The 56,439-nt window shown below is 73.8% G+C and carries 48 protein-coding genes (2 of these 48 only partly in view); 24 read left to right on the top strand and 24 right to left on the bottom strand.

What is annotated here, in order from left to right; all coding sequences use genetic code 11:
* The 5 genes from ACIPK4_RS28040 to ACIPK4_RS28020 all read right to left on the bottom strand — a co-directional run.
* Positions 1-401 carry the 5' end (the start) of a nitric oxide synthase oxygenase gene (locus ACIPK4_RS28040; protein ID WP_402317329.1) on the bottom strand. Its footprint begins 736 nt before the window's first position, so the window shows 401 of its 1,137 coding nt (coding positions 1-401); it begins with the start codon at positions 399-401; its stop codon lies off the left edge, out of view.
* A 250-nt stretch (positions 402-651) separates the two neighbouring features.
* Positions 652-2,145: an FUSC family protein gene (locus ACIPK4_RS28035; protein ID WP_402317465.1), complete on the bottom strand. Its 1,494-nt coding sequence runs from the start codon at positions 2,143-2,145 to the stop codon at positions 652-654.
* Positions 2,146-2,419: 274 nt separating this feature from the next.
* Positions 2,420-3,124, bottom strand: a complete 705-nt coding sequence (locus ACIPK4_RS28030; RefSeq protein WP_402317327.1) for a class I SAM-dependent methyltransferase — start codon at positions 3,122-3,124, stop codon at positions 2,420-2,422.
* 115 nt (positions 3,125-3,239) lie between these two features.
* Positions 3,240-5,477 carry an FUSC family protein gene (locus ACIPK4_RS28025; protein ID WP_402317325.1) on the bottom strand — a complete coding sequence of 746 codons (2,238 nt, stop codon included), beginning with the start codon at positions 5,475-5,477 and terminating at the stop codon, positions 3,240-3,242.
* 86 nt (positions 5,478-5,563) lie between these two features.
* Positions 5,564-6,157 carry a histidine phosphatase family protein gene (locus ACIPK4_RS28020; protein WP_402317322.1) on the bottom strand — a complete coding sequence of 198 codons (594 nt, stop codon included), beginning with the start codon at positions 6,155-6,157 and terminating at the stop codon, positions 5,564-5,566.
* Positions 6,158-6,503: 346 nt separating this feature from the next.
* Here ACIPK4_RS28020 and ACIPK4_RS28015 point away from each other — a divergent pair, with 346 nt between their 5' ends.
* The gene (locus tag ACIPK4_RS28015; RefSeq protein WP_402317319.1) at positions 6,504-7,124 is read left to right on the top strand and encodes an RNA polymerase sigma factor; all 621 of its coding nucleotides are present in this window, start codon (positions 6,504-6,506) and stop codon (positions 7,122-7,124) included.
* Here the strand turns inward: ACIPK4_RS28015 and ACIPK4_RS28010 are convergent.
* Genes ACIPK4_RS28010 through ACIPK4_RS28000 form a run of 3 tightly spaced genes read right to left on the bottom strand, consistent with a single transcriptional unit; the run spans position 7,051 to position 11,153 of the window.
* Positions 7,051-8,079 (bottom strand): MerR family transcriptional regulator, encoded by a 1,029-nt coding sequence (locus tag ACIPK4_RS28010; protein WP_402317316.1) that lies wholly within the window; start codon positions 8,077-8,079, stop codon positions 7,051-7,053. The two genes, ACIPK4_RS28015 and ACIPK4_RS28010, sit on opposite strands and share 74 nt — an antisense overlap.
* A gap of 45 nt (positions 8,080-8,124) precedes the next feature.
* Positions 8,125-9,501 carry a cryptochrome/photolyase family protein gene (locus tag ACIPK4_RS28005; protein WP_402317314.1) on the bottom strand — a complete coding sequence of 459 codons (1,377 nt, stop codon included), beginning with the start codon at positions 9,499-9,501 and terminating at the stop codon, positions 8,125-8,127.
* Entirely contained in the window at positions 9,498-11,153 is a 1,656-nt protein-coding gene (locus ACIPK4_RS28000) for an SDR family oxidoreductase (protein WP_402317311.1), read from the bottom strand. Before ACIPK4_RS28000 ends, ACIPK4_RS28005 begins: the two co-directional genes overlap by 4 nt.
* 129 nt (positions 11,154-11,282) lie before the next feature.
* On the opposite strand from ACIPK4_RS28000, the gene ACIPK4_RS27995 reads away from it, so the two are divergent.
* The 3 genes from ACIPK4_RS27995 (at position 11,283) to ACIPK4_RS27985 (ending at position 13,749) form a co-directional block, all read left to right on the top strand.
* Positions 11,283-11,762 carry an Lrp/AsnC family transcriptional regulator gene (locus tag ACIPK4_RS27995; protein ID WP_402317308.1) on the top strand — a complete coding sequence of 160 codons (480 nt, stop codon included), beginning with the start codon at positions 11,283-11,285 and terminating at the stop codon, positions 11,760-11,762.
* A gap of 46 nt (positions 11,763-11,808) precedes the next feature.
* Positions 11,809-12,492 carry an HAD family hydrolase gene (locus ACIPK4_RS27990; RefSeq protein WP_402317306.1) on the top strand — a complete coding sequence of 228 codons (684 nt, stop codon included), beginning with the start codon at positions 11,809-11,811 and terminating at the stop codon, positions 12,490-12,492.
* Between the two features lie 99 nt (positions 12,493-12,591).
* Complete coding sequence (locus tag ACIPK4_RS27985) at positions 12,592-13,749, top strand: FAD-dependent oxidoreductase (protein ID WP_402317463.1); 1,158 nt, start codon at positions 12,592-12,594, stop codon at positions 13,747-13,749.
* Positions 13,750-13,763: 14 nt separating this feature from the next.
* Here the strand turns inward: ACIPK4_RS27985 and mltG are convergent, their stop codons facing one another.
* Both mltG and ACIPK4_RS27975 read right to left on the bottom strand, forming a co-directional pair.
* Positions 13,764-14,669: an endolytic transglycosylase MltG gene (gene mltG, locus ACIPK4_RS27980; protein ID WP_402317303.1), complete on the bottom strand. Its 906-nt coding sequence runs from the start codon at positions 14,667-14,669 to the stop codon at positions 13,764-13,766.
* Between the two features lie 63 nt (positions 14,670-14,732).
* Complete coding sequence (locus tag ACIPK4_RS27975; protein WP_402317300.1) at positions 14,733-16,649, bottom strand: ABC transporter ATP-binding protein; 1,917 nt, start codon at positions 16,647-16,649, stop codon at positions 14,733-14,735.
* Positions 16,650-16,741: 92 nt separating this feature from the next.
* Here ACIPK4_RS27975 and ACIPK4_RS27970 point away from each other — a divergent pair, with 92 nt between their 5' ends.
* From ACIPK4_RS27970 to ACIPK4_RS27955, 4 genes are all read left to right on the top strand, one after another.
* Positions 16,742-17,215, top strand: a complete 474-nt coding sequence (locus ACIPK4_RS27970) for a MarR family winged helix-turn-helix transcriptional regulator (protein WP_402317297.1) — start codon at positions 16,742-16,744, stop codon at positions 17,213-17,215.
* Positions 17,216-17,294: 79 nt separating this feature from the next.
* Positions 17,295-20,231, top strand: coding sequence for an FAD-binding and (Fe-S)-binding domain-containing protein (locus ACIPK4_RS27965; protein ID WP_402317294.1), 2,937 nt, complete (start codon positions 17,295-17,297; stop codon positions 20,229-20,231).
* Between the two features lie 135 nt (positions 20,232-20,366).
* Positions 20,367-22,214 carry an ABC transporter ATP-binding protein gene (locus ACIPK4_RS27960; protein ID WP_402317291.1) on the top strand — a complete coding sequence of 616 codons (1,848 nt, stop codon included), beginning with the start codon at positions 20,367-20,369 and terminating at the stop codon, positions 22,212-22,214.
* Positions 22,211-23,992, top strand: a complete 1,782-nt coding sequence (locus ACIPK4_RS27955) for an ABC transporter ATP-binding protein (RefSeq protein WP_402317289.1) — start codon at positions 22,211-22,213, stop codon at positions 23,990-23,992. Before ACIPK4_RS27960 ends, ACIPK4_RS27955 begins: the two co-directional genes overlap by 4 nt.
* A gap of 84 nt (positions 23,993-24,076) precedes the next feature.
* Here ACIPK4_RS27955 and ACIPK4_RS27950 read toward each other — a convergent pair whose 3' ends face one another.
* Positions 24,077-24,868: a metal-dependent hydrolase gene (locus tag ACIPK4_RS27950; protein WP_054222199.1), complete on the bottom strand. Its 792-nt coding sequence runs from the start codon at positions 24,866-24,868 to the stop codon at positions 24,077-24,079.
* 145 nt (positions 24,869-25,013) lie between these two features.
* Here ACIPK4_RS27950 and ACIPK4_RS27945 point away from each other — a divergent pair, with 145 nt between their 5' ends.
* From ACIPK4_RS27945 to ACIPK4_RS27935, 3 genes are all read left to right on the top strand, one after another.
* Positions 25,014-27,536: a DEAD/DEAH box helicase gene (locus ACIPK4_RS27945; RefSeq protein WP_402317285.1), complete on the top strand. Its 2,523-nt coding sequence runs from the start codon at positions 25,014-25,016 to the stop codon at positions 27,534-27,536.
* Positions 27,537-27,606: 70 nt separating this feature from the next.
* Entirely contained in the window at positions 27,607-28,509 is a 903-nt protein-coding gene (locus ACIPK4_RS27940; protein ID WP_054222198.1) for an acyl-CoA thioesterase II, read from the top strand.
* Between the two features lie 32 nt (positions 28,510-28,541).
* Positions 28,542-28,943 (top strand): YchJ family protein, encoded by a 402-nt coding sequence (locus ACIPK4_RS27935; protein ID WP_376194889.1) that lies wholly within the window; start codon positions 28,542-28,544, stop codon positions 28,941-28,943.
* Here the strand turns inward: ACIPK4_RS27935 and ACIPK4_RS27930 are convergent.
* Complete coding sequence (locus ACIPK4_RS27930) at positions 28,907-29,839, bottom strand: DUF6397 family protein (RefSeq protein ID WP_402317281.1); 933 nt, start codon at positions 29,837-29,839, stop codon at positions 28,907-28,909. The genes ACIPK4_RS27935 and ACIPK4_RS27930 overlap by 37 nt on opposite strands.
* Before the next feature lie 90 nt (positions 29,840-29,929).
* Positions 29,930-30,325, bottom strand: coding sequence for a roadblock/LC7 domain-containing protein (locus ACIPK4_RS27925; RefSeq protein WP_402317279.1), 396 nt, complete (start codon positions 30,323-30,325; stop codon positions 29,930-29,932).
* 108 nt (positions 30,326-30,433) lie between these two features.
* Here ACIPK4_RS27925 and ACIPK4_RS27920 point away from each other — a divergent pair, with 108 nt between their 5' ends.
* A complete protein-coding gene (locus ACIPK4_RS27920; protein WP_402317276.1) occupies positions 30,434-30,862 on the top strand; it encodes a PPOX class F420-dependent oxidoreductase in 429 nt (142 codons plus the stop codon).
* 35 nt (positions 30,863-30,897) lie between these two features.
* Here the strand turns inward: ACIPK4_RS27920 and ACIPK4_RS27915 are convergent, their stop codons facing one another.
* From ACIPK4_RS27915 to ACIPK4_RS27895, 5 genes are all read right to left on the bottom strand, one after another.
* Complete coding sequence (locus ACIPK4_RS27915; protein ID WP_376194895.1) at positions 30,898-31,545, bottom strand: ATP/GTP-binding protein; 648 nt, start codon at positions 31,543-31,545, stop codon at positions 30,898-30,900.
* Complete coding sequence (locus ACIPK4_RS27910) at positions 31,545-31,946, bottom strand: DUF742 domain-containing protein (RefSeq protein WP_054222193.1); 402 nt, start codon at positions 31,944-31,946, stop codon at positions 31,545-31,547. The genes ACIPK4_RS27915 and ACIPK4_RS27910 overlap by 1 nt, the downstream gene beginning before the upstream one ends.
* Positions 31,943-32,386 carry a roadblock/LC7 domain-containing protein gene (locus ACIPK4_RS27905; protein WP_402317273.1) on the bottom strand — a complete coding sequence of 148 codons (444 nt, stop codon included), beginning with the start codon at positions 32,384-32,386 and terminating at the stop codon, positions 31,943-31,945. Before ACIPK4_RS27905 ends, ACIPK4_RS27910 begins: the two co-directional genes overlap by 4 nt.
* On the bottom strand, positions 32,386-35,271 hold the full coding sequence (locus ACIPK4_RS27900) for a nitrate- and nitrite sensing domain-containing protein (RefSeq protein ID WP_402317270.1): 2,886 nt from the start codon (positions 35,269-35,271) through the stop codon (positions 32,386-32,388). Before ACIPK4_RS27900 ends, ACIPK4_RS27905 begins: the two co-directional genes overlap by 1 nt.
* Before the next feature lie 100 nt (positions 35,272-35,371).
* Positions 35,372-36,298 (bottom strand): MHYT domain-containing protein, encoded by a 927-nt coding sequence (locus ACIPK4_RS27895; RefSeq protein ID WP_402317267.1) that lies wholly within the window; start codon positions 36,296-36,298, stop codon positions 35,372-35,374.
* Positions 36,299-36,507: 209 nt separating this feature from the next.
* Between ACIPK4_RS27895 and ACIPK4_RS27890 the strand changes: the two genes are divergently transcribed.
* The gene (locus tag ACIPK4_RS27890) at positions 36,508-37,107 is read left to right on the top strand and encodes a class I SAM-dependent methyltransferase (protein WP_402317265.1); all 600 of its coding nucleotides are present in this window, start codon (positions 36,508-36,510) and stop codon (positions 37,105-37,107) included.
* 66 nt (positions 37,108-37,173) lie between these two features.
* Here ACIPK4_RS27890 and ACIPK4_RS27885 read toward each other — a convergent pair whose 3' ends face one another.
* Positions 37,174-38,088, bottom strand: a complete 915-nt coding sequence (locus ACIPK4_RS27885) for an oxygenase MpaB family protein (protein WP_054223209.1) — start codon at positions 38,086-38,088, stop codon at positions 37,174-37,176.
* A 135-nt stretch (positions 38,089-38,223) separates the two neighbouring features.
* On the opposite strand from ACIPK4_RS27885, the gene ACIPK4_RS27880 reads away from it, so the two are divergent.
* Together ACIPK4_RS27880 and ACIPK4_RS27875 are read left to right on the top strand one after the other, a co-directional pair.
* Positions 38,224-39,018 carry a hypothetical protein gene (locus ACIPK4_RS27880; RefSeq protein ID WP_402317262.1) on the top strand — a complete coding sequence of 265 codons (795 nt, stop codon included), beginning with the start codon at positions 38,224-38,226 and terminating at the stop codon, positions 39,016-39,018.
* Between the two features lie 21 nt (positions 39,019-39,039).
* Positions 39,040-39,495 carry an SAM-dependent methyltransferase gene (locus tag ACIPK4_RS27875; protein WP_376194929.1) on the top strand — a complete coding sequence of 152 codons (456 nt, stop codon included), beginning with the start codon at positions 39,040-39,042 and terminating at the stop codon, positions 39,493-39,495.
* Between the two features lie 120 nt (positions 39,496-39,615).
* On the opposite strand, the gene ACIPK4_RS27870 is transcribed toward ACIPK4_RS27875, so the two are convergent.
* A complete protein-coding gene (locus tag ACIPK4_RS27870; protein WP_054223207.1) occupies positions 39,616-39,798 on the bottom strand; it encodes a hypothetical protein in 183 nt (60 codons plus the stop codon).
* A 169-nt stretch (positions 39,799-39,967) separates the two neighbouring features.
* On the opposite strand from ACIPK4_RS27870, the gene ACIPK4_RS27865 reads away from it, so the two are divergent.
* Together ACIPK4_RS27865 and ACIPK4_RS27860 are read left to right on the top strand one after the other, a co-directional pair.
* On the top strand, positions 39,968-41,314 hold the full coding sequence (locus tag ACIPK4_RS27865; RefSeq protein WP_402317257.1) for a GAF domain-containing protein: 1,347 nt from the start codon (positions 39,968-39,970) through the stop codon (positions 41,312-41,314).
* 55 nt (positions 41,315-41,369) lie between these two features.
* The gene (locus ACIPK4_RS27860; protein ID WP_402317255.1) at positions 41,370-42,893 is read left to right on the top strand and encodes an aldehyde dehydrogenase family protein; all 1,524 of its coding nucleotides are present in this window, start codon (positions 41,370-41,372) and stop codon (positions 42,891-42,893) included.
* 43 nt (positions 42,894-42,936) lie between these two features.
* Here the strand turns inward: ACIPK4_RS27860 and ACIPK4_RS27855 are convergent, their stop codons facing one another.
* Positions 42,937-43,584, bottom strand: coding sequence for a TetR/AcrR family transcriptional regulator (locus ACIPK4_RS27855; protein ID WP_402317252.1), 648 nt, complete (start codon positions 43,582-43,584; stop codon positions 42,937-42,939).
* A 142-nt stretch (positions 43,585-43,726) separates the two neighbouring features.
* Here ACIPK4_RS27855 and ACIPK4_RS27850 point away from each other — a divergent pair, with 142 nt between their 5' ends.
* From ACIPK4_RS27850 to ACIPK4_RS27835, 4 genes are read left to right on the top strand one after another with little or no spacing between them, the layout of a single operon-like run.
* On the top strand, positions 43,727-44,872 hold the full coding sequence (locus ACIPK4_RS27850; RefSeq protein ID WP_402317249.1) for a VOC family protein: 1,146 nt from the start codon (positions 43,727-43,729) through the stop codon (positions 44,870-44,872).
* Positions 44,869-45,810 carry a fumarylacetoacetate hydrolase family protein gene (locus tag ACIPK4_RS27845; RefSeq protein ID WP_402317246.1) on the top strand — a complete coding sequence of 314 codons (942 nt, stop codon included), beginning with the start codon at positions 44,869-44,871 and terminating at the stop codon, positions 45,808-45,810. The genes ACIPK4_RS27850 and ACIPK4_RS27845 overlap by 4 nt, the downstream gene beginning before the upstream one ends.
* On the top strand, positions 45,807-47,702 hold the full coding sequence (locus tag ACIPK4_RS27840; protein WP_402317243.1) for an acyl-CoA synthetase: 1,896 nt from the start codon (positions 45,807-45,809) through the stop codon (positions 47,700-47,702). The genes ACIPK4_RS27845 and ACIPK4_RS27840 overlap by 4 nt, the downstream gene beginning before the upstream one ends.
* Entirely contained in the window at positions 47,699-49,231 is a 1,533-nt protein-coding gene (locus ACIPK4_RS27835) for a bifunctional 3-(3-hydroxy-phenyl)propionate/3-hydroxycinnamic acid hydroxylase (RefSeq protein ID WP_402317241.1), read from the top strand. The genes ACIPK4_RS27840 and ACIPK4_RS27835 overlap by 4 nt, the downstream gene beginning before the upstream one ends.
* A gap of 105 nt (positions 49,232-49,336) precedes the next feature.
* Here the strand turns inward: ACIPK4_RS27835 and ACIPK4_RS27830 are convergent, their stop codons facing one another.
* From ACIPK4_RS27830 to ACIPK4_RS27820, 3 genes are all read right to left on the bottom strand, one after another.
* Positions 49,337-51,514, bottom strand: coding sequence for an FUSC family protein (locus ACIPK4_RS27830; RefSeq protein WP_402317238.1), 2,178 nt, complete (start codon positions 51,512-51,514; stop codon positions 49,337-49,339).
* 539 nt (positions 51,515-52,053) lie between these two features.
* Positions 52,054-53,715, bottom strand: coding sequence for a phosphoenolpyruvate--protein phosphotransferase (gene ptsP / locus ACIPK4_RS27825; protein WP_402317236.1), 1,662 nt, complete (start codon positions 53,713-53,715; stop codon positions 52,054-52,056).
* Positions 53,712-53,984 carry an HPr family phosphocarrier protein gene (locus tag ACIPK4_RS27820; RefSeq protein ID WP_344150344.1) on the bottom strand — a complete coding sequence of 91 codons (273 nt, stop codon included), beginning with the start codon at positions 53,982-53,984 and terminating at the stop codon, positions 53,712-53,714. The genes ptsP and ACIPK4_RS27820 overlap by 4 nt, the downstream gene beginning before the upstream one ends.
* A 320-nt stretch (positions 53,985-54,304) precedes the next feature.
* Between ACIPK4_RS27820 and ACIPK4_RS27815 the strand changes: the two genes are divergently transcribed.
* The 3 genes from ACIPK4_RS27815 to ACIPK4_RS27805 all read left to right on the top strand — a co-directional run.
* A complete protein-coding gene (locus ACIPK4_RS27815) occupies positions 54,305-55,066 on the top strand; it encodes a DeoR/GlpR family DNA-binding transcription regulator (protein ID WP_402317233.1) in 762 nt (253 codons plus the stop codon).
* Complete coding sequence (gene pfkB / locus ACIPK4_RS27810) at positions 55,063-56,019, top strand: 1-phosphofructokinase (RefSeq protein ID WP_402317231.1); 957 nt, start codon at positions 55,063-55,065, stop codon at positions 56,017-56,019. Before ACIPK4_RS27815 ends, pfkB begins: the two co-directional genes overlap by 4 nt.
* 124 nt (positions 56,020-56,143) lie before the next feature.
* Positions 56,144-56,439, top strand: partial view of a fructose-specific PTS transporter subunit EIIC gene (locus ACIPK4_RS27805; protein WP_402317229.1) — the beginning only. 1,747 nt of this gene lie beyond the right edge of the window; the window shows 296 of its 2,043 coding nt (coding positions 1-296); its start codon is at positions 56,144-56,146; its stop codon lies off the right edge, out of view.

Here is a 56,439-nt window from a genome sequence, read left to right as displayed (position 1 = left end):
TCGCTCCAGATCAGCGGGCCGGGACGGCCGGGGGCGTCCGGGGCGAAGACGGTGATCGTGGGTCTGACCCGGCCGCCGTTGGTCGCGTCGCGCAGGTGCGCGAAGCACTCGGCGGCGATGTCTTCGGCGTCGGTGAGATCGCGCCGGTCGCGCACGCGCAGCGAGTTCCAGTACAGCCGGCCTATGCAGCGGTTGCTGTTGCGCCAGGCGACACGGGCCCCGTGGACGAGCTCCTGCGAGGTGTGCCGGTAGCTTCCGGTGTCCGCGAGCTCGGCCCGCACGGCGGCGAGCCGGGCCCGCGGATCACCCGCCTGCGGATTCTCCCGGTGGAAGAGTCGGACGAACTCCTCGGCTGCTTCCCACACTTCGGCTGTGGTCGAGCGCTGTCGAAGTATTTCCATCCCGGGCGGTTACCCCCTGTCCGACCAGATCCACCCTGTAGGTGCCGGATGAATGTGCCATCACCGGTCACCCGTTGTACATGCCGCAGATGAGCGCCGCGGGGAACGCGCATCCGGGACACTCCACCGAGTGATCTTCGGGCCATTGCCCTGCGGAGGGGGCCCGGCAGGGCGTACGATCCGCCGTCAGCGGGGCTCTGACCTCGGGACATCGGGCCCGCCGGAGCAGCCGGGCGGCTGCCCGCGACGGTCAGGCGCTGATGACGAGGGGCGAGCGCGGGTCGGTGCGCAGCGGGGCGTGCAGGGCCACGAGGGCGTGTTCCAGTCCGTGCAGGTGCGCGAGGGCCGGTTCCGCGGCGGCGGGCCGGGGGTGCGCCGCACCGGCGGGTCCCGCCGTGTCCTTCGGGGCGGTCAGCGCCTCCACGGCGGCCTCCACCCGCCAGCAGGCGGCGGCCAGCCGGGCGTCGTGCGACGCCTGCGGGTCGGCCGCGACGGCCACGAGCCCGCGCACCTCCCGCGCACAGTCGTCGAGCAGCCCGAGGACCTGACGGGCCCGGGCCTTGCGGGCGCGCAGCGGGCTCAGCGGGTGGACGAGGGGCGCGAGGGCCATCCGTACGCGGCCCAGCAGCAGCTCCAGTTCGGCCGCGTGCGGGGCGGGATCGGCGTCCGGGTCCCCGGCGAGGCGGGCGAGGGAGGCCGCGGTGGACGCGCGTACGCAGTGCAGGGCGCGCTGGATCCAGGCGTCGTTGGCGGCATGCGTGGTGACCGGCAGGACGAGCACCACGGCGAGTGCGGCGCCCAGCGCGCCGATGGCGGTCTCCTGGAAGCGCAGGAGCAGCAGGCCCGGGTGCAGGACGCCGAGGAGCCCGTAGAGCAGTCCGGCCATGACGGTGACGAAGAACATCATCCAGGAGTACGAGGGCGCCGCGGTGTAGAAGATCCCGAAGACGCATACGGCGACCAGGGCGGCGGTGGGCGCGGGCGCGCCGTGCAGCGGTACGGCGATCAGCAGCCCGGCGGCGATGCCGACGACCGTGCCGAGGACCCGGCGGAACCCGCGGACGAGGGTCTCGCCCCGGGATGCGGTGTTGACGAAGATCCACCAGGCGGTGCCGACGGCCCAGTACCAGCGGGTGTCGGAGAGCGCCTGGCCGACGCCGAGCGCGAAGGCGCAGGCGGCGGTGGCCTGGAAGGCCTGCCGGGTGGTGGGCCGGGCCAGGCCGGTGCCGGGCAGGCCCGGCGGCGCGGCGGGCGGCGGTGTGCGCCGCTCGATCGGCCAGAGGACGAACCGCACGGCTCCGGCGGCGAGCAGCGCCAGCCCGACGGCGGCGTACAGCTCGGGCAGCTGGGCGGGCACGGCGTGCAGGAACTGCGTGACGAAGAACATCATGAAGGCGAAGATCCCGAGGGCGTGCCCGCGCGGCCCCCAGCGGCGGGCGTAGACCCCGGCGAACACGACGGCCAGGAAGGCGGCGTCCCTGGCCGGCGGCACCGCGTGCAGGCCCGTGGCGAGCGCGAGGACGGGGAAGCCGGCGACGGGCAGCAGGGCGCTGGTCACGCGCTGGGCCCGTACGGTCGGGTCGAGCACGGTGAACAGGGTGAGCAGGGCCGCCAGTCCCCCGGTGATCGAGGCGGTGAGGGAGAGACCGCAGAGCTCGGCCACGGCGACGGCGGAGGCGACGCCGAGCGTGGCCCGCAGCGAGTTCTTCAGTCTCAGGCGCCCCGGATCCGGAGCCACGAACATCCTCTTCACGGCGGTGTGCCGCCCCCCTTGCAGTGGTGCGCGCCGGCCCGGCGGCCGCCCGGGGGTGGTGGGCGGCAGGCGGGCACGGCGAAGGCGCCGCGCTCCGGACCGGCCTCGTTGCCGCCCGGCGCCGCGCGGCGCCGAAAGTACATGGATACGACACAGATAAGCATCCGAAGGCCCACTGGCTCAACCCGGCTCCTTCTCACTGGTCCATTGGCCCAGTGAGAGAGTGCTCGTGTCGGCCATGTGCGGCCAACGGACCAGCCGTCGCTCAGGCGGGGCGGCGGGCGTAACAGAAGAAGTGCTCCTCGGGTGCGACGGGCGGCGTCACCGGACCTCCCGGAGCCGCCGGCCCTCCCGGGCCTCGCGGAGCCGCCGGGCCTCGCGGAGCCGCCGGAGCCGTCTCCGGCCGGAACAGCGCGGTGTGGTGCTCCAGCACCTCCAGCCCCGCCGCTCCCAGCAGCCGCAGGTGCTCGGCCGGGGACAGGCTGCTGACGGTGACCTCGTGCCCCATCCACACGATGTCGAGGTCGCTGATGTCCCCGGGCACCGTGGCCATCACGAAGTACCCGCCGGGCGCCACCCACGACGCCATCCGCTGCAGCGACGCCGCCACCTCCCGCTGGGACATCACCAGCAGCGGGAAGAAGGAGCACACCGCGTCGAAGCCGCCCTCCGCGGCCGTGTACGTCCGGACGTCGGCCTGCTCGAACCGGGCCTGCGGCACCCGGGACCGCGCGAGGTCGACCATGTGCGCCGACACGTCGATCCCCGTCACCGCACACCCCGCCCGGGCGAGTGCCTCGGCGGCCGGGCGGCCCGTACCGCTCCCCACGTCCAGCACGCGGGCACCCGGGGCGAGGCGGGCGGTGAGCCAGTCCAGTGCGGCGAGCTGTCCGGGAACGCGCCCGAACACCTCCTCGTACCGGGCTCCGACCTCGTCGAACACGTCCGCTGCGGACTTGCCGTCACTCATCGGCGCCCCTCACCCTCGTCCCGGTTCGCGTCCGTTCCACGCCCCCCGGTCGGGTCCCGGACGGCGCCGTGGGGTTCCTGCCCGGGCGCGCGGGCGGGAAACGGCGGGCGCGGGATCACGCCCGGCCGTGGGAGGCCGCCGCGACACGGCCCGACTCGATGACCCCGAGGTCCGCCGTCAGCGAGTCGAACCAGGCCGTCGCGGCGAAGTACAGGGGTCCCGCGTCGGGGGGCGCCGCGTCCGCGGGTCCCGGCAGGTCCGGTACCCCGGGGCGGGCGACGGCCTCGGGACCACCCGGCGCGCCCGGTCGGACCGGCCCGACCGGCCCGCTGTGTCCGCCTGCCCCGCCCGGCCGGATCGGCTCCGGGTCAGTGACCGGAGCCGGGGCCGGCTGCCCGTGCTTGTGCGGGACGTCGGCCACGGCCGCCGCCCGGCGCAGTCCGGCCGCCACGCGGGCCGCGTAGTCCCCGAGCTGCGCCGCCTCGCCGCGCGCGAGCGGCGTTCCGTCCGCGCTGCCCAGGACGCGCCCGGCGCCCCAGAGCACGTGGTGTCCGGTCATGACCGTGGCCTGCCAGTCCGGGCCCGGCCCGGCCGGGCGCTGCGTCTCGGTCTGGTACTGGGCGTACGCCGACTCGGCCATGACCAGCGTGAACCGGACCCGGTGCTCCTCGTCGCCCGCGGACGGCGCGGGCCCCCGCGGCGCCGTGACGACGGCGGTGGTCGACTCGACGTCGTCGGCGCAGGCGCGCAGCAGCGCGGCCACCGCCCGGCCCAGTTCGTCCTGGGCGCCGCGCGGCCAGGCCAGGAGCCCGCACACGATCCCGATCGCGCTGCCGATGGTCACGTCGAGGAAGCGGACTTCGGCGAGCTGCCAGGTGACCACGGACAGCTGGGCGAAGACGACGGAGACGACGAGGGTGAACAGCGCCTGCGCCCAGCCCACGCCCCGTACGGGGCCGACGGTGAAGGTGAACAGCATCAGCGGCGGGAGCACGATCGCGTAGACGGTGGTGTCCCCGCCGGTCAGGGCGAGCACCGTGCCGGCGGCGACCGCGCCCAGCGAGGTGCCGATCAGTGCGGTGCGCACGGTTCCGCGCGTCTGCACCGCCGTGGTCCGGGTGAGGCTGAGGACCGCGAGCATCGCCCAGAAGCCGTGCGGGAGCGAGTCGAGCCCGGCCACGGTGCGGGCCACGGCGAGCGCCAGCGCGATCCGTACCGCGTTCTGGAAGTACACGGACCGCGGTCCGGTGTGGGCGGCGATCCGGTGCCACCACAGCCGCGCGGTGCTCTGCCGCAGGTACCAGAAGCGGTCGGCGGTGTCCCCGGTCGGGTGCGCGTTGCGTCCCTCCACGGCGATCTCCGCCGCCGCGCGCAGCGCCACCGCGGCGTCGGCGACCTCCAGCAGGGCGGCCTGCCGGCGGCGGGACTCGGGCAGCTCGGCCGGGGTGCGGGAGTTGCGGGCCCGCAGGCGCAGCAGTTCCGCCGAGTCCGCGACGGGCGGGCGTCCGTCGCGCAGCAGGGTGGAGCTGCCGCACGCCGATGCGCGGACCGCGCCCAGGAGTTCGAGTCCGGCCGGCCTCGGCTCCCGCCCGGGCGCGGGCGGGGGCAGGTTCCGGAGCCGGGAGAGCAGGGTGCGGGCGGCCAGCCCGGTGTGGGCCAGTGCCCGCTCGCGCAGGCCCGGCCCGGCGGGGCGTTCCGCCTCCGGCACCCGGGAGGACCGCAGTGCCTCGGCGGCCGCGCGGGCCCGGTCGGAGGCGGCGGCGTCCAGGACGTAGGGCGGCTCCGCCAGGGCGGCCGCGCAGCGGGCGGACTCGGCCACGGAGGCCGCGGCCCGTTCCGCGTACGTCGCCACCCGCGGGTCGGGCAGCACCCACGCCTCGGCCATGATCAGCAGCAGGAGGCCGGTGAGGGTGCCGGCGAGCCGTTCGTCCAGGGTGTGGGGGGCGTACGGCGGGAAGCTCGGCAGGATGTACAGCAGTTGCAGCCCGGACGCGGAGCCCGCCGGCCGTGGTCCGGCCGCCGCCGAGAAGGCCACGCAGAAGCCGACCACGGCCATGCCGAGGACGGCGCTCCAGGTCCGGACGGCGAGGAGGGTGCCCACGGTCACCAGGACGCAGGCCACCGGCAGCAGCTTGACCATCACCGCGGCCCGCTGCCGTCCGGTTCCCGGGATGCGGGAGAGGCCGGCCAGGGAGACCGCGGCGAAGAGTGCGTAGGTGGCGCCGACGGGCCGGTCGAGTCCGTACAGGAACAGGTAGAAGCCCGTGCAGGCGGCCAGTGTGGTGCGGACCGCCCGGCGTGCGGCCGCCGGCAGTGGGCCGGTGCCCGTACGGAGTTCCCCAAGGGCTCGCACGGTTTCAGAATCCCACGGGAGGCGGCGCGTCTCTCGGCGGAACGCCCGCACGGTCCGGGGCCCGTCTTCCGGACGACGCGACCTAGCTAGGGGTGGGTGTTCCAGCCTGCGATCACCGGGAGGCCGTGCTCGGTGGACAGGATGCTGACCGTGCCGGTGCGCAGCAGGAAGAGCCGGCCGTCCTGCGGGGGCAGGCCCAGGTAGCGGGCGGTCAGGACGCGCAGGAAGTGGCCGTGGGCGACGATGACGACGTCTCCGCGGTCCTCGGCGAGGACCGCGGCGGCCCGGGCCAGGGCGCGGTCCGCGCGGGCACCGACCTGGTCGGCGTCTTCGCCGGGGTGTTCGGCGTCCCCGGGCGGGACCCCGTCGGTCCACAGGGACCAGTGCGGGCGGGTCCGCTGGATCTCGGCCGTGGTGACGCCCTCGTAGCCGCCGTAGTCCCATTCGTACAGGTCGGGGTCGGTCACGCCGTCGCTCAGTCCGGCGAGTTCGGCCGTGGCGACGGCCCGGCGCAGCGGGCTGGTCAGCACCAGTGCGAAGTGCCGGTCGCGGAAGTGGGGTGACAGCGAGATCGCCTCCTCGACGCCGGCGGCGCTCAGCGGCACGTCGGTCCGTCCGGTGTGGCGCCCGGTGGCGCTCCATGCCGTCTCACCGTGTCTCACCAGCAGCAGGTCGCTCATGCTCCGGACCCTAAGCCCTGCGGCATGTCGGCGGCGAAGGATCCGGGACGCATGTCACCGTCGGGCGTCATGGACGTGCGACCGCACCCCGCGCCGCCGCCTCGGTCGACGGTGCTGGTGGGCGCGCTGGACCGCCGTGACCGTGATGACGGAGGCGGTCAGCCTGCTCGCGCGCGGGGTCCCAGCGGGCGCGGTGGTGCCGGCGGCGGCCCCTCCTATCCGCCCCAGTCGCAGCTGCACGCGCTCTGAGGGGCGGCGTGGCGCACCTCCCGACCCTCCGCGCCGGCAAAGCGATGCGAAAACGCTGCGACTGGCCGCCGGGCCGCGTCATGGCGAGGCTCGGGGCATGGACGAGAAGCAGCGTGAGCAGTGCGTCATGCGGGGGTCCGCGCCGGATGCGGAGGCGACGGCGGGTCTCGCCGCGGGCTTCGCGGCGGGCGACGAACGCTGCATGGAGGCGGTCTACCGGCGCTGGCGGCCGCTGGTCCACACGCTGGCCCGCCGGGCCCTGGGCGATGAACGGGAGGCCGAGGACGTCACCCAGCAGGTCTTCCTCGCCGCCTGGCACGGGCGGCGCCGCTACCGGCCCGGCCCGGGCGGCCTCGGCGCCTGGATCACCGGCATCACCCGTCACAAGGTGGCCGACGCCCTGGAGGCACGGACCAGGCGGGCACGGGCGGCGGCCGCGGCCGCCGCAGGTGCCGCCCCAGGCTGGCCCGACCGTCCCGGGAGCCTCCCGCGGCAGGAATCGGAGCAGGTCCTGGACCGGCTCATGGTCCTCGGGGAACTGGCCAGACTGCCGTCCGACCAGCAGCGGGTGCTGCGCCTCGCCTTCTACGCGGACCTGACGCAGACGCAGATCGCGGACCGCACCGGGCTTCCGCTGGGCACCGTCAAGAGCCATATGCGAAGGGCCCTGCACCAGCTGCGCCGGTCGCTGCCCGCGGCGGTGCCAGCGACTCGATGACGGCGAGGCCCGAACGCAGCCCGTACAGCCGCTCGGTACGCGGGGCCGGCGGGCCGGGGCTCCAGCCGGGCCCGGCGAGCAGCAGGGCCGAGTGGGAGCGGGCGCCGCGCAGGCCCCACTCGATGGCGGCCACCGACCGCGCGAGGGCCGGGTCCGCGGTCGCACGGGACTGCGCCCACAGGACGACGGCCCGCGGGCCGGTACGCCGCACGGCGTCGTGCAGGGCTTCGGCGGGCAGGGCCGCGCCGAACATCCGGGCGGGCACGCCCCGTTGGCCCAGGGCCGCGGCCAGGGCCTCGATGGGCAGGCTGTGCTGCTCGCCGGGAACGCAGGCCAGCAGTACGGGCGGGGTCCGGGGCGGCTCGGGCACGGGCCGGATCCGGTGGAACGCGGCGGAGACCTGCCAGGACAGCAGGTGCTCGACCTCCACGTAACGCTCCCCGGCGGAAGCCCATTTGCGGCCCACCGCGTGCAGGGTCGGTGCGATGACCTGCTCCCAGGCGGTGACCAGGCCGTGCTCGGCCAGGGCCTCCTCCAGCAGGTCCGCCACGGTCGGCGCGTCCAGGCGTACGGCGGCCCGCGAGAGCCCCCGGCATTCCGGGCGGACCGCGCCCAGCGGCAGCGCGCTCGGCCCGCCGGGGGTCTGCGGCGCCTCGGCGCGGCGGGTCGGGGAGGTGCCGCCGAGGGCCGCCCGGGCCGCCTCGGCCGGGGGTACCCCGTCGGCGGTGAGCCGGCACATCAGCTCCAGCCGGGCGATGTCCGGTGCGGTCCACCGGCGGTGCCGGCCGGCCTCGCGGTGGGCGGGACCGATCGCGTACCGCCGCTCCCAGGAGCGCAGCGTGGTCGGCGAGACCCCGAGGTGGCGGGCGACCGCGCCGGTGCTCAGTGCGGCGGCGGGCGGCTGGTGCTGCTGCGGGGTCTGCCGGGGTGGTGTCTGCCGGGGTCTCTGGGGCATGCGGTCCACCCGCTCACGATACGGTTCCGCGGCCCGGCCGCAGGCTCACTCGCCGCCCCGTCCCCGCCGGAACCTGTCGAGCCCGTCGGCGAGTTCGACGATCCGCGGCGGGTAGGCGTAGCGGGCCCGTTCCGGCTCGGGAAGACGCCAGGGCTCGTGCACCTGCGGGGCGTCGAGCCCGGCCAGTTCCGGCACCCAGCGGTGCACGTAGCGGCCCGTGGGGTCGTAGCGCAGGCCCTGGCGCACCGGGTTGAGGACGCGGTTGGGCCGGGTGTCGGTGCCCGTACCGGCCACCCACTGCCAGTTGAGCTGGTTGTTCGCGAGGTCGCCGTCCACGAGGAGGTCAAGAAAGTGCCGGGCACCGGTCCGCCAGTCCACGTACAGGGTCTTGGCGAGGAAGCTGGCCGTGAGCAGCCGGCCCCGGTTGTGCATCCAGCCCTCGTGGAGCAGCTGGCGCATGGCCGCGTCGACCACCGGGTAGCCGGTCCGGCCCTCCTTCCAGGCCTCGGTCTCCTCGTCGGCGGCCGCTCCGGTGCGCCAGTGGTCGCGGCGGTCGCGGTAGTCGCGCACCGCGGTTTCGGGGCGGGCGGCGAGCACCTGGTGGTGGAAGTCGCGCCAGCAGATCTGCCGGACGAAGGCCTCGGCACCGGGTCCGTCGGCGGCGGAGCGGGCCCGGTGGACGGCCTCGGCGGGCGAGAGGGTCCCGAAGTGCAGGTGCGGGGAGATCCGGGAGGTGGCGTCGCCGGCCAGGTCGTCATGGGCGTCCTCGTAGCGGGAGAGGCCCGCGCGCAGCCAGCGCTGGAGGAGTTCACGGGCTTCGCGCTCTCCGCCGCGCGCGAGGCCCGGGGAGACCCCGGTCACGGACGTACGCCGGGGCAGCGGTTCGGAGCCGATGCCCTCCGGCACGCGCACGGAGCGGGGGGCGGCGACGGGGGCGCGGGGCGGCAGTTCGCTCCAGCGGCGGAAGTACGGGGTGAACACGGCGAAGTGGTCCGAGCCCGCGGGGAGCACGGCCCCCGGGGCGACGACCGTGATCACGGCCTCGTGCACGTAGAGCCGCCGGCCCTCGGCTTCGAGGGCGGCGCGGAGCCGCTCCTCGCGGGCCCGGGCGTAGCCGCTGACTCCGGCCGCCATGTGGACCTCGTCGGCGTCGCACTCCTGGACGAGGGCGCAGACCTCGTCGACGGCGTCGCCGGAGCGCAGCACGAGGTGCCCGCCGCGTTCGCGCAGCCCGGCGTCGAGGTCGGCGAGGCAGTCGGCGAGGAAGGCGAGCCGGTTGGGCGCGGCGAAGCCGGCCGCGTCGACGGCGCGGTCGCGGACGAAGAGCGGCACCACCCGGTCACAGGAGGACAGTGCCGCCCGCAGCGGCGGGTGGTCGTGCAGGCGCAGGTCTGAGGTGTACAGGACCACCGCGACGTTCATGGTGTGTCTCGCTCCGCTTCAGCTCCGGGGGGACGGTCGTCAGCCACTACTTCGCCCGGTGCGGCGGGTTCGGATGCGGCCGCCTCGGGTACGGCGGCCTGTGCTGCCGCGGTCTGCGTCGCGGTGGTCCGCGCTGCCGTGGCCTCCTCGTCCAGGCGGCTCGCGGCGCGGGCGATGTTGCGGGCCATGCCGCCGAAGACGACGGCGTGGAACGGCGACACGCTCCACCAGTAGAGGTGGCCGAGCAACCCGTGCGGATGGAACAGCGCGCGCTGCCGGTACCGGGCCCCCCGGGCCCCGGCCGGGGCGCTCCCCGCGGGCCGGTCGGCGCACATCTCCAGCCAGGCCAGGCCCGGCAGACGCATCTCGGCGCGCAGCCGCAGCAGGCGGCCAGGGACGATGTCCTCCACCCGCCAGAAGTCGAGGGAGTCGCCCACCCGCAGCCGGGCCGCGTCGCGCCGGCCCCGCCGGATGCCGACGCCTCCGACGAGCCGGTCCAGCCAGCCCCGTACGGCCCAGGCCAGCGGGAACGAGTACCAGCCGTTCTCCCCGCCGATGCCCTCGACCACCCGCCACAGCGCGGCGGGCGAAGCGTCGACGGCGAGTTCCCGCTCGTCGGTGTAGAGGCTGCCGCCGGCCCAGTCGGGATCGGTGGGCAGCGGGTCGCTGGGGGCGCCGGGGTAGCCGGCGGAGGACCAGCGGGTGGTCACGTTGGCCTCGCGCACCCGCTGGAGGGCCAGCGACAGGGCCTGGTCGAAGCCGATCGGGGCGCCGGGCGGCTCGGGGACGTACCGCGCGATGTCGTGCTCGGCGCACACCACCTCGTGGCGCAGGGACTCGGCGAGCGGCCGGGCCAGCGCGCGCGGTACGGGGGTGACCAGGCCGATCCAGTGGCTGGAAAGCCGTGGCGTGAGCATCGGGACGCGGAGGATGAAGCGCGGCGGCAGCTGCGCCACGGTGGCGTAGCGGCGCATCATCTCCTCGTACGTGACCACGTCGGGACCGCCGATGTCGAAGGTGCGGCTCACTTCGGGCGGCATCCCGGCGCTGCCGACGAGGTAGCGCAGGACGTCGCGTACGGCGACGGGCTGGACCCGGGTGCCGACCCAGCTGGGCGTGACCATGACCGGCAGCCGTTCGGTCAGGTAGCGCAGCATTTCGAAGGAGGCCGAGCCGGAGCCGATGATGACGGCGGCGCGCAGGACGGTGGCCGGCACCCCGGAGTCGAGGAGGATCTGGCCGACCTCGGCGCGGGAGCGCAGGTGCGGGGACAGCTCGCGGACCGGGATGCCCGCCGGGGTGAGCCCGCCGAGGTAGACGATGCGCCGGACCCCGGCCGCACGGGCCTGTTCGGCGAAGATCCGGGCGGCTGCGCGGTCGCGGTCCTCGAATCCCGATCCGGCGCCGAGCGCGTGGACGAGGTAGTAGGCGACGTCGATCCCCTGCATGGCCGCCCCGACGGACTCCGCGTCGGTGGCGTCGCCGCGGACGACCTCCGCGCGCCCGGCCCAGGGGTGGTCGCGCAGCTTCTCCGGGGACCGGGCCAGACACCGGACGCGGTGTCCGGCATCGAGCAGCTCAGGCACCAGTCGGCCGCCGATGTAGCCGGTGGCCCCGGTGACCAGGCAGTGCAGACCGGTGGTGGCCGTCATCGCTGTCTCCGCTCCTCGTTACGTACAGGTCTGCGGGCGGCGCCCCCCGTAAGGGATTCCCGCAGACGGGCGTCGGCGGATGCACCGGGACGAAAAGGCGCTCCACTGGGCCATTGGTACAGTCGCGACATGGCGGTGGACGAACTCGACACCCGGATCCTGCGTCTGCTGATCGAGCAGCCGCGCACCAGCGTCCGCGAATGCGCACGGATCCTCGGGGTCGCGCGGGGCACGCTCCAGGCCCGCCTGGACCGGCTGGAGCGCACCGGGGTGATCACCGGAACCGGTCCCGTGCTCTCCCCCGCCGCGCTCGGGCATCCGGTGCTGGCCTTCGTGCACATCGAGGTCACCCAGGGACACCTGGACGAGGTCGGCGAGGCGCTCGCCGCCGTACCCGAGATCATCGAGGCCTTTTCGATCACCGGTGGCGGGGACCTGCTGACCCGGGTGGCGGCCCGCGACAACGCCCACCTGGAGGACGTGATCCAGCGGCTGATCCGGCTGCCCGGGGTAGTCCGCACCCGTACGGAGGTGGCGCTGCGCGAGCGCGTCGCGCACCGGCTGCTGCCGCTGGTCGAGTCCGTCGGACGGGCCGCGCGCACATCCTGACAGGATGGTCGGGACACGTACACGACCGGCAGAACGGGCACAGCGGATGATTTCCGTCATATTCGATCTCGACGGCACCCTCGTGGACAGCGAGCCGAACTACTACGAGTCCGGGCGGCGCACCCTGGCGCGGTACGGCGTCCCCGATTTCACCTGGGAGCAGCACGCCCGCTTCATCGGCATCGGCACGCTGGAGACGCTGGAGATCCTGCGGGACCGGTATGGGATCGAGGCCCCGGTGGAACAGCTCCTGGCCGAGCAGAACGCCGCCTATCTGGAGCTGGCCCGGACCGGGACCGAGGCCTTCCCCGAGATGCGCCGGTTCGTGGAACGGCTGCACGCGGAGGGTGTCCCGATGGCGGTGGCGTCGGGGTCCTCGCGGGAGGCGATCGACGCGGTGCTGGCCGGGACGGCCCTGGACACGCTGCTGACCACGGTGGTCTCGGCCGAGGAGGTGGCGCACGGCAAGCCCGCCCCCGACATCTTCCTCGAAGCGGCCCGGCGGCTCGGAGCGGACCCCGCCGACTGCGTGGTCGTCGAGGACGCGGCCCCGGGCGCGCAGGCCGCCCATGCGGCCGGCATGGCCTGCGTGGCGATCCCGTACGTGGCCGCCACCGCAGACGACCCGGCGTTCGCCACGGCCGCCCTCGTCTTCCGCGCCGGGCACCCGGAGTTCACGGCGGCCACGGCCCACGACTGGCTCTCCTCCCTCCGGCCCGCCCGGACGTAGAGGCCGGGGGGCGGGGGTCGGGGCCGGGGCCGGGGCCGGGCCGGGGCCGGGGCCGGGAAGATCCCGCGGCTCCACCGAGTTGGTAGAACCGTGAACGAAATGGTGCGGGGTGCGGAGACCGTCGACGTGGTGGTCGTCGGTGCCGGTCAGGCGGGCTTGTCCAGTGCGTATCACCTGGCGCGGGCGGGGATCGGGCACGTGGTGCTCGACCATGCGCCGCGTCCCGGCGGCGCATGGCAGTTCCGCTGGCCCTCGCTGACGTACGGCAAGGTGCACGGGATGCACGCGCTGCCCGGCATGGAGCTCACGGACGCCGACCCGCTGCGGCCGTCGTCCGCGGTGATCGGGGAGTACTTCGGGGCGTACGAGGACCGGTTCGGGCTGCGCGTGCGGCGCCCCGTGGACGTGACGGCCGTACGGGACGGGGGTGACGGGCGGTTGCGGGTGGAGTCCTCGGCCGGGACCTGGTCCGCGCGGGCCCTGATCAACGCGACCGGGACCTGGGACCGGCCGTTCTGGCCGCGCTACCCCGGCCAGGAGACGTTCCGGGGACGCCAGCTGCACACCGCGCAGTACCCGGGGCCGCAGGAGTTCGCCGGGGCGAGGGTGATCGTGGTGGGCGGCGGCACCTCGGCGGTGCAGCACCTGCTGGAGATCGCCGAGGTCGCGGCGGAGACCACCTGGGTGACCCGCCGGCCCCCGGTGTTCCGCGACGGGAGCTTCGGCGAGGCCGAGGGCCGGGCGGCGGTGGCGCTGGTGGACGAGCGGGTGCGCCGGGGACTGCCCCCGCAGAGCGTGGTCAGCGTGACCGGACTCCCGCTGAACGAGGCCGTCCGGGCCGGGCTGGCCTCGGGGGTGCTGGACCGGCGGCCCGTCTTCGACCGGATCACGGCCACGGGTGCCGCCTGGGCGGACGGGCGGCAGGTGGAGGCCGATGTGATCCTGTGGGCCACCGGGTTCCGGGCCGCCATCGACCACTTGGCGCCGCTGCGCCTGCGCGAGCCCGGCGGTGGCATCCGGGTCGAGGGCACCCGTGCGGTCCGTGACGAGCGGGTCCACCTGGTCGGCTACGGCCCGTCGGCCTCGACGATAGGCGCCAACCGCGCCGGCGGCGCCGCGGTCCGCGAGATCCGCCGCCTGCTGGCCCGCGGCACCGAGGCCCCCGACGGCACCGGCCGCTTCGACGGCACCAGCGGCACCGACGGCTTCGACGGCTTCGACGGCGTGCACGAACCGGCCGTCGCGCCCTCCGTCTAGCCGTCTAGAGCCGTCTAGCCGGCGCGGGAGCCCGCCTGGGCGCGCGCGGCGCGCTCCCCGTCGTGCCCACCGGCCCCCGATCCGGGACCGACCCCGGCAGCGGCCCGGATGCGGTTGAACTCCGCGACGTGCTTCCCGTGCTCCTCGTACGTGGCCGAGAAACGGGTGTCCCCCGGCCTCACCGTGACGAAGAACAGCCAGTCGCCGGGCGTCGGCGCGACGGCCGCGGCCATGGCCTCCAGGCCCGGGCTGTCGATCGGCGTCGGCGGGAGTCCCTGACGCTCGTACGTGTTGAAGGGGCTGTCGATCCGGGTCTCACTGAGCGTGGTGTCCACCGTGTTGCGGTTCAGCGCGTAGTTGATGGTGGAGTCCATCTGGAGGGGCATGGACAGCGCCAGCCGGTTGTGCACCACCCGGGCCACCTTGCCCCGGTCGGCACGGGATTCGGCTTCCGCCTCGATGATGCTGGCCAGCGTGGCCGTCTGGTACGGGGTCATCCCGTGCGCCTTGGCGCCGTCGGCAACGGCCTTGGTCGCGAGCTTCCGGTTGGCCGTCTGCACCATGTACGCGAGCAGCGTGGCCGGCGTGGACTTCGACGTCACCGGGTACGTCGCCGGGAACAGGAACCCCTCCGGATTGCCCTTCGCCTCCGCGGGGAGGGCCAGTCCGGCCGTGGGGACCGCAGCCTTGGTGGAACCCGCCGGGAGTTTCAGCACACGGTCGATCGCCGCGTACACCTGCGGCGCCCGCCAGCCTTCGGGAATGGTCAGCCGGCGCGGCTTCTCGGGGGCCTCCGCGCTCCGCAGCAGCGGAACGAGAGCGGCCGCACCGGTGGCGAGCAGCATGCCGAGGAAGAGCGCCAGACGGCCCCGGCGAGTGAGCCGGGAACGACGCCGTGGCGGCCGGTACTCATGATGCATGCGCGCACGCTAACCCGCGAAACGGCACATTCTGGGCATCACTTCCGTGCGCCTGTCATACGATCACACGTTTACCGGTGTCGGCTGGGCGTTGCCCTCGGCCGGTCCGTCGGCCTTGACCGCCGACGCCTTGCGGACGACCCGCGCCGCGGCCGACTCCGGTGTGAGTGCGGCTTCCCGGTCCCGGCGGACCAGGGCCGCGTACCGGCCGTCCGCCTCCAGCAGCTCCTCGTGCGTACCGCGCTCGGCGATCCGGCCCTTGTCCAGGACGACGATCTGGTCGGCGTCGCGGACGGTGGAGAGCCGGTGCGCGATGGTGATCGTGGTGCGGCCCTGGGAGAGATTGTCGATGGCCCGCTGCACGGCATGCTCGGTGCGGGTGTCGAGGGCACTGGTGGCCTCGTCGAGGATCAGCACCGGGGGGTCACGCAGGATGGTGCGGGCGATGGCCAGCCGCTGCTTCTCCCCTCCGGAGAAGCGGTAGCCGCGCTCGCCGACCAGGGTGTCGTACCCGTCGGGCAGGGACTCGATGTGTTCGTGGATCTGGGCCGCACGGGCCGCCTCGACGATCTCCTCGTCGGTGGCGTCCGGCTTGGCGAAGCGCAGGTTGTCCGCGACCGAGGCGTGGAAGAGGTAGGTCTCCTGGGAGACCACGCCTATGGAGCGGGCCAGCGAGTCGAAGTCGAGGTCGCGTACGTCGACCCCGTCGAGGGCGACCCGGCCGCCGGTGACGTCGTACAGGCGGGGCACGAGATAGCTCAGGGTGCTCTTGCCCGAGCCGGTCGGGCCGACCACGGCGAGCGAACCGCCGGCGGGCACGGTGATGTCGATCCCGCTCAGCGTCGGCCCGTGCTTGGCGTCGTACGCGAAGTGCACGTCCTCCAGGCGGACCTCGCCCCTGGCCCGGTCCAGCCGCACCGCGTCCTCGCGTTCGGTGATGTCCACCGGCAGATCGAGGTACTCGAAGATCCGGCCGAACAGCGCGAGCGAGGTCTGGATCTGCACTCCGGTCGACAGGAGGCTCACCGCGGGCCGGAACAGGCCCTGCTGGAGGGTGACGAAGGCGACGAGGGTGCCGACCGAGAGCGAGGGGGCGCCCGACTGGAGGGCTATGCCGGCGGCCCAGTAGATGAGCGCGGGCATGGCGGCCATGACGATGCCGATGGTGGACATGCGCCAGCGCCCGGCCATGCTGGAGCGCACCTCGAGGCCGACGAGCTTCTCGGACTCGTCGGAGAAGGACCGGGTCAGCGAGTCGGCGCGGCCCATGGTGCGGCCGAGCAGGATGCCGCTCACCGACAGCGACTCGGTGACCGTCGCGGCCATGGCGGCCATCTGCTTCTGCCGTTGCAGCGTGATCTTCTTGCGCTCGCGGCCGACCCGCCGGCTGATCCACACGAAAAGCGGCAGCAGGAGCAGCGAGACGAGGGTGAGCCGCCAGTCGAGCGCGAGCATCGCGACGATGGAGGCGATCACGGCCGTCAGATTGGAGACGAGCGAGGTCGCGGTGGAGGTGACGGTTGCCTGCATGCCGCCGATGTCGTTGGCTATGCGGGACTGCACCTCGCCGGTCCGGGTGCGGGTGAAGAAGGCCAGCGGCATCCGCTGGAGCTGGGCGTACACGGCGGTGCGCAGGTCGTGCATGACGCGCTGGCCCACGGTGGTGGAGATCAGGGTCTGGAGCACGCCGAAGACGCTGGTGACGACGGCGGTCAGGATCATGCCGAGCGCCAGCAGGCTGAGCAGCCCGGTCCGCCCCTGCGGGATGGCGACGTCCAGAATCTCCTTCAGCAGGAACGGCGAGGCCACCGCCACCAGCGAGGAGGCGCAGACGAGGAGCCCCACGACGGCCAGGCGGCCGCGGTAGGGGCGGAAGAGGCCCATGATCCGACGCAGCTCACGCGGCTGGTCGGCGGGGGCGGGGCGGGTGGGGTCGAGGGCTTCTTTCGATGGGGTCCATTTCGGCTCTTCGGGGCGCATGGGCCTCCTTCTGACGGTGACGAGACTCGGATGAGCATAGCTCATTGTTACCTATGCTCACAATGAATCTGGTCCTGGTACTGTTTCCCAGTATGAGGACCGCTTCCGAAACCGACAGCACGGACGGCGTGCTCGCCGAACAGCTGCTGCGGCTGACCCGCCGGCTCCACCGGATCCAGAAGCACCATCTGGAGCCGCTCGGCATCACCCCCGCCCAGAGCCGGCTGCTGCGCCTCGTCTCGCACTACGACGGCGAGCGGCCGCCCCGGATGGCGGACCTCGCCGCCCGTCTGGAGGTCGTGCCCCGGGCCGTGACCACGCTCGTGGACGGCCTGGAAGCCGCCGAGTGCGTGCGTCGTGCGCCCGACCCGGCGAACCGGCGCGTCATACGGATCGAGCTGACGGACACGGGCCGCGCCACGCTGCGCCGGCTGCGCAGCGCGCGGACCGACGCTGCGGAGGAGATCCTGGCTCCGTTGACCGCCGAGCAGCGAGACGTGCTCGGCGGCCTGCTGAACGCTCTGACGGACGCCCCGGCGGACGCCCCGCCGGAGCGCCGCTGCTGAGAAGGCCGCCCGGGGCCGGGGAAGGTTCCCCGAACCGGCCCGGGCCGGCTGGGCCGAACGAGGACGCAAGGGGTCGCGCATGCCGCTGCTGGAACCGAAGCCGCGCGCCCTGCGCCCCCGCGGCATCACAGGCCCCGCCCCCGACCGGGTCCCCGAGCACCACGCCGCCGGGACCCCGGAGCCGCTGCGCACCGAGCTGACGGAGCTGCTGGGCGCCCAGAAGGTGCTGTGGAAGGTCTCCGACCTGGTCCGCTACGCCTCCGACGCCTCGCCCTACCGGTTCGTGCCGCAGGTGGTGGTGATCGCCCAGGACATCGACGACGTCTCCGCGGTCCTCTCGTACGCCCACGGCCGCGGGCGCGAGGTCGTCTTCCGCGCCGCCGGGACCTCCCTGAACGGCCAGGCCCTGGGTGAGGACATCCTGGTCGACGTGCGCCGCCACTGGGCCGGCGTCGAGGTGCTGGAGGAGGGCCGCCGCGCCCGGATCCGGCCCGGGACCACCGTGGCACGGGCCAATGCCGCGCTCGCCCGGCACGGCCGCGTGCTCGGCCCCGACCCGGCGAGCGCCGTCGCCTGCACCCTCGGCGGAGTCGTCGCCAACAACGCCTCCGGCATGACGGCGGGAACCACCAGGAACTCGTACCGCACGCTGTCCTCGCTCACCTTCGTGCTGCCCGGCGGCACCGTCGTGGACACCGCCGACCCGCTGGCCGACGAGGAGCTGGCGCACGCGGAACCGGCGCTGTGCCGCGGTTTGATGGAGATCAAGCGGGAGATCGAGGCCGATCCGGGGCTGGTCGCCCGGATCCGGGCCAAGTACGAGATCAAGAACACCACCGGCTACCGCCTCGACGCGTACCTGGACGGGAGCAGCCCCGTCGAGATCCTGCGGGGGCTGATGGTCGGGTCGGAGGGCACGCTCGGGTTCATCGCCGAGGTCGTCTTCGACACCGTCGCACTGGACCGCAAGCTCACCAGCGCCCTGCTCTTCTTCCCCTCGCTGCCCGCCGCGGCGGCCGCCGTGCCGCTCTTCAACGCGGCGGGCGCCCTCGCCGTGGAGGTGATGGACGGCAACACGCTGCGCGCCTCGGTCAGCGTCGAGGGCGTCCCCGCCGACTGGGCCGGGCTGCCGAAGGACACCACCGCCCTGCTCGTGGAGTTCCGCGCGCCCGACGAAGCGGGGCGCGCGGAGTACGAGCGGCGCGCCGCCGAGGTCCTCGCCGGGCTGGAGCTGGTGGCCCCGGTGGCTTCCGTCACCAACACCTTCACCCGCGACACGAAGACGATCAACGGCTACTGGAAGGCCCGCAAGGCGTTCGTGACCGCCGTGGGCGGGGCCCGGGCCTCCGGCACCACCCTGATCACCGAGGACTTCGCGGTGCCGCCCTCCCGGCTGGCCGAGGCCTGCGAGGCGCTGCTCGCGCTTCAGGCGGAGCACGGTTTCGACGCGGCGGTCGCCGGCCACGCGGCCCACGGCAACCTGCACTTCCTGCTGGCCTTCGACGCCGCGGAACCCGCCGACGTCGAACGGTACGGCGCCTTCATGGACGCCTTCTGCCGGCTCACGGTGGAGCGGTTCGACGGCTCGCTGAAGGCCGAGCACTCCACCGGCCGCAACATGGCCCCCTTCCTCGAACGGGAGTGGGGGCCGCGGGCCACCGAGTTGATGTGGCGGACCAAGCGGGTCGTCGACCCGGACGGGCTGCTCGCTCCGCGCATCCTCCTCGACCGCGACCCGGCGGCCCACCTGCGCGGGCTGAAGACGATTCCGCAGGTGGAGGCTGAGGCCGATCCGTGCATCGAGTGCGGCTTCTGCGAACCGACCTGCCCCAGCGGGGACCTGACGACGACACCCCGGCAACGGATCGTGCTGCGGCGGGAGATGATGCGCCAGCAGCCGGGCTCCCCGGTACTGGAGGGACTGCTCGACGCCTATGGCCACGACGCCGTGGACACCTGCGCGGGCGACTCCACCTGCAAGCTGGCCTGTCCCGTCGGCATCGACACGGGCGCCCTGATGCGGGACTTCCGCCATCGGCGGCACGGACCGCGCGAGGAGCGGGCCGCCGCCCTCGCCGCGAGGGGGTTCAAGGTCGTCGAGGGCGCCGCCCGGCTGGCGGTGGCCGCCGCCGGCGGGATCAGGGACCGGGTCGGGGACGGGCCCCTGGAGGCGGTCACCGGAGCGGCGCGCAGGGTCGTCCGGCCCGACCTGGTGCCGCAGTGGCTTGCGCAGGTCCCCGGAGCCGCCGCCCGGAAGCTGCCCCCGACGGGGCGGGTGGGCGCGGTGGCCGTGTACTACCCGGCGTGCGTGAACCGGATCTTCGGCGGCCCCGCGGGGTGGCCCGGCCCCTCGCTGCCCGAGGCGGTGGTGGCGGTCTCGGAGCGGGCCGGGAGGCCGGTGTGGATCCCCGACGACGTCATGGGCACCTGCTGCGCGACGATCTGGCACTCCAAGGGGTACGAAGCCGGGAACCGGTTGATGGCCGACCGGATCGTGGAGGCCGCCTGGGGCTGGACCGCCGGCGGGCGGCTGCCCCTGGTGGTCGACGCCTCGTCGTGCACGCTGGGCCTCGCGCGCGAGGTGGTCCCGTACCTCACGGACGACAACCGGGCGCTGCACGCGGAGCTGAAGGTCGTCGACTCGGTCGTGTGGGCGGCGGAGGAGCTGCTGCCGCACTTGGAGATCCGGCGCACGGTGGGCTCGGCGGTGCTGCATCCGACGTGCTCCATGCACCACTTGGGTGACGTGCCGCAGCTGCGGGCGGTGGCCGAGGCGTGTGCGACGGAGGTGGTGATTCCGGACGACGCGGGCTGCTGTGCCTTCGCGGGCGACCGGGGCATGCTGCATCCGGAGCTGACGGCCTCGGCGACGGAGCGCGAGGCGGCGGCGGTGACCTCCCGCGCCTTCGACGCGCACCTGTCGGCGAACCGGATGTGCGAGGTGGGCATGGACCGGGCCACCGGCCGCAGTTACCGCTCCGCACTGCTGGAACTGGAGTGGGCGACCCGGCCTTGACGTGGCGGTCCGCGGCCGGACGCACCGCACACCCCGCTGCGTAGAACCCCTGGCCAACGCAAAATCGATTGCCCGGGACCGATCCGGAAGGCGAACCTTGCACGGTTTGGACCACTCGACCAGTCATGGGGCGTCATGCAGATCAGCGATCTTCCGTATCCGGATCCGGGGGTACCCGACGCCCGCTCCGGCCCTCGCTTCCTCCTGTGGCTGGGGCGTGGCCAGATCGGCGGCCAGATCAAGAGCCTGTGCTGGGGACTGGTGCACTTCTGCGGCGTCGCCGGGCTGCCGTACGTGGTGGGCATGGGCGTCGACGCCGTCGTACGGCGCGACGGCCCCCGGCTGCTGCTCGACGGCGCGCTGCTGGTGCTGATCGGCATCGCCATCGCGGCCGGCGACGCGATGCTCCACCGGACGGCCGTCACGAACTGGATCACCGCCGCCGCGCGGGTGCAGCAGTTGCTCGCCCGCAAGACCGCCGAGCTCGGCTCCGCCCTGACCCGGCGGGTCGCGGCGGGCGAGGTGGTCGCGGTCTCCACCGGTGACGTGGAGAAGATCGGCTGGTTCATCGAGGCGGTCTCCCGATTCCTCGCCGCCGGCTTCTCCGTCGTCGTCATCTGCGTCGGCCTGCTGTTCTACGCACCGTCGATCGGTGTGGTCGTCGCGATCGGCGTCCCCGTCCTCGCCCTGTCCGTCCTGCCCCTGCTGCCGCGCGCCACCCAACGGGCCGACGTCCAGCGCGAGAAGGCCGGCAAGGCCACCGAACTGGCCTCCGACACCGTGGCCGGCCTGCGCGTGCTGCGCGGCATCGGCGGTGAGGAGCTGTTCCTGGGCCGCTACCGCGAGGCCTCCCAGGAGGTCCGCAAGGCGGCCGTGCGCAGCGCCCGGATGTGGGCGGTGATCGCCGCGATCCAGGTGCTGCTCCCGGGCGCCCTGCTGATCACCGTGGTCTGGTACGGCTCCGTGCTCGTGCTGGACGGCCGGCTGGAGGTCGGTGAACTCGTCGCCGCCTTCAGTGCGGTGGCCACCATGCTGTACCCGCTGCGGCACTTCGAGGAGATCGCCATGGCGTACTCCTTCTCCCGGCCCTCGGCGCAGCGGGCCGCCCGGGTGCTCTCGCTGACGCGTACGGACGCGCCCGAGCCCGCGGCGCCCGCCGCCGTGACGGCCCCGGCCCCAGGCGGCGACCTGTACGACCCGGCGACCGGGCTGCTGGCCCCGGCCGGCCGGTTCACCGCCGTGGTGTGCGGCGATCCGGACCTGGCGGGCCGGCTCGCCGAACGCCTCGGCGGCCACCCGGCGGACGACGGCCCGGCCGGCGACCGGGTGTCGGTGCTGCTGGGCGGGGTCGCGCTGGACGAGCTCGCGCTGGACACCGCACGCACGCTGGTCCTCGTACAGGACAAGGACCCCGTGCTGCTGTCCGGGACCCTGCGCGAGCTGTTCGCCGTACCGGCGTCCGGGGCCGTCGAGCCGGGGGCCGCACTGGCCGCCGCCCAGTGCGGGGACGTCCTGGACGCGCTGCTGCAGTCGGCGCCGGACGGGGTGGAGGACCCGATGGACGCGCGGATCACCGAGCGCGGCCGGTCCCTTTCCGGCGGGCAGCGCCAGCGGCTCGCGCTGGCCCGGTCCCTGGCCACCGACCCGGAGGTGCTGGTGCTGGACGAGCCGACCTCGGCGGTCGACTCGCACACCGAGGCGCGGATCGCGGACGGGATCACCGCCCGGCGGGCGGGGCGCACGACGGTGGTGCTGGCCTCGTCGCCGCTGCTCCTGGACCGTGCCGACCGGGTGGTCCTGATCCACGACGGCACGGTCGCCGCGACCGGTACGCACCGCGAACTGCTGCACGGCGAACCGCTCTACCGGGCCGTCGTGACCCGCGAGACCGAGGAGGAGCAGCGGGTGGCACGGACGGAACTGCCCCGGCTGGAAGAAGCCCGGCTGGAAAGAGCACTCACAGAGATCGAGGAATCGGCATGATCGGCGTGGCGCCGCCGCAATACGATCCGGCGGCCCCCGAATCGGCCGCGAAGCTGCCCGTGGGCTCGACGGAGACCGTACGGGGCTATGTGCGCGGCCTGTTCCGGCGGCACCGGCGGGCCTTCGTGGTGCTGGTGACCGTGAACGCGGTGGCGGTGATCGCCTCCATGGTCGGCCCGTACCTGCTCGGCCGGGTCGTCGACCAGCTGGCGGCCGGCGCGCGCGAGCTCCATCTGGGGCGCGTGGCCCTGTTGTTCGCGCTGGCCCTCGCGGTGCAGACGTTCTTCGTCCGGCTGGTCCGGCTGCGCGGGGCGATGCTCGGCGAGGAGATGCTCGCCGATCTGCGCGAGGACTTCCTGGTGCGCTCCGTGGGCCTGCCGCCGGGGGTGCTGGAGCGGGCCGGTACCGGTGACCTGCTGTCGCGGATCACCACCGACATCGACCGGTTGGCCAATGCGATGCGCGAGGCCGTGCCGCAGCTGGCCATCGGCGTGGTCTGGGCCGGGCTGCTCTTCGGGGCGCTCGCCGTGACGGCGCCGCAGCTGGCCCTGGCCGCAATGCTGGCGCTGCCGGTGCTGGTGATCGGCTGCCGCTGGTACTTCAGGCGGGCGCCGTCGGCGTACCGCTCGGAGGCGGCCGGGTACGCGGCGGTCTCGGCCGTGCTCACCGAGACGGTGGACGCCGGCCGCACGGTCGAGGCGCACCGCCTGGGCCCCGGCCGGATCGCACTGTCGGAGCGGCGGATCAAGGAGTGGACGGCATGGGAGCGGTACACGCTGTTCCTGCGGACGGTCCTGTTCCCCGTGGTCAACGTCACCTACGTGACGATCCTCGGCTCCGTGCTGATGGTCGGCGGCTACTGCGTGTTCCAGGGCTGGCTGTCGGTGGGACAGCTGACCACGGGTGCGCTGCTGGCGCAGATGATGGTCGATCCGATCGGCCTGATCCTGCGCTGGTACGACGAGCTGCAGGTCGCCCAGGTGTCCCTCGCCCGTCTGGTGGGCGTGCGGGAGATCGAGCCGGACGCCGGTGACGCGGGCGTGGCCCCGGCGGGGCGGGACGTCCGGGCCGACGAGGTCCGGTTCGGCTACCGGGAGGGCGTGGACGTGCTGCACCAGGTGTCGATGTCCGTGCCGCCGGGCACCCGGATGGCGCTCGTCGGCCCTTCCGGCGCGGGGAAGTCCACGCTGGGCCGGCTGCTGGCGGGCATCTACGCGCCGCGGACCGGCGAGGTGACCCTCGGCGGCGCGCAGCTGGCGCGGATGACCGCGGAGCGGGTGCGCGAGCAGGTGGCGCTGGTCAACCAGGAGCACCACGTCTTCGTGGGCTCGCTGCGGGACAACCTGCGGCTGGCGCGCACGGGCGCGGGTGACGCGGAACTGTGGGCGGCGCTGGGCGCGGTGGACGCGGACGGCTGGGCCCGGGCCCTGGAGAGCGGTCTGGACACCGAGGTGGGCTCGGGCGGTACGGCGCTGACCCCGGCCCAGGCGCAGCAGATCGCGCTGGCCCGGCTGGTGCTGGCGGACCCGCACACGCTGGTGCTGGACGAGGCCACGTCGCTCCTGGACCCGCGGGCCGCACGGCATCTGGAGCGCTCGCTGGCCCGGGTGCTCGACGGCCGCACGGTCATCGCGATCGCCCACCGGCTGCACACCGCGCACGACGCCGATGTGATCGCGGTGGTCGAGGGCGGCCGGATCAGCGAACTGGGCTCGCACGACGAGCTGGTCGCGGCGGACGGCGCGTACGCGGCGCTGTGGCGCTCCTGGCACGGCTGACCCGCCCGGCCCCGGCTGTCGTACGAGGCCCCGGTCCCCCGCTGCCGCGCGGTGGACCGGGGCCTTCGCCGTGCCGGACGGCGCCTAGATGAAGCCGAGGGCGGAGGCTCCGCCCACGCCGCCGAGCAGCATGAACACGGGCATGAGGACCTTGAGCTCCACCCAGCTGCCGGCCCGGAAGCGCATGCCCTTGGGCGGGCCGACGGGGTACCAGCGCTTTCCTGCGATCGGGAGGGGCCACAGGATGGGGCAGCCGGAGACGGTCAGTGCGTCGCCGATGTCGTGGACCAGGGCGCCGAGCAGGATCGGCAGGCCGAGCCAGAGGTATTCCTGGCCGGGTCCGGTGAACAGCCACCCGGCGCCGTTGCCCGGCTGGTCGAGGACCCCCGCCAGGATCCAGGCGCTGGTGGCGCCGAGCAGCCAGACGAGGACGTCGCTGGACATCCGGGCGGCCCGCCACAGCAGGCCTTCGACGGCCAGGACCAGGTGGACGAAGAGCAGGACGAGCACGCCCCAGCGGTCGGTGGTGGCCGCGAGCGCGGAGGAGCCGGCACCGATGAGGACGGCCCACAGCCATGTGTGCGTCAGGGTGCGGTGGCCGCCGGTGCGGCGGGCGTCCTTCGGGGCGCGCGTGGCCTTGTAGACGGCGTAGGAGATCTTGTCGACCACCTCGCACAGGCCCCGGGAGAGCGGGCCGAAGGCGCGCGAGATCGTCGCCGACTTGTGGTCCAGGTCGGGGGCCAGCGCGGCGCCGGCGCAGATGAGTGCGCCGACGACGAGGACCGGCCAGGGCATCGGGTGTCCGGCGGCCGCGGCCGCCGCTCCCACCCCCAGCCAGGCTGCCGCCCCGGACAGTGAGTGCGCCGGACCCATCATGGTCGTTCCCCGCCCCAGTCGTGTGGTGGTCGGGCCCTGTTGACGGTTTCGTTCGGGCCCGGTCAACGGCACAGCGTACCGGCGGTGATCTTCGATGCGTCCGCCGGTTCCCTCTTCCGGCAGGAAGCCAGGCAAGATGGGGGGTGTGACCCTCATTGATCAGCTCCCGCCGAACGCCGACCCCGACGCCCTCTTCGAGGCTTTCTCCTCGTGGGCCGAGGATCAGGGCATCACCCTGTACCCGGCTCAGGAGGAGGCGCTGATCGAGGTCGTCTCCGGGGCGAACGTGATCCTGTCCACTCCGACCGGCTCCGGCAAGAGCCTCGTCGCGGCCGGCGCGCACTTCACCGCCCTCGCCCAGGACAAGGTGACCTTCTACACGGCCCCGATCAAGGCGCTGGTGTCCGAGAAGTTCTTCGACCTGTGCAAGCTCTTCGGCACCGAGAACGTGGGCATGCTGACCGGCGACGCCTCCGTCAACGCGGACGCCCCGGTGATCTGCTGCACCGCCGAGGTGCTGGCCTCCATCGCCCTGCGCGACGGCAAGTACGCGGACATCGGCCAGGTCGTCATGGACGAGTTCCACTTCTACGCGGAGCCGGACCGCGGCTGGGCCTGGCAGATCCCGCTGCTGGAGCTGCCGCAGGCGCAGTTCGTCCTGATGTCGGCGACCCTCGGCGACGTGAAGCGGTTCGAGGAGGACCTGACCCGGCGGACCGGCCGCCCGACCTCGGTGGTCCGCTCCGCGACGCGGCCCGTCCCGCTGTCGTACGAGTACGTCACGACGCCGATCACCGACACGATCACCGAGCTGCTGGAGACCCGGCAGGCCCCGGTGTACATCGTGCACTTCACGCAGGCCCAGGCGGTCGAGCGGGCGCAGTCGCTGATGAGCATCAACATGTGCACCCGCGAGGAGAAGGACAAGATCGCCGAACTGATCGGCAACTTCCGCTTCACCACCAAGTTCGGCCAGAACCTGTCCCGGTACGTCCGGCACGGCATCGGCGTCCACCACGCCGGCATGCTGCCCAAGTACCGGCGCCTGGTCGAGAAGCTGGCCCAGGCCGGGCTGCTGAAGGTGATCTGCGGTACCGACACCCTCGGTGTCGGCGTCAACGTCCCGATCCGCACGGTGCTGTTCACCGCACTGACCAAGTACGACGGCAACCGGGTCCGCACCCTGCGCGCCCGCGAGTTCCACCAGATCGCCGGCCGCGCGGGCCGGGCCGGCTTCGACACGGCGGGCTATGTGGTCGCCCAGGCGCCCGAGCACGTCATCGAGAACGAGAAGGCCCTCGCGAAGGCCGGCGACGACCCGAAGAAGCGCCGCAAGGTGGTGCGCAAGAAGGCTCCCGAGGGCTTCGTCGCCTGGTCGGACACCACCTTCGAGAAGCTCATCGCCGCCGACCCGGAGCCGCTCACCTCGCGGTTCAAGGTCACCAACATCATGCTGCTGTCGGTCATCGCCCGGCCGGGCGACGCCTTCCAGGCGATGCGCCACCTCCTCGAGGACAACCACGAGCCGCGCAGGGCGCAGCTGCGCCACATCCGCCGGGCGATCGCGATCTACCGCTCGCTGCTGGACGGAGGCGTCGTCGAGAAGCTCGACACCCCGGACGCGGAGGGCCGCACCATCCGCCTCACCGTCGACCTCCAGCAGGACTTCGCGCTCAACCAGCCGCTGTCCACGTTCGCACTGGCCTCCTTCGACCTGCTGGACCCGGAGTCCCCCTCCTACGCACTGGACATGGTCTCCGTCGTGGAGTCGACGCTGGACGACCCGCGCCAGATCCTGGCGGCCCAGCAGAACAAGGAGCGCGGCATCGCCGTGGGTGCGATGAAGGCCGACGGGGTCGAGTACGAGGAGCGGATGGAGCGCCTCCAGGAGGTCACCTATCCCAAGCCCCTCGAAGAGCTCCTCCTCCACGCCTACGACGTGTACAGCAAGAGCCACCCGTGGGTCCGCGACCACCCGGTCTCGCCCAAGTCGATCATCCGCGACATGTACGAGCGCGCGATGACCTTCACGGAGTTCACCTCGTTCTACGAGCTCGCCCGCACCGAGGGCATCGTGCTGCGCTACCTGGCGAGTGCGTACAAGGCGCTGGACCACACGATCCCCGACGACCTGAAGTCCGAGGACCTCCAGGACCTCATCGCCTGGCTGGGCGAGCTCGTCCGCCAGGTCGACTCCAGCCTGCTCGACGAGTGGGAGCAGCTGGCGAACCCGGAGGTGGAGACGGCGGAGCAGGCCCAGGAGAAGGCCGACCAGGTCAAGCCGGTCACGGCGAACGCCCGCGCCTTCCGCGTCCTGGTCCGCAACGCCATGTTCCGCCGTGTGGAGCTCGCCGCTCTGGACCACGTCGAGGAGCTGGGCGAGCTGGACGGCGAGTCCGGCTGGGACGCCGACGCCTGGGGCGAGGCCATGGACGCGTACTGGGACGAGTACGACGACCTGGGCACCGGCCCCGACGCCCGCGGCCCGAAGCTGCTCCAGATCGAGGAGGACCCGGCGCACGGCCTGTGGCGCGTCCGGCAGACGTTCGCGGACCCCAACGGGGACCATGGCTGGGGCATCAGCGCCGAGGTCGACCTCGCCGCCTCCGACGAGGAGGGCCGTGCGATCATCCGGCTTACCTCGGTCGGTGAGCTCGGCGTGCTGTGACCGCCCCCTGACGCCGTCCGGGGGGACCCCCGACTCGTAAGCGACCGGCCCCGACAGTGGAGAACCTCTGATGACGAACCCCGCCGAGAGACTCGTCGACCTGCTCGACCTGGAGCAGATCGAGGTCAACATCTTTCGCGGCGCCAGCCCGCAGGAGTCCCTCCAGCGGGTCTTCGGCGGGCAGGTCGCCGGCCAGGCGCTGGTGGCCGCCGGCCGCACCACCGAGAGCGACCGCCCGGTCCACTCGCTGCACGCGTACTTCCTGCGCCCGGGCATCCCCGGGGTGCCGATCGTGTACCAGGTGGAGCGGGTGCGCGACGGCCGGTCCTTCACCACGCGCCGCGTCACCGCGGTCCAGCAGGGCAAGACGATCTTCAATCTCACCGCCTCCTTCCATCATCCGGAGGAGGGCAGCATCGAACACCAGCTGCCTCCCCGACTCGACTTCCCCCACCCGGACACGCTCCCGAAGGTCGCGGACGAGATCCGCGAGCACTTGGGCGCGCTGCCCGAGGCGCTGGAACGGATGGCCCGCCGCCAGCCGTTCGACATCCGCTACACGGACCGGCTCCGCTGGACTCCCGAGGAGCTCAAGGACGCCGATCCGCGCAGCGCGGTGTGGATGCGCGCGGTCGGCCCGCTGGGCGACGACCCGCTGGTGCACACCTGCGCCCTCACCTACGCCAGTGACATGACCCTCCTCGACGCCGTGCGCATCCCCGTGGAGCCCCTCTGGGGCATGCGCGGTTTCGACATGGCCTCGCTGGACCACGCCATGTGGTTCCACCGGCCCTTCCGCGCGGACGAGTGGTTCCTGTACGACCAGGAGTCGCCCATCGCGCACGGCGGCCGGGGCCTGGCCCGCGGCCGCATCTACGACGTGGAGGGCAGGCTGCTGGTCTCCGTGGTCCAGGAAGGCCTGTTCCGCCCGTACGGCGAGAACGCGGCCAAGCCGGCCGTGTCCCCCCAGTAGTCCGACCCGTCCCCGAAGAACTGAGCACGCCCATGCCCACCCCGGTCCTCCCCTGCCCCTGCGGGCTGCCCGCCGCCTACCCGGAGTGCTGCGGCCGCTTCCACTCCGGTGCGCAGCAGGCACCCACCGCCGAGCTGCTGATGCGCTCCCGCTTCAGCGCGTTCTCCGTCGGCGACACCGCCTACCTGCTGCGCTCCTGGCACCCGAGCACCCGGCCCGGCCGGCTCGACCTGGATCCCGGCCAGCGCTGGGAGCGCCTGGAGATCCTCGCCACGGAACGCGGCGGAATGTTCGAGACGGAGGGTTCCGTGGAGTTCCGGGCGTACTACCGCGAGGGCCGGCACTCCGGCTCCCTGCACGAGCACAGCGCCTTCACCCGGGAGGCCGGGGCCTGGGTCTACGTCGGCCCGCTCTCCCCCGTCGACTTCGACTGAGCGCGCGCCCCGGTCAGCGCGAAGTCCAGGCTGGTGCGGTACCAGTGGATCTCGTCCGGCGGCTCCGCCCGCAACAGGCGGAGCGCCACGGCGGCCGCGGCCGGGGCCTGCGGGTGCCCGTACGGCGGGGGCGGGGCGAGCGCGGCGAGCACGATCCGCTCCTCCGGATCGGGCACGGCCTCCCGCAGCTCGCCCTCCGGGAGTACGGAGGCCAGGACGGCGGCCCGCGCCCAGGGGTCGGCGGTACGTCTCAGCAGCAGCCCCACATGCCGCGCGCGCCATTTGCGGGGCCGCAGATCCGCCTTGGCCGCCAGCAGCTCCCGGTCCGCCGGGGGTGCGCTCCCGCGCAGCATGCCCGCCTCCCGGCCCGCGAACTCCCTTAGTTCCGAGGCCAGATAGAGCCACACCACGGTCCGGTAGCGGTTGATCCGGTATCCCACCGGGGTGATGTGCCCGCAGCGCGCCAGCCGGGTGAACCGGCCCGGGCTGACGCCCAGCACCACGCCCGCCGCCTCGGCTCCGGCCACGGCCTCGACCTGCTCGCGCAGCGTCGCCGGGTGGCCCCCCGCCGACCGGATCCGCTCCAGCTCCGCCCGGGTGTAGCGCGCGGACCGTCCCGGCGCCGGCGCCCCGGCGCGCACGATGCCCAGTTGGACGGCCCGGGCGAACTCGGTCCGGGTCAGGCCCAGTTCCCGGGCGGCACGGCCGCCGCCCACCGCCGCATCCGGCAGCGGTTCCCCCCGTAACACCGACGGCCCGTCCATCCGGACCATCGGCAGCGCCCGGACCACCGGGAGAGCCTGCGTCCGCACCCCCGAGCCGGCCCGCGCCCATGCCCGCACCACCCGCACACCTGTGTCCGGCAGCGCGGTCCCCGGCTGCGTCGCGATGTCCATGACGGTCCTCCCCCACACGAGACGATTACTCCGTGTGAAGACCGTAACTCAGTGCTACGACAGCCCGCGAGCCCTGTGGACAACTCGCGATCAGCCCCCGGTGATCCGCCGCTCCGCCACGCCCAGGTGCTCTCCCACCCGGTTGACCAGCAGCGTCATCTCGTACGCGACCTGCCCGATGTCGGCCTCGGCGCTGAGCACGCACAGCGAGCTCCCCGCGCCCGCCGCCATGACGAACAGGACGCCGTCGTCGTACTCGACCATCGTCTGCCGTACCTCACCCGCCCGGAAATGCCGGCCCGAACCCTTGGCCAGGCTCTGCAACCCCGCCGCCACCGCCGCCAGATGCTCCGCGTCCTCCCGGGCCAGCCCCGCGCTCGCGCCCGTCACCAGGCCGTCGTTGGAGAGCACCACGGCGTGCCTGACCTGCTGGACCCTGCGCGTCAGGTCGTCGAGCAGCCAGTCGAGCTGCTTGTCCAGTGCCATTTCGAGCCCCTCCCCGTTGACGCCGCCGCCGTGGCGGCGCCACCACCCCGCGTAGTAAGTGCCGCCAGCCTTCCCCACCAGCGCCTTTGGGGCAAGGAGGATGTCCCCATGGCGAAGAAGATGACTCAAGAGGAATGGCGGGCATTCGTCTCGTACGGGACCCGTACCGGCAAGCTGTCCACCGTGCGCGAGGACGGCAGCCCGCACATCGCCCCCATCTGGTTCCTCCTCGACGGCGATGCGTTCGTGTTCAACACCGGGAAGAGCACGGTCAAGGGACGCAACCTGCTGCGCGACGGCCGCGTCGCACTCTGCGTGGACGACGACCGTCCGCCGTACTCCTACGTCCTCCTCCAGGGACGCGCCGAGATCAGCGAGGACCTCGACGAGATGCTCCCCTGGGCGACGAGGATCGCCGCCCGGTACATGGGCGAGGAACGCGCCGAAGCCTTCGGCCGCCGCAACGCCGTCCCCGGCGAACTCCTCGTCCGCGTCCCCGTCGACAAGGTGATCTCCGTCAACGGCGTCACCCACTGACCCGGGGCCGGGCACCGCCTCCCGCCGCACGCCCCTCACACCGAGTCGGCCTGCGGCCCCACCGAGTCCAGCAGCCGGGCGGTGTGCACCCGCCCGGCGTACTCGACCAGCCTGATCAGCACCTCCTTCCCCGAATCCTTGTCCCGCGCATCGCACAGCACCACCGGCGTCCCCTGCTCCAGGTCCAGCGCCCGCGAGACCTCGTGCGCCCCGTACCTCCGCGCGTCCGTGAAGCAGTTGACGGCCACCACGAAAGGAATGCGCCGGTGCTCGAAGTAGTCCACCGCCGGGAAGCAGTCCTCCAGCCGGCGCGTGTCCGCGAGCACCACCGCCCCCAGGGCTCCCAGCGACAACTCGTCCCACAGGAACCAGAAGCGGTCCTGCCCCGGTGTGCCGAACAGGTAGAGCGACAGTCCGGACCGGATGGTGATCCGCCCGAAGTCCATGGCCACGGTGGTGGTCGTCTTCTGGGCGACCCCGCCCGTGTCGTCGACCAGTTCGCCCGCTTCGCTGAGCGATTCCTCCGTCCGCAGCGGGCGGATCTCGCTGACCGCGCCGACCATCGTGGTCTTGCCGACCCCGAACCCGCCCGCCACGAGTATCTTCAGCGCGAGCGCCGCCAGTTCCCCGTCGTCCTCCGGATCCACATCCGGCCCGCCGGGTCCGTCGTGGTGTTGTCCCATCACAGCGCTCTCAATCCCTCGATGACTTCACGCAAAATCCGCTCGTCCGGCAACCGGGCGGGCGGCACCGGCCGGCTGACCTTGACGTGCCCGCCCTCCAGCAGGTCCCCGAGCAGCACCCGCACCACGCCCACCGGCAGGTCCGCGTCCGCGGCGAGTTCCGCCACCGACTGGGTCTCGGACCGGCACAGCCCGAGCAGCGCCCGGTGTTCGGGGCCCAGCAGCGACTCGGCCGCCGCGTCGGGGCCGTCGGCGTCCACGACCACCAGCGCGATCAGGTCGAACCGGACCCCATGGGGCCCCGGCCTCGTACGCCCGCCCGTCAGGGCGTAGGGACGGACCAGCGGGCCCGCATCGGCGTCGTACCACTGGCCGCTCACGTGCCGGACCGCCGCCTTCAACCCGCGGCCGGTGGCCGCGCCGCGGACCTGGGCGGGGTGTACAGGTGCTCCCCGACCCGTTTCACGAGCCGGGCCATCTCGTAGGCGATCAGCCCGATGTCCGCGTTCGCCGCGCTCAGCACGGCCAGGCACGAACCGTCACCGGCGGCGGCGACGAAGAGGAACCCCTCGTCCATCTCCACCATCGTCTGGCGCACGCCCCCGGCGTGGAAGTGCCGGCCCGCGCCCTTCGCCAGGCTGTGGAATCCGGAGGAGACGGCGGCCAGGTGCTCCGCGTCCTCCCGGCTGAGTGCGCTGGACGCACCCACCGCCAGGCCGTCGTTGGACAGGACGACGGCGTGCCGGACCTCGCGGACCCGTACCACCAGATCGTCCAGCAGCCAGTCCAGCTCGCCGGATCTGCGGCCGCCGTCGAGGTTGAATCTCTGGTGCTCGATCATCACGCTTCTCCTTCGCTGCCCGCGTGGGCAGAGTTCTCCTGGGCGCCGCGGACCCAGCCGGCCCGGTAGGCCGCCATCCGGTCCCGGGCCTGCTCAGGGCTGCGCCCCGACGGCTCCTCCGGCACCCGGGCCCCGGCCGGTGCCTTCGGTTCGGGCGCCTCCCGCAGCTGCGGGACGAGGCTGGCCTGCCGTACGCGGCGCGGCAGTTCCCCGGCCACCGGACCGTCGGTGCCGATGCCCGGGCGGGATGCGCGCCGCGGGGCCGCCGGCGCGGCGGACGCCGTGGAAGGAGCCTGCGCCCCGGCAGCGGCCCGCGCGGGGTCGGGTGCGGACGCCGCCGCTTGACCTGCCGCTCCGCGGTCAGCACCAGGGACCGGCGCTGCCTGCGTACGGATGCCCGCGCCGCCGGGACCGCGCGGCCGCAGCGAGGCCACCGGGGCCGCGGCCGGGGCCGGCTCCTCCCGTCCGGGGTTCTGCCCGGGCACCGGGGTACCGCGCGCGTCGTCCCGTACGGCCGGGCCGCGGGCGTCGTCCCGTACCGGTACCGCGGCGGCGTGCTGCGCCTCCTCCCGTACGACGGTCATCGCGGGCGGCCGCGGGGCCCGGCCGGCCGGCCCCGCGGGGCCGCCGGGGGCGGCGCCGAGGTCCTGCTCCGGTCGCTCCGCCGAGGGGGGACCCAGCTCGGGACCGGACTCGGGACCGCGCTCGGGACCCGGCTCGATCGCGCCCTGGAGCAGGGAGTTCGGCAGGAGCACCACGGCCGTCGTGCCGCCGTACGGTGACGTGCGCAGGTGCACCCGCACACCGTGCCGGGCGGAGAGCCGGCTGACCACGAAGAGCCCGAGCCGGTCGCTGTCGAACAGGTCGAGGGACTCGGACTGCTCGATGCGCCGGTTGGCCTCGTGGAGCGACTCGCGGCCCATGCCGAGCCCGCGGTCCTCGACCTCCAGGACGTATCCGGCGCCGACGGGCTCGCCGCTGACCCGGACCTTGGTGTGCGGCGGCGAGAACTGCGCGGCGTTCTCGATGAGTTCGGCGAGCAGGTGCGTGAGGTCGGCGACCGCTCCGCCGACCACGGCGGCCTCCGCCAGCCGGCACACCTCGACGCGCGGGTAGTCCTCGATCTCGGAGACCGCGGCCCGGACGACGTTCGTCAGCGGGACCGGCATCCGCCAGGCCCGCCCGGGAGCGGCGCCGGACAGGATGATCAGGCTCTCGGCGTGCCGGCGCATCCGCGTCGTGAGGTGGTCGAGGCGGAACAGGTCGCCGAGCTCGCCCGGGTCGTCGGCGCGGCGCTCCATCGAGTCGAGCAGGGTGAGCTGCCTGTGCACCAGGACCTGACTGCGGCGGGCCAGATTGACGAAAACGCCGCTGACGCCGCTGGCCAGCTCGGCGCGCTCGACGGCCGCGCTGAGGGCGGCCCGGTGGACGGTGGCCAGGGCCTCGCCGACCTGGGTGATCTCGTCGTCGGCGGGCGGCGGGGGCGGGGTTTCGGCCTCGACGTCGATGTCCTGTCCGGTTCGCAGCCGGTCCATGGCGTGCGGAAGCTTGCGGTGGGCGATCTCCAGGGCGGTGTTGCGCAGCGAGACGAGTTCCACGACGAGGGCGCGGCCGATGCGGACGGAGATGAAGAGGGAGGCGGCGACCGCGGCGAGGCCCAGCAGCACGGCGGCTCCGGCGGGGCCCAGCCCTGCCTGCGCGAAGGGACGGGTGCGGGCGGCGGCTGCGGTGCGGGCGGCGGCTTCGATCTCGCGCATCGAGGTGCTGATGCTCGTGTACGCGGGGTCCCAGCCGGCCGACGCACCCCGGGCCGGGTCCTTGGCGGGGTCCTTCGCCGGGTCCTTGGCGGGGTCCTTGGCGGCAGCCGAAACGGAACCGGCGGCCGAACCGGAACCGGATCCGGCAGCCGTCCCGGAAGCGGTGGCCGGCCCGGCGGCGAGCACCCGGTCCTCGGCGGAGGTCAGTTCGGCGTACGGGGCGCTCTTGGCCACGGACTGCCAGGCGGCCTGCCGGGCGGCGGGCAGGTCGCCGACGGAGCCCGCGGTGAGGACGCGGCGGGTCTCGATGACGCCGGTGAGACGCCGGAGCGCTTCGGCGGTGCGCGGGCCGGGCGCGGTGATCAGCGCGTCCTCGCGGGAGAGGAGCTCGCCGGCGCGGGCGAATTCGAGCAGGACGCGGGCGTCGGGGCCGAGTTCGGCCTTTTCACCGCCCGAGAGGGAGCCGACGACGGCGAAGGCGCTGTCGACGACGCGCGTGTACGTCTCGTAGGCCGCGTCCGGGGTCGCGCGCCGGTCCGTGACGTCCTTGCGGGTGGCGGCGAGGCCCTCCGCCGCGGCCACGAAGGTCCCGACGCGCACCACGACGTCGGTGCGGAACTCGCCCGACTCGGCGACGGTGTGCCGGTCGCCGAGCCGGAGCCGTCCGACGGCGGCGTCGGTGCGCCGCGCCTGCTGTTCCAGGGCGGCGCCCTGGTCGGCGGTGGGGTCGGCCAGGTAGCGGACGGCGGCGCGCCGCTCGGCCTGGAGTTCGGTGACGGCGGCCGCGACGGGGGTGCGTATCTGCTCGTCGACCCGCTGGACCCGGGTGAGCCGGGCGATGTCCTGGGCGGTGCTGACGGTCGCGAAGCCCCAGAGGGCGAGCAGGGACACGACCGGCACCATCAGGAGGGAAACGATCTTTGCGCGGACGGAGGCGGGGCGCAGGCGCGGGCGCAGCCGTCGCCGCCCGCCGTCGGGGGCGGTCACCGGGCCGGGGCCGGCGCTCGGCGGGTCCTGCAGCGCCGGCGGTTCCTCGGCCGGCGGTCCGGCGTGGGCCCGGCGGCCGCGCGCCGGGGGCGTGGGCAGCTGTGGCGCCGCCGCCTGCGGTGGTCTGCGGGGTGTGCGCATGGGCTCCTCGTTCCGGGGCGGTCCAGCGGGACGGTCGGGCGGGTCGCCGGGGCGGCGGCGCGGGGCGGGCGGCGCCCCGGGCCGCGCTCCCGGCCGCGGATCAGCGGGCGGGGGCGGGCGGCGTCGCCGATGCGGACACGGGCCGCCCCGGCACGGCCCGCCCCGACACGGCCGGAGCCTGCACTTCCGCGGCGGGCGTCGTCGCTGCGGGCGCCGTCGTCGCGGGCGCAGTGTTCGCGGACGCCGTCGTCGCGGACGCCTGGCCGCCCAGGTGCCGGGCGGCCGACGCGGAGGCGGCGCGTTCGTCGGCGGTCGGGGAGAGCGCGACGAACGCGGAGGTGATGAAGAGGTACGAACCGAGCCCGACGGCGAGCGGGAAGATGAACTGCATCGCGGTCGCCCCGTGCAGGGCCTGGTCCGAGGGCACGACGCGGACGGCGACCGCCATCATCCCGGTGTAGTGCATGCTGCTGACGGCAGCGCCCATCACGAGCGAGGCGACGGCGACGGCGGCCGGCGCCTTGATGTGGAGCGCGGCCCAGAGCGCGGCGGTGGCCGCGACGACGGCGATGGCGACCGAGAGCGCGACCGTCGGCGGGTCGTACGAGACGCTGCCGTGCAACCGCAGGGCGGCCATGCCGAGGTAGTGCATGCTGGCGACGCCAAGGCCGGTGGTGAGGCCGCCGAGGACCAGGGCGCGGCCGCGGGCCCGGCCGTAGCCGACGGCGAACACCCCGGCGCCGACGACGAGGACGGCGACGAGGAGGCTGAGGACGGTCAGCGGCACGTCGTAGTGGATCTCGGTGCCGGTGACGTTGAAGCCGAGCATCGCGACGAAGTGCATCGTCCAGATGCCGGTGCCGATGGCGGAGGCCGCGGTGAGGAGCCAGTTGCGTCGGGAGGACCGGGTCGTCGCGGTGAGCGCGCGGACGGTGCAGCGCAGCCCGAGGGCGGCGCCGATGGAAGCCATCACATATGACAGTACGGGTGTCAGCCAGCCATAGGCCGCGTGGTCGAGGTGTCCCATGGCCCCGGGACGCTAGTCCGGGTGAGGGCGCGAACAAGGGGCGCATTTCGAAAGCAGCTGGAACTGCTGGAATATGACAAAGCTACGTTCGTCTTCGACCACGGCACATGCCACCTTGCGCACCGCACGAGCGCACCGCACACACGCCCCGCACGCCCGGAACGTAACGCACGCACCCCACCACGCGTCCTGTGGGGGATCATGTCCACATGAGCGAAGACCACACGCACGTGCAGGACTTCTTCGGGGCGCGCGCCGCCGACTGGGACCGGAAGTTCCCGTCGGACGGGCCCGCGTTCACACGGGCCGTGGCCGAATTCGGCCTGCACCCCGGGGACCGCGTCCTCGACGCGGGCTGCGGGACCGGGCGCGCGCTGACCGCCCTGCGCGCCGCCGTCGGCCCGGTCGGCACGGTGCTCGGCGCGGACCTCACCCCGCAGATGCTGGCCGCCGCACTGCAGGCGGGACGCGGCGCCGAGGGCACGCTGCTGCTCGCGGACGTGGCCCGGCTGCCGCTGCGCGACGGAGCGCTCGACGCCGTGTTCGCCGCCGGGCTGATCGCGCACCTGCCCGACCCGGAGGCGAACCTGCGCGAGCTCGCCCGCGTCGTCCGCCCCGGCGGCCGGCTCGCCCTGTTCCACCCGATCGGGCGAGCGGCCCTGGCGGCACGGCACGGCCGCGAGCTGACACCGGACGACCTGCGGGCCGAGCACAACCTCGGCCCGCTGCTGGCCGGTTCGGGCTGGGACATGACCTCGTACGCCGACGAGGACGACCGCTTCCTCGTGCTCGCGGTACACCGGCCCTGAGCCGCACGCCCACCGCGTGAAGAGGTACGTCGGCACCTCGCCCGGGGTCCGGGGAGGCGCCCCGGATCACGCCGGGGGCTGGGCCTCGGCTCCGGTGGGCCGGCGGGGATGCGGCACCGGGCATCCCCCGGAGCCGGGCACGGGAAACGTGCCGAGCTCGCCCACGTCGTATCCGTGGGGGTAGCCTTTGATCTCGGGGTTCTGCCGGGCGTAGTGCGGGGCCCTGCGCGGCGGCAGCAGCCGGACGGCGCGGCCGCGCAGCTTCAGGGCGCCCCGGACCAGCCGCTTGACCTGCGGGCCGGGGCTCTCGTAGCGGAATGCGGACAGCAGCGGCTCGTCGAGGAGCGACAGGCTCAGTGCGCGCACCGCGGGGGCGAGCGGCGCCGGGTACCAGGAGGCCATCAGGCCGATGGTGGAGTCGGCGACCTTGCGGCCGCCCTCGTCCCAGCCGAAGTGTGCCTCCTCGTAGGCGTTCAGGGTCTCCTCGAACTCCTCATAGGAGCCCGGGATGTCCGTGATGCCCAGGTGACGACCGAGTTCGGCGTAGTAGTTCGCACCGGCACGGCGCTCGTGGTGGGTCATCGGACGCCAGGCGTAGGCGTCCATCCAGCGCACCGGGATCACCACGAAAGTGCACAGGACGTAGCGCATGTCCTCGTTGGTGATGTCGTAGGCGCGGTGCATCTGGTTGACGCGGCGGATCGCGGTGCGCGCGGTCTCGCTCTCGAAGCCGTGCTCCACGACGGCGTCGAGGAGCAGCGCCGTGTCGTCGTAACGCTTCTGCGGTCGGTCCGTGAACTCGGCCGTCTCGGCCAGCAGGCGGCCGATGCTCGGGACCGCGTAGGTGCGGAAGAGGGCGAGCTCCAGGGCGCGGGTGAAGTCCCAGGGGAACTCATAGGTGGCGGTGAGCCGGTAGATGGCGAGGAAGTCCTTGTCGGGGTCGAGACGGAGGATCTCCCTCAGCCGGTCGTAACGCTGCACCGGATGTCCCTTTCTGTGGCGGGTGGCCAACTCTACGTGCAGGTGGCGGGCTTGGAAATCGGCGCCCGCAGGCTCTCGACGCGAGGGTTACCCGCTGGTTAGGGTGCGCCGACGAGAGAGCGACCGGGAGGCCACGTGTCCGACGACGAAGGGGGCGGTTCGCTCTATGTGCTGAGCGCCGTGCTGCTGACCCCCGCGCAGTTCCCGGGCATCCTGGGCGACGATTTCCCCGAGGCGTGCTCGCTGCTGGGCGTGAAGCCGACGGCGCAGGGGTACGGGCTCGTGCTCGGCCAGGACGAGGAGGGCGCGCGCTGGACGGTCGTCGTGGACGACGTCTCGCTGGTGGCCATGGCGATCGCCTCATGGGACTGCGGCATGGAGTACGACCTGTCGCCGGACGAGCGGTCGATCGTGGTGTCGCTGGCGGGCTGGCCGCTGGACCTCTCCGTGGCGACGCCGGGCATCCCGGAGCCGCACGACCCGGAGCAGGGCGCCGACGGCACCGGGCGGGTGCCGCTGGCACCGCCGTCCGGCGAGGCGTGGGGACCGGTGCAGCGGCGCATGGGCGCGGACCAGGTCGCGCGGGAGTGGGCCGACTGGCGCGAGCAGGTCGCGACGGACGGCGGAGCGGCCGCCGCGGCGCACCCCGGGCTCGCGCGTGCGCTCAAGGAGGCCCTGTCGTACACGCAGAGCCCGCCGCCGCCCGGCCGGGTGCGGTCGTCCTTCGCGGGCGAGGGGGCGCGGACGCTGCGGGCGGACGGTCCCGGGTGGTCGCTGGTGGCCCGGACCGACGACGCGGCCTTCGTGCTGCTCGACGAGGAGCCGGGCGAGGTCCTCGCGGTCCCCCGCGACGGGGAACCCGGTCCGGGGCTGCCGGAGCTCGCGGAGCTGCTCGCCGCCCTGGACCGCATCGCCGTACGTCCGGCCTGAACCGAGGGAGACGCTGTGCTGGTGGAATCGGAACCGGTGGCCGTGGTGGTGGGCGGCCGCACGGAGGTGGTCGACGACGACTGGGGACGGGAGCGGTCCGTGATCCGGCTGGACGCCGGCCGGTTCGGTCCGGAGGCCCTGTACGGGTTGGCGGAGTTCTCGCACCTGGAGGTCGTCTACCACTTCGACCGGGTCCCGGTGGAGAAGATCGAGACGGGGGCCCGGCATCCCCGGGGCAACCCGGACTGGCCGCTGGTCGGCATCTTCGCCCAGCGCGGCAAGAACAGGCCGAACCGGCTGGGTGTCTCCCGGTGCCGGATCCTGGAGGTGGACGGCCTGGACGTGCACGTGGAGGGCCTGGACGCGGTCGACGGCACGCCCGTCCTCGACCTGAAGCCGTACATGACCGAATTCGGTCCGCGCGGCGAACCGAGTCAGCCGCACTGGGCGACGACGCTGATGCGCGACTACTACTGAGCCGGAGCCGGGGTCCCTGCGCGGCCGCGCCACGGCCGCGTCACGGCCGCGCCACGGCCGCGCCACGGGCCCGCCGAGGGCGTGACGCCGTCGCGCGAGCGCCCGAGGGTCAGGCCGCGCTCAGCGGCCCAGCTGCTTCCTGGACAGGCCCCGCAGGCGACGCCGCTGGGAGGAGTCCAGCAGCAGGTAGGCGGCGGCCGGAACCCCGATCAGGACCAGCAGTCCCGCCCAGAATCCGACCGTCCAGAACAACACGAGGGCTGCCGCGACCCCGGCAACCGCGACCTTGCCGCGCTTGGACATCTGCGGACACCTCCGTCTGTCGTCGTCCACCACCCCCTCAACGCGCCGCCCCGCCGGCGCGTTCCCGGCGGCGTTTCGGAAAGCCGTGTGGCCGACGCGGCGCTTGTCGGGGCCCGGTACCGGCACCACGATGGGGGGCGCTCGGGTACGCGGCCCACGGGAGGGTGGCATGGACGATCCGCCGGTGGCGCTGCCGGGCGGGGCCGACCCCGCCGAGCGGACGCGCGTGCTGAGGCGGGCGCACACCACTTTCACGCGGGACGGGCGGTTCGAGCCGGAGGTCCGGCCGGTGATCGCGAACTCCTGGCGGCGGTGCGCCCGGGCCAGGGTCAGCCCGGAGTGCACGCCCCGGGTGGAGCTGGCGGAGGCGGAGCTGCGTTCGTACCGGGCGCAGCACCCCCTGGCCCGGGCGATGCCGGTCTTCCGGGAGCTCGTGGGGGCGTTCGCGGCGCACGGGGCCTATCTGCTGGCGGTGTGCGACGCCCGCGGCAGCCTGCTGTGGGTGGAGGGCGAGGCGGACACGCTGCGGCGGGCGGAGCGGCTGGGCTTCGTACCGGGCGCGCGCTGGGCGGAGACGGCGATGGGCACGAACGCGCCCGGCACGGCGGTCGCCGTCGGGGAGCCGGTCCAGGTGTTCGGGGCCGAGCACTTCAGCCGCCGGGTCCACCCCTGGACGTGTGCGGCGGCTCCGGTGCGCGATCCCCGGACCGGCCGGCTGCTCGGGGCGGTAGACATCACCGGCGGGGACGGTCTGGCCCATCCGCACTCCCTCGCCTTCGTGCAGGCGGTGGCCCGGGCCGCGGAGGGCCGGCTGGCGCTGCTGGACCCTTTTCCGCCCCCCGCCGGGGACAGCCTGACGGCCCTCGGCCGGGACGAGGCGCTGCTGGTCCGCGGCGGCGCCCGGCTCCGTCTGGGGCGGCGGCACAGCGAGATCATGGCGCTGCTCGCGCACCATCCGGCGGGGCTGTCGGGAGAGGAGCTGGCGATCGCGCTGTACGAGGACGAGTCGGTGTCACCGGTGACGCTGCGCGCGGAGATGTCACGGCTGCGCGGACTGCTGGGGGACCGCGCCCCGCTCTCGCGCCCGTACCGGACGACGGCGCCGCTGGAGGCCGACTTCACCGTCGTGACCCGGCACCTGGCGGCGGGCGCCGTGTCGGCGGCCCTGCAGCACTACGCCGGGCCGCTGCTCCCCGGCTCGACCGCGCCGGGCATCGTCCGGCTGCGGCGCCGGATCGAGGACCAGGCGCGGGCCGCGGTGATCGCCCGGGCGGACGCGGGACTGCTGACCGACTGGGTGTGCACGCCCTGGGGCGCGGACGACGCCGCGGTGTGGCGGGCGCTGGCCGCGGCGCTGCCGCCGGAGGCGCGCCCGGCCGCGCTGGCCCGCGTACGCGCCCTCGACGGCGAACTCGGCACCGGCGCCGCGCCCGCACCCCGCCCCGGACCGACGGCGGCCCGGCGGGAGCCGGCGCGGCCGCGCCGTGCAACGTATCCGCAACCTGCCCGCTCCTAGCCTCCTCCCGAGCGCCGTCCGACGGCGGGCGGCGCCCGGCAAGGGGAGGACAACCATGGCCCGTTACGCTGCGCCCGGTACCGAGGGCGCGCTGATGTCGTACGCGTCCCGCTACGGCCACTTCATCGGCGGCGAGTACGTCGAACCCGCTCTCGGCCGGTACTTCGCCAACCCCTCCCCCGTCAACGGCCAGACGTTCACCGAGGTGGCGCGCGGTACGGCCGAGGACGTGGAGCGGGCCCTGGACGCGGCCCACGCGGCGGCGCCGGCCTGGGGACGCACCCCGGTCGCCGAGCGGTCGACGATCCTGCTGCGCATCGCGGACCGGATGGAGCAGCACCTGGAGGCCCTGGCTGTCGCGGAGACCTGGGAGAACGGCAAGCCGGTCCGGGAGACGCTCGCCGCTGACATGCCGCTGGCCATCGACCAGTTCCGCTACTTCGCGGGTGCGCTGCGCGCCCAGGAGGGCGCCCTGAGCCAGCTCGACGACGACACCGTCGCGTACCACTTCCACGAACCGCTGGGCGTGGTCGGGCAGATCATCCCGTGGAACTTCCCCATTCTGATGGCGGCGTGGAAGCTGGCTCCGGCGCTGGCGGCCGGGAACACGGTGGTGCTGAAGCCGGCCGAGCAGACCCCGGCCTCGGTGCACTACTGGCTGAGCCTGGTGGCGGACCTGCTGCCGCCGGGCGTGGTGAACATCGTCAACGGCTTCGGTGAGGAGGCGGGCAAGCCGCTGGCGTCGAGTCCGCGCGTGGCGAAGATCGCGTTCACGGGGGAGACGTCCACCGGCCGGCTGATCATGCAGTACGCGGCGGAGCACCTCAAGCCGGTCACCCTCGAACTCGGCGGCAAGAGCCCGAACCTCTTCTTCGACGACATCTGGACCACCGACGACGACCTGCGCGACAAGGCGCTGGAGGGGTTCACCATGTTCGCCCTGAACCAGGGCGAGGTGTGCACGAGCCCCTCACGCGCACTGATCGAGCGCGGCCGGTACGGGGACTTCCTGGACGCGGCCGTGGCCCGGACCGAACTGATCGTGCCGGGGAACCCGTTGGACACGGCCACGATGATCGGCGCGCAGGCCTCCAAGGAGCAGCTGCGGAAGGTCCTGTCGTACGTGGAGATCGGCCAGAAGGAGGGCGCGAAGATCCTCACGGGCGGCCGGCGGATCGACCAGGACGGGGATCTGGCGGGCGGCTTCTACGTCGAGCCGACCATCTTCGAGGGAGACAACCGGATGCGGATCTTCCAAGAGGAGATCTTCGGCCCGGTGGTGTCCGTGACCTCGTTCCGGGACTTCGACGACGCCGTCCGCATCGCCAACGACACCGCGTACGGACTGGGCGCCGGCGTATGGACGCGGGACATCAACACGGCCTACCGCGCGGGCCGTGCCATCCAGGCGGGCCGCGTCTGGACGAACTGTTACCACGCGTACCCGGCACACGCCGCCTTCGGCGGCTACAAGCAGTCGGGCATCGGCCGCGAGACCCACAAGATGATGCTGGAGCACTACCAGCAGACCAAGAACCTGCTGGTCAGCTACTCGCCGAAGAAGCTCGGCTTCTTCTGAGCGGCTCCGGCGAGGCAGGCCCCCGCCCTGTCTGGTCCACCGGTCAGGGCAGGTCGGGCAGTGGACGGGTGGAGATTTCGTGGGCCTCGTCCGCCGGGAGTCCGAGCATGCGCAGGATCATCTCGGCCATCTGCTCACCGGCCGCGGCGTCGAGGTCGCGCGCCGAGTTGAGCTGGATCAGACCGATCAGCGCGCCGCCGACCGCCGACAGGGCCACGAGCGGGTCTTCGAAGGTGAAGCGGCCGGACGCCTTGCCGACCTCCAGGTCTCGGAGGGCGCGCGGGCCGAGCCCGGTGGCGGCGTTGATGTGGGGCAGGCCCCGCAGGCGCAGGATCTGGGTGATCTCGGGATGCGAGGCGGCCAGCCGCAGAGTGAGGCGGATGCTGGCGGCGAAGACCGCGGCAGGGTCGTCGATGCCCTCGGTGACACGGTCGAGCAGCTGGCCGTACTCCTCCAGTGCGTCGCCGACCGCCGCGTCGAACAGGTCGTTCTTGGTGTCGAAGTGGTTGTAGAACGTGCCGAAGCCCACGTCGGCGCGGTCGGCGATCTCCTGGATGCTGGCCGAGGTCTCGCCGGTCTCGGCCAGGATCTGCCGCGCGGCGCCGATCAGCGCCTGGCGGGTGCGCGCCCGGCGGCGTTCGAAGCGGTTCGCGGTCGCCGGGCCGTCGCTGGTGTCGGGCTGGTTCTGCATCCCGCCAGTCTAGGCGCATTCAGATCTGATGATTCCATCACTTCGACACTTGACGTTTGGGGCACTCAAGTCTGATGCTTCTATCAATTAAGAGCTTCTCATCAGAAGCGTGTCCGTTCGAGCCACCACTGACGGAGCCCCCATGTCGGACGACCGAGCCCGCCCACCCGGACCCACCACCGCACACCAGGACCTGCACAGCGAGCACGGGCCGCTGCGCGGGGAACACCTCGGCCGCGCCCGCCAGCCCGTGATCAAGGTGGCGGACCTGGCCTGGCTGGAGTTCGAGAAACCCGACCTGGCCCGCGCCGAGGTGTTCGCCCGCGACTTCGGCTTCGCCGTCGCCGCGCGCACCAGCCGGGCGCTGTATCTGCGCGGCACCCTGCCCGGCTCGGCGTGCGTGGTCGTGCGCCACGGCAGCACCTCGCGGTTCCTCGGCCCGGCCTTCCGCGCCGCCGAGCGCGCGGACCTGGACCGCCTGACCCGGGCCACCGGCCGTCCGGTCCGCGAGCTCGGGGAGTTCGGCGGCGGGCGGGTCGTGGACCTGGTCGACCCGTCCGGCTTCCCGGTCCGCGTCGTCCACGGCACCGAGCAGCTCCCGGCCCTGCCCGAACAGCCCCCGCTCCCGCTCAACTTCGGCGGCCGCCGCATCCGGACCAACACCACCCAGCGCCCGCCGCGCGAACCCGCCCGGATCCAGCGGCTCGGCCACGTGGTCCTGGAGACGCCGCGGTTCACCCGGGCCCTGGACTGGTACCTGGGGACCCTCGGTCTGATCGTCAGCGACTTCCTGTTCCTGGACGGCCGGCGCGACCGCGGGCCCATGATGGCGTTCATCCGCTGCGACCAGGGCAGCACGCCGGTCGACCACCACACCCTCGCGATGCACCTGGGTCCGCGCACCGGCTACGTCCACTCCGCCTACCAGGTCACCGACCTCGACGCGATCGCCGTCGGCGGGCAGTACCTCGCCGAGCGCGGCTACCGGCGCAGCTGGGGCATCGGCCGGCACATCCAGGGCAGCCAGCTCTTCGACTACTGGCGCGACCCGGACAGGCTGATGGTCGAGCACTTCGCCGACGGCGACCTGTTCGACTGCGACCTGGAACCCGGCTGGGCCCCGATGTCCGCGAGCGGCCTGGCCCAGTGGGGACCGCCCGCCACCCGCGACTTCCTCGGCGCCAACCCCACCCCCGCTCTGATCCGCGAGGTGGTGCGCGCGCTGCGCGCCGACAACGAGATCGATCCCGGCCGTCTGCTGGGCTTGATGAAAGCGATGAACCGATGAGCGTCAACGTCCTGCGCGCCGCCGACGGCTGGTACGCCGTCCGCGAGCAGCGCGCCGTCCGGGTCCGGACCGCGGCCGCCACCACCGCCGAGCTGCTGGCCGACCGGGGCGCCGTCACCGCCGCCGTACACGGCACCGACCCCGGCGTGCCGGTCGCCGACCTCTCGGTCCTCTCCCCGGTCACCCCGGGGCGCCGGGTCGTGGCCCAGATGGCGAACTTCGTCTCGCACGCGGCCGATGCGGGCCTTGACCCGAAGCGCGTCCCGCTCGCGTTCTTCCGCAAGGCGTCCGGGTCGGTCAGCGGCCCGTACGAGGACATCGTCAAGCCGGCCCACGTGCGGCTGCTCGACTACGAGGTGGAGATCGGCCTCGTCATCGGGGCACCGCTCCCGGTCGGCACCAACGTCTCCGCCGCGAACCTCGCCGACCACGTCGCCGCCCTCGTGGTCACCAACGACATCTCCGCCCGGGACCTGCAGCTGCCCAAGACCCAGTTCTACGAGGCCAAGTCCTACCCCACCTTCACCCCCACCGGGCCGGCGCTGGTGGTGCTGGAGGAGGGCGACCTCGACCGGTTCGCCGAGCTGCGGCTGCGCCTGTGGGTCAACGGCGAGCTGCGGCAGGACATGCCCGCCTCCGACATGATCTACCGGCCGCTCGAAGCCCTCCGGGCACTCAGCGGCTTCCAGCGGCTGGACCCCGGCGACCTGCTGCTCACGGGCACCCCGGTCGGCACCGCGCTCAGCGCGCCGCCCAGGCCGGTCGAGATCCTGAGCTCGCTGCTGCCGGCCGCGACCAAGTGGCGCCTGTTCTTCAAGTCCCAGGCCAAGAACCCCAAGTACCTTCGGGACGGCGACCTGGTGGAGGCCGCCGTCGCCACCGACGACGGCACGCTCGACCTGGGGCGCCAGCGCACGACGGTGAGGTACGCGCGGTGACCGAGGACCTGCTGTGGCCCCGCTACCGCGGCCCCGACGACCTGCCCTCGATCGAGGCGATCCCGCTGGAGACGCGCGGTCTGCCCGGCTCCACCTACGACCTGCTCGTGCGCGCGGCGAGCACCTGGCCGGACCGCACAGCCCTGACGGTGCTGCCCGACGCTGCCCGGTGGCGCGGGCCGGCCCGGCTGACGTTCGCCGGCCTGCTGGAGCGGGTGCACCGCTACGCGAACCTGCTGCACCGTCTCGGGGTGCGGCGTGGCGACGCCGTAGCCCTGATGTCGCCCAACTGCGCTGAACTCATACCGGCCACTCTGGCTGCCCAGCTCGCCGGGATCGCCGCGCCGCTGGGCGGCGCACTCGCCCCAGACCACCTGGGCGAACTGCTGCGGCGCTCCGGCGCACGGGTCCTCATCGCCGCAGGACCCGAGCTGGCCGCGGAGGTGTGGGCGAAGGTCCCCGAGCTGACCGGCGCGCTGGACGCGGTCCTGGTGCTCCGCCCCACGGGGGCCCAGGCCACTGCGGCGCCGCTGCCGGATCTCGACGGAGTCCTGGTCGGCGAACTGGCGGAACTGTCCCAAGACGAGGACGCGTCCGGCTTCGCGGGCGAGACACCCTCGGCGGGCGACCTGGCGGCGTTCTTCCACACCGGTGGTACGACGGGCACCCCGAAGCTCGCGGCGCACACCCACGCGGGCGAGGTCGCCAACGCCTGGATGATCGCTGCCAACTCGATGCTCGACGGCGACGCCGTCGTCTTCGCCGCCCTGCCCCTGTTCCACGTCAACGCCCTGGTCGTGACACTGCTGGCGCCGCTGTTCAAGGGCCAGCAGGTGGTGTGGGCAGGACCACTCGGCTATCGCGAACCGGCCCTGTACGGGGAGTTCTGGTCGATCGTCGAGCACTACGGCATCACCGCCATGAGCGCCGTGCCGACCGTCTACCAGGTGCTCGCCCAGTGCCCCGTCGGCGCGGCGGACATCAGCAGCCTGCGGTATGCCATGGTCGGCGCGTCACCGCTGCCCGACGCCGTGCGCACCACGTTCGAGGCCCGCACCGGGGTGACGCTGGTCGAGGGCTACGGCCTGACCGAGGCCACCTGCGCCAGCGCCCGCAGCTTCCCCGACGCGCCGCGCCCCGGCGCTGTCGGGCAGCGCATGCCCTACCAGCACGTGAAGGTCGTCCACCCGGAATCGGGGGTGGAGCTGGCCGCCGGGCGGACCGGCCTGCTGGCGATCGGCGGCCCGACCGTGTTCGCCGGTTACGTCACCGGCCGCGACGACCGAGGCCGTCCGGTCCTCGCCGGCCTCGGCAAGCTCGTGGACGGCTGGCTCGACACCGGCGACCTGGCCCGTCTCGACGCAGACGGGTTCGTCCACCTGGCCGGCCGCGCCAAGGACCTGATCATCCGCGGCGGCCACAACATCGACCCGGCCGCCATCGAGGACGCGCTGCTCGCCCACCCGCACGTCACCGGCGCCGGCGCGGTCGGACGCCCGGACCCGCACGCGGGCGAGGTCCCGGTGGCCTACGTGACCCTCGCGCCGGAAGCGGACGTGAGCGAGGACGAGCTCCGCCGGTGGGCAGCCGAGCGCGTCCCGGAACCCGCAGCCGCCCCGAAGTCCGTCACCATCCTCGCCGCGCTGCCGGTGACCGATGTCGGCAAGCCCTACAAACTCCCCCTGCGGGCCGACGCCACCCGACTCGCCGTAGCGGAGGCCCTGGCCGGCCACGGCCACGACGCCCACGTCGACGCGGCGATCGAGGACGGCTCCGTCCTCGTGTCCGTCGCCGCCGGCACCGGTGACCGCGAGGCCATCAGCGCCGTCCTCGACCAGTACGCCCTGCGCTGGACCTGGTCCCGGCCGACGCCCGGACCGGTGACGTCATGACCGCCCGCACCATCCCGGTCGTCGTCATCGGCGCCGGCCCCACCGGACTGACCGCGGCGACACTGCTGGGCCAGTACGGCGTCGAGACCCTCGTGCTGGACCGCTGGGAATCGGTCTACCCTCTGCCGCGGGCGGTCCACCTGGACGACGAGATCCACCGGCTGCTCGGCCGCCTCGGCGTCGCCGAGGAGTTCGCCGCGATATCCCGTCCCGCCCACGGCCTGCGGCTCCTGGACCGCGAGCTGCGGGTGCTGGCCGAGGTCCGGCGCGGCGCGGACCTGGGCCGCCACGGTCATCCCGAGGCCAACATGTTCGACCAGCCCCAACTGGAGGAGCTGCTGCGCACCAACCTCGAACGGCACCCGACGGTCACCCTGCGCGGCAACGTGGACGTCACCGCGGTGGAGCAGTCCGGCGGCGGCCCGGTGCGGGTACGGCTCACCGACCGGAGCACCGGCGAGACCAGCAGCGTGACCGCCGGCTACGTGCTCGGCTGCGACGGGGCCAACAGCCTGACCCGCTCGACGATCGGGTCCACCATGCACGACCTCGGGTTCGCACAGCGCTGGCTGGTCGTCGACGTCGCCACCGACACCGACCTGCACCAGTGGGAAGGCGTGCACCAGGTCTGCGACCCGGTGCGTGCGGCCACCTACATGCGCATCGGCGCACGCCGCTACCGCTGGGAGTTCCAGCTCCTGCCCGGTGAAGGCGCCGACGACTACCGCGACATGACCCGCCTGCACCCCCTCATCCGGCCCTGGACCGGCAACGTCCCCGCAGACGAGCTGGAGATCGTCCGCACGGCCGAGTACACCTTCCGCGCTCAGATCGCCGACCGCTGGCGCAAGCAGCGCGTCTTCCTGCTCGGCGACGCCGCCCACCTCACCCCGCCCTTCATCGGCCAGGGCATGGGCGCCGGCCTGCGTGACGCCGCCAACCTCACCTGGAAGCTCGCCGCGGTCCTCGACAGCCGTCTACCCGAACACGTGCTGGACAGCTACGAGGCCGAACGCAGGCCCCACGCCCGCTCGATGATCACCCTCGCCAAGCTGGTCGGCACCGCCATGACCGCGGGCGGGGACACCGGCAGTGCCCTTCGCCGTCTGCTCGCACCCCGCCTGCACCGGCTGCCCGGCCTGAGCAACCGCATTCTCGACAGCCGGACCCCGGCCCTGCACCGCTCAGCCCTGGTCGACCGCGGACTGCTCGGGCTCGGCCTCGCGGGACGCCTGTGCCCCAACGCCCCGTTGCCGGACGGCCGACGCCTCGACGACCCGGCCGCGGGCCGCTACGCGCTGGTCACCTCCGCAGCCGTCACCCCCGCACTGCGCTCAGAGGTCCACGACCGCGGCGGTGTCCTGGTCACCGCCCCGCCCGGCACCGCCCTGCACCGCTGGCTCCGCCGGGGCCACACCGCAGCGGCACTGGTCCGCCCCGACGGCACCGTCCAACGCACCGCACCCGACCCGAAGACCCTGTGCGGGCTCCTGCCCGCCCCGAGTTCCTGCGGGCGTGTCCGGGCGTGATTCCCTGTCAGTGCGAGGGCGCGCTGACGGACGCGGCACAGGACCGGTGGTTACTCGTCATTCCTGCCCCCCGCGGAGGCGGGGGGCTCCTCGTCACCGGAGCGGTCACCCGCCCCGGTGCGCGGGCCCCGATCCGTCACCGCGTGCGGCGACGGCCGTCCGAGCCCGCTGCTCCTCGCGAGCGGAACCGACGTCCCGTTCCAGGGGTGTGCGGCTCACGGCCGTCGCGAAGTCCTCCAGGGCCCGCTTCTGCAGTTCCGCCCCGCGCCGCACCACCGGACTCCGGTCCCCGGTCGCGCCTTCCCACGCGTCGAGCGCCTCCTCCACGCGCCGCCAGTTCGGATTCCTGCGCTCGCGTACGTCGACTGCCGCCTGTGCGGTACCCGCCTCCAAGGCCTCGGCGAACCGCTCCGCCCCGGGGTTGAAACGGCCGCTGTCCGCCTGCGGGACGTGGCTCTCCATGAGCATCGCCGCCCGGCCGAATCCCTTGAGCGCCTCCTGCGCCTCGTCCGCCTCGCGTGACGTCAGGCCCCTGGGGCGGACCGGTTCCTGCTTTGCCCGGTCGTAGGCCCCCTGCCAGGCGGCACGCGCCTCCCTGCTGGCCAGCAGGGCCCCTCGCATGTCAGCCTGATGCTCCGGGGTCGGTTCCGCGTAGTTGCGGAGCACCGCAGCCGCGTAGCGGCCGTTGGCTGCGAGCCAGTCCGCAAGCCGGTCCGGCAGCCGGGGAGTCTCCCAAGCGGGGAACACCATGTACGCCACCATGGCCAGCGCGCCGCCGAGCATGGTGAGCACCACCCGATCCGGCACCGTCTGTTCCCAGGCCTGACCGCCCATGCCGAGCAGGAAGACGACGTACGCGGCGGTGAAGCACTGGGAGTAGGCGTAGCCAGTGCGGATCAGCATGTACGACAGGCCCGCCGAGGCCACCGCCAGCACGCCGAAGGCATGGGCGTCCGGGCCCAGGGCCCGGACCACGCCGGTGGCGAGCGCGACTCCCACCAGGGTCCCGGCGAGACGGGCCACCGCGCGCGCGTACGTCCGGTGGAAGTCCGGCCGCATCACCATCACCGACGCGATGGGCGCCCAGTAGCCGTGACCCAGGGGAAGCCGCGAGGCGATCAGGTAGCCGGCTGTGGCCACCGCCGCGAGGCGGACGGCGTGCCGGAACACGGGCGAGTCCGGGCGGAGCTCACGGCGGACCGACCGGACGACGATCGGGATCAGCCGGAACATCGTCGGGCGCACCAGGAGCTGGGCCCCCGTGGGGCGGGGCTGCTCGGGCGTCTTCCCGCGCGCGCCGCCGCACCGGGCGATCTCCAGGGCCTCACCGAGCAGTTCGACGAGCCGCTCCGCTGCATGCCGCGCGGGCCCCTCCAGCACCTCGGCCTCCTCGTCGATGCGCAGGACGTCCGTGCTCCGGGCCGGCACCTCGGCGGGGGTGCCGCGGCGGATCGAACGGGCGGCCGCGTCCAGGACATCTGCGGCCGCGGCGAGCAACTCCCGCGCGCGGTCCCGCCCGGGACCCTCCGCCGGGGCGCCGACGTCCGGGTCGGCGAGCGCGGCGACGACCGGCCGGATGCGCTCGGCGAGTCCCCGGGGGCCGTGGAGGGCGGCGGGCCGCGTGCGGGCCTGTGACGGTGTGACTGCGGCCGCCTCCCGGGCCGTCATCAACGGCTCCGGGTCGAAGGGGGCGGTCGGGTCGTTCCGCAGTCGGCGGGCGTAGTCCGCCACGGCGGCCAGGGCGTCGGCGAGCGCGTCACGATGCCTCCCCCAACGGCGGATCGGGAACAGAAAGATCAGCACGGCCTGCGCCACGCCTCCCAGCGCGATGATCACGGCGTGCTCCAGGGCGCGCCCGACGCTCGAGGGCAGGGTGACGGTCACCAGCATGCTGCCGACGGTCGTCGCTGCGACGATCCCAGCGGTCGACCCGACGGCCCACGCCATCCCCGCGGCAAAGGTCCAAACGGCCAGGAGCGGGAGGAACGTAACGAGTCGCCCTGCTGCCAGGTAGCCCACGAACGTACTGAACGCCAGACCCGCGCCCGCGCCGATCGCGATCACCTTGCGGGGGCGCCAGGTGCGCTGGAAGGTGGCTCCGCCCGCGGAGTAGGCGCCAAGGGCGGCGGAGGCGGCGTATGCGGGGGAGGCCAGCCACAGCGCCGGCCCGATGACGAGCGCCATCCCGGCCGCCGTGCGCAGCGCGAGCAGGGGCTCCAGCCGCGTCTCCTCGATCGTGAGTCCGGATCGCACGACTTCCCCGAAGGACCGCAGCCACATCACGCCGTGAGCGTAGCCGGAACACCCTGCCGGGTCCGGGCGGCAGCGCCGTCGCCCGCTGACGGCCGTTCGCGCCGGCATCGGTTCACTTGCAGGACTGGTCACCGTGGTCGTACGGGAGCAGGTGTTCCTCCTCGCCGCGGGCCCAGGTGCTTCCACGGCAGTGCCGAGCCGTGCTCGTGACGTCTTGGCCAGCACGCTCTTCCCGACGCCGGCGGGGGTGAGGAAGACGAACGAGCGCGACAGGGCGGTGGGCGCGGCTACAGCTTGAGGTGTCACACCCATTGCCGGTGTGCGGCGCCGTGGCAGGACCGGACCTGCTCCCACCGGTCGGTGCCCTCGGTCCAGGCGCCTTCGCCGTGGGTGAGCCACTGCTCCAGGGAGGGCTTCCGTTCCCGAACCGGCCGGCGGGCGTGCGTCCCTGCCCGACCGCCTCGCCGTGGGCGGAACAGGTTCAGCGGATGGCCGTCGCCGTCTCCCGGACGGGGCCCGCGGTCCGTCGTCGTTGCCGCCGCGGGGAGCCGCGTCGGTCGCGCCGCTTCTCATCCGCCTCCCGCGACCCTCGACCGGACCTTGCCGCGGGCATCGGCGGCGTCATCTGCGAGCAGGGCCAGCTCGGCGAGTTCGCGGCACTCCGCCAGGGTGTGGGCGGCCAGTGCCGCCCGTACCTCGGGGAGCGAGGCGGGCGCGGCCGACAGGCTGGTGATGCCGAGGCCGACCAGCACCAGGGCGAGCGTCGGGTCGGCGGCCGCCTCACCGCACACGCCGATCGGACGGCCGTGTTCGGCCGCGGACCGGGCGGCGGAGGCGACCAGCGTGAGCAGGGCCGGCTGCCACGGGTCGAGGAGCTCGGCGAGGGAGCCGAGCGTGCGGTCGGCCGCGAAGGTGTACTGGGCCAGGTCGTTGGTCCCGATGCTGAAGAAGTCGCAGACCTCCGCCAGCCGGTCGGTCCGCAGGGCGGCCGCCGGGACCTCGATCATGGCGCCGGCCAGCGGCAGGCCGTGCGCGCGGACCCGGGCGGCGAACTCGGCCGCCTCGGACGGCACCGACACCATCGGGGCCATCACCCAGACCTGCGCGGCGCCGTCCTCGGCGGCCTCGGCGATCGCGGCGAGCTGGGTCTCCAGCAGATGGGGGTCGCGGGCGGCCGTGCGCAGGCCGCGGACGCCGAGGGCCGGGTTCTCCTCATCGGCGGCCGTGGCGAAGAGCAGCGGTTTGTCCGCCCCCGCGTCGAGCGTGCGGACGACGACCCGGCGGCCGGCGAAGGCCGCGAAGACCCGCCGGTAGGCGGTGGCCTGTTCGGCGAGGCCCGGTGCCTCGGCGCGGTCCAGGAAGAGGAACTCGGTGCGGAACAGGCCCACGCCCTCGGCGTCGGCCGCGGCCGCGCCGGGCAGCTCGTGCGGCGCTCCGAGGTTGACGAGGAGTGCGACCGGATGGCCGTCCGCCGTCCGGCCCGGCCCCTGGACCCGGGCCGTCAGCTCGCGGCGGCGGCGCTCCCGTTCGGCGGCCCGCCCGAGCGACTCCGGGCTCGGGTCGGGCTCGACCACGCCGTCCGCGCCGTGCACCAGGACCTGCCGGCCGTCCTGGAGCTCCATGGCGCCGGCGCAGCCGACCACGGCGGGGACGCCGAGTGCCTTGGCGAGGATGGCCGTGTGACTGGTCGGCCCGCCGCGGACGGTGACCAGGGCCAGCACCCGGGCGGGGTCGAGCAGCGCCGTGTCGGCGGGCGCCAGGTCTTCGGCGACCAGGACGTACGGGTGTCCCGGGTCAGGCAGACCGGGCACGGGCAGGCCCAGCAGGTGCGCCACCGCGCGGTCGCGCAGGTCGTCCAGGTCGGCGACGCGTTCCGCGAAATGACCGCCGGCGGCGGCCAGCGCGGTGCGGAATCCGTCGAAGGCGGTGGCGAGCGCGTGGGCGCCGTCGGTACCCCGTTCGGCCAGGGCGGCCGCCGCGTCGGCGAGGACCGGATCGGCGGCCATCATGGCCTGCGCGGCGAGCACGTCGCAGCCGGGGCCGCGCACGCGGGCGGCTCGCTCGTTCAGATCGGTGACGACCGCCGCGAGGGCGGCGCGGACCGCCGCCGCCTCGGCGGCCGGGTCGGCGACGGGCCTCGGTGCGGGCAGCGCGGGTACGGACGCCATCCGGGCGACCGGGCCCGCCGCGCTGCCCGCACCGACGCCGATCCCGCGGATCGGCTCGCTCATGCCGCTGCGTCGAGGTCGGAGGCGAGCAGGTCGGCAAGCGCCTTCAGCGAGTCCTGGGCCTGGTCGCCGGTCGCGGTGAGCTCCAGGGCCTCGCCGCAGCCGGCGGCGAGGGCGAGGACGGAGAGCAGGCTGCGGGCGTCGACCGGGACCTGCCCCGGGCGGCCGACGGTGACCTTGACCGGCTGGCGGGCGGCGGCCTGGACGAACAGCGAGGCCGGGCGGGCGTGCAGGCCGCTCCGGGAGCCGACGGTGACCTGGATCGAGTGCATGGGAGGTCCTTGGAGGAGATGAGCGGAGGAGACGGGCGCCGACCCGGGTGGGATCCGGGTCGGCCGGGGAGTGGGTCACGGTGGCCGGACCCGGTCTCCGCGGTACGGGGGCGGTGGCGGAGGGCGGGGCGGACCGTGGTTCCAAGCCCGTCAGCGTGTTGTTTCGATTGGTTCTACGTCCGATTGCCGAGCAATGTCAACACATTCGGGCAATTTCAAAGATGAGCGCAAAGCCGGTACGACCTCTTGCGTTTTCATTCGAAGCGCGTATGGTCGGCCTGAAGCAAGCGCGAACAGACATGAAACGGACCCAATCCCACATGTACGCACCCGAGCGGCAGCAAGAGATCCTCCGCCTCGCGCAGAAGCAGGGCAGGGTGGACGTGCCGACACTCGCCGAGGACTTCGGCGTCACGCAGGAGACCATCCGGCGTGACCTGAGCGCCCTCGACCGGGCCGGTCTGCTGCACCGGGTGCACGGCGGCGCGCTGCCCGCCGGCGCGCTGCACCTGGAGCCCGGTCTGGCCGAACGGGACTCCACGGCCGCGACCGAGAAGGAGCGCATCGCCAAGGCGGCCCTCGACCTGCTGCCCGCCGAGGGCAGCGTGATCCTTGACGCCGGGACGACCGTCTCCCGGCTGGCCGGCCTGCTGCCCGCCGACAGCAGGCTCACCGTCGTCACCAACGCGCTCCCGGTCGCCGCCCGGCTGGCCGACCACCCCGGGCTCACCCTCCACCTGGTGGGCGGCCGACTGCGCCACCGCACCCAGGCCGCCGTCGACGCGTGGGCGCTGCGCGACCTGGCGGACGTCCACGCGGACGTCGCGGTGATCGCCACCAACGGCTTCTCCCCGGAGGGCGGCCTCTCGACGCCGGACCTCGCCGAGGCAGCCGTGAAACGGGCGATGCTCACCGGTGCCCGGCGGGTCGTCCTGGTGGCCGATTCCTCCAAGTACGGCGCCCGCCACTTCGCCCGCTTCGGCTCGCTGGACCAGGTGGACGTGCTGGTCACGGACACCGGTCTGACCGACGAGCAGGCCGCCGGAATCGAGAACCACGGACCGGAAGTCATCCGCGCATGATCGTCACCATCACCCCGAACCCCAGCCTCGATCGCACCTACGAACTGGGAACCCTCGTCCCCGGCGAAGTCAACCGGGCCTCGCACGACCGGCTCGACCCGGGCGGCAAGGGCGTCAACGTCTCCCGCGCGCTCACGGCCGCCGGCCACCGCACCAGCGCGGTCCTTCCACTGGGCGGCCTCTCCGGACAGCTGCTCGCCGACCTGTTGCGCCACCAGGGCATCGACGTCGCGGCGGTCGCGATCTCGGGCGACACCCGGATCAACGTCTCGATCGCCGAGCTCGGCGGCAGCCTCACGAAGATCAACGCCGTGGGCCCCGAACTCAGCGCCGCCGAGTCGGCCGCCCTGCTCGCGCTCGTCCGCGACGCCCAGAAGACCGGCCAGGGCACCGGGAGCGACGTGCAGTGGCTCGCCTGCTGCGGCAGCCTGCCGCGCGGTCTGGCACCCGAGTGGTACGCGGAAGTGGTCGCCCAGGTGCACTCGGGTGGCGCCCGGATCGCCCTCGACACCTCCGGTCCCGCGCTGCTGGCCGCGCTCTCGGCCCGCCCCGACGTGGTCAAGCCCAACCGGGAGGAACTCGCGGAGGCCGTGGGCCGCCCGGTCCGCACCGTCGGCGACGCCGTGGACGCGGCCAGGGAGCTGCGCGAGCGCGGCGCCCAGCAGGTCCTCGCCAGCCTCGGTGCGGACGGCATGCTGCTCGTCGCCGAGGAGAGCTGGTACGGCACCGCACCGGTCGCCGCCGTCCGCAGCGACGTGGGAGCGGGCGACGCCTCGCTCGCGGGCTTCCTCGGCGCCGGCGGCACCGGCCCCGAGGCCCTCGTGGCGGCGCTGGCGCACGGCGCCGCCGCCGTACAACTGCCGGGGAGCGTCATGCCGACCCCGGCCCATCTGGACCCGGCCGCGGTGGTCGTGACGGCGGACCTCCCGCTCGACCGACCGCTCCGCGGTTGAGAACTGCCTCCTGAGGACGGCTTCGCCCTCAGGAGGCAGAACGCCGCCCGACCGTGTGGGACGGAAGGGCACCGATTCCCGGGGGCAAGGGACACTGTCAGGAACCAGTCGAAGGATCGACACGATGACCGACACGATGAGCGAGACCAGCGGGCTGATCACGCCCGCACTCGTCGATCTCTACCTCGCCCCCGAGGACAAGAACGAAGCCCTCCGCGTCCTCGCCCAGCGGCTCGTCGCCGAGGGCCGGGTCACCGACCTCGACGGCTTCCTCGCCGACGTCGCCGCCCGGGAGGCCCAGGCACCGACCGGAATGGGTGACGGGATCGGCATCCCGCACTGCCGGTCGCCCCACGTCACGCAGCCGAGCCTGGCCTTCGGCCGCAGCGCCCGGGGTGTGGACTTCGACGCCCCGGACGG

It is taken from the genome of Streptomyces sp. NPDC086989 (assembly GCF_044745505.1).
Taxonomy (GTDB): Bacteria; Actinomycetota; Actinomycetes; order Streptomycetales; family Streptomycetaceae; genus Streptomyces.
The sequence above is the reverse complement of the archived record's forward strand: the minus strand, read 5'-3'. Positions and strand labels throughout refer to the sequence as shown.

Coding starts and splice junctions, on each gene's coding strand:
- ACIPK4_RS28035 (WP_402317465.1), bottom strand. CDS start 2,145: ATGTTCGTGGCTCCGGATCCGGGGCGCCTGAGACTGAAGAACTCGCTG.
- ACIPK4_RS28030 (WP_402317327.1), bottom strand. CDS start 3,124: ATGAGTGACGGCAAGTCCGCAGCGGACGTGTTCGACGAGGTCGGAGCC.
- ACIPK4_RS28020 (WP_402317322.1), bottom strand. CDS start 6,157: ATGAGCGACCTGCTGCTGGTGAGACACGGTGAGACGGCATGGAGCGCC.
- ACIPK4_RS28015 (WP_402317319.1), top strand. CDS start 6,504: ATGGACGAGAAGCAGCGTGAGCAGTGCGTCATGCGGGGGTCCGCGCCG.
- ACIPK4_RS28010 (WP_402317316.1), bottom strand. CDS start 8,079: ATGCCCCAGAGACCCCGGCAGACACCACCCCGGCAGACCCCGCAGCAG.
- ACIPK4_RS28005 (WP_402317314.1), bottom strand. CDS start 9,501: ATGAACGTCGCGGTGGTCCTGTACACCTCAGACCTGCGCCTGCACGAC.
- ACIPK4_RS28000 (WP_402317311.1), bottom strand. CDS start 11,153: ATGACGGCCACCACCGGTCTGCACTGCCTGGTCACCGGGGCCACCGGC.
- ACIPK4_RS27995 (WP_402317308.1), top strand. CDS start 11,283: ATGGCGGTGGACGAACTCGACACCCGGATCCTGCGTCTGCTGATCGAG.
- ACIPK4_RS27990 (WP_402317306.1), top strand. CDS start 11,809: ATGATTTCCGTCATATTCGATCTCGACGGCACCCTCGTGGACAGCGAG.
- ACIPK4_RS27985 (WP_402317463.1), top strand. CDS start 12,592: ATGGTGCGGGGTGCGGAGACCGTCGACGTGGTGGTCGTCGGTGCCGGT.
- mltG (WP_402317303.1), bottom strand. CDS start 14,669: ATGCATCATGAGTACCGGCCGCCACGGCGTCGTTCCCGGCTCACTCGC.
- ACIPK4_RS27975 (WP_402317300.1), bottom strand. CDS start 16,649: ATGCGCCCCGAAGAGCCGAAATGGACCCCATCGAAAGAAGCCCTCGAC.
- ACIPK4_RS27970 (WP_402317297.1), top strand. CDS start 16,742: ATGAGGACCGCTTCCGAAACCGACAGCACGGACGGCGTGCTCGCCGAA.
- ACIPK4_RS27965 (WP_402317294.1), top strand. CDS start 17,295: ATGCCGCTGCTGGAACCGAAGCCGCGCGCCCTGCGCCCCCGCGGCATC.
- ACIPK4_RS27960 (WP_402317291.1), top strand. CDS start 20,367: ATGCAGATCAGCGATCTTCCGTATCCGGATCCGGGGGTACCCGACGCC.
- ACIPK4_RS27955 (WP_402317289.1), top strand. CDS start 22,211: ATGATCGGCGTGGCGCCGCCGCAATACGATCCGGCGGCCCCCGAATCG.
- ACIPK4_RS27950 (WP_054222199.1), bottom strand. CDS start 24,868: ATGATGGGTCCGGCGCACTCACTGTCCGGGGCGGCAGCCTGGCTGGGG.
- ACIPK4_RS27940 (WP_054222198.1), top strand. CDS start 27,607: ATGACGAACCCCGCCGAGAGACTCGTCGACCTGCTCGACCTGGAGCAG.
- ACIPK4_RS27935 (WP_376194889.1), top strand. CDS start 28,542: ATGCCCACCCCGGTCCTCCCCTGCCCCTGCGGGCTGCCCGCCGCCTAC.
- ACIPK4_RS27930 (WP_402317281.1), bottom strand. CDS start 29,839: ATGGACATCGCGACGCAGCCGGGGACCGCGCTGCCGGACACAGGTGTG.
- ACIPK4_RS27925 (WP_402317279.1), bottom strand. CDS start 30,325: ATGGCACTGGACAAGCAGCTCGACTGGCTGCTCGACGACCTGACGCGC.
- ACIPK4_RS27920 (WP_402317276.1), top strand. CDS start 30,434: ATGGCGAAGAAGATGACTCAAGAGGAATGGCGGGCATTCGTCTCGTAC.
- ACIPK4_RS27915 (WP_376194895.1), bottom strand. CDS start 31,545: ATGGGACAACACCACGACGGACCCGGCGGGCCGGATGTGGATCCGGAG.
- ACIPK4_RS27905 (WP_402317273.1), bottom strand. CDS start 32,386: ATGATCGAGCACCAGAGATTCAACCTCGACGGCGGCCGCAGATCCGGC.
- ACIPK4_RS27900 (WP_402317270.1), bottom strand. CDS start 35,271: ATGCGCACACCCCGCAGACCACCGCAGGCGGCGGCGCCACAGCTGCCC.
- ACIPK4_RS27895 (WP_402317267.1), bottom strand. CDS start 36,298: ATGGGACACCTCGACCACGCGGCCTATGGCTGGCTGACACCCGTACTG.
- ACIPK4_RS27890 (WP_402317265.1), top strand. CDS start 36,508: ATGAGCGAAGACCACACGCACGTGCAGGACTTCTTCGGGGCGCGCGCC.
- ACIPK4_RS27870 (WP_054223207.1), bottom strand. CDS start 39,798: ATGTCCAAGCGCGGCAAGGTCGCGGTTGCCGGGGTCGCGGCAGCCCTC.
- ACIPK4_RS27865 (WP_402317257.1), top strand. CDS start 39,968: ATGGACGATCCGCCGGTGGCGCTGCCGGGCGGGGCCGACCCCGCCGAG.
- ACIPK4_RS27860 (WP_402317255.1), top strand. CDS start 41,370: ATGGCCCGTTACGCTGCGCCCGGTACCGAGGGCGCGCTGATGTCGTAC.
- ACIPK4_RS27855 (WP_402317252.1), bottom strand. CDS start 43,584: ATGCAGAACCAGCCCGACACCAGCGACGGCCCGGCGACCGCGAACCGC.
- ACIPK4_RS27850 (WP_402317249.1), top strand. CDS start 43,727: ATGTCGGACGACCGAGCCCGCCCACCCGGACCCACCACCGCACACCAG.
- ACIPK4_RS27845 (WP_402317246.1), top strand. CDS start 44,869: ATGAGCGTCAACGTCCTGCGCGCCGCCGACGGCTGGTACGCCGTCCGC.
- ACIPK4_RS27835 (WP_402317241.1), top strand. CDS start 47,699: ATGACCGCCCGCACCATCCCGGTCGTCGTCATCGGCGCCGGCCCCACC.
- ptsP (WP_402317236.1), bottom strand. CDS start 53,715: ATGAGCGAGCCGATCCGCGGGATCGGCGTCGGTGCGGGCAGCGCGGCG.
- ACIPK4_RS27820 (WP_344150344.1), bottom strand. CDS start 53,984: ATGCACTCGATCCAGGTCACCGTCGGCTCCCGGAGCGGCCTGCACGCC.
- ACIPK4_RS27815 (WP_402317233.1), top strand. CDS start 54,305: ATGTACGCACCCGAGCGGCAGCAAGAGATCCTCCGCCTCGCGCAGAAG.
- pfkB (WP_402317231.1), top strand. CDS start 55,063: ATGATCGTCACCATCACCCCGAACCCCAGCCTCGATCGCACCTACGAA.